The 57671-nt window shown below is 57.4% G+C and carries 50 protein-coding genes and 1 pseudogene (2 of these 51 cut by a window edge); 23 read left to right on the plus strand and 28 right to left on the minus strand.

Features of this window, described 5'->3' with window-relative positions:
• Window positions 1-1154: the 3' portion of a glutamate--cysteine ligase gene (locus HQL98_08360; protein ID MBF0272058.1), read on the plus strand. The gene continues 235 nt to the left of window position 1, outside the view; 1154 of the gene's 1389 nt are visible here — the last part of the coding sequence; the start codon falls outside the window, past its left edge; its stop codon occupies window positions 1152-1154.
• Window positions 1155-1449: 295 nt separating this feature from the next.
• Here the strand turns inward: HQL98_08360 and aroE are convergent, their stop codons facing one another.
• Window positions 1450-2307, minus strand: coding sequence for a shikimate dehydrogenase (gene aroE, locus HQL98_08365; protein ID MBF0272059.1), 858 nt, complete (start codon window positions 2305-2307; stop codon window positions 1450-1452).
• A gap of 156 nt (window positions 2308-2463) precedes the next feature.
• Window positions 2464-3213, minus strand: a complete 750-nt coding sequence (locus HQL98_08370; protein MBF0272060.1) for a Nif3-like dinuclear metal center hexameric protein — start codon at window positions 3211-3213, stop codon at window positions 2464-2466.
• Window positions 3214-3285: 72 nt separating this feature from the next.
• Between HQL98_08370 and HQL98_08375 the strand changes: the two genes are divergently transcribed.
• From HQL98_08375 to dnaQ, 5 genes are all read left to right on the plus strand, one after another.
• The gene (locus HQL98_08375; protein ID MBF0272061.1) at window positions 3286-4437 is read left to right on the plus strand and encodes a hypothetical protein; all 1152 of its coding nucleotides are present in this window, start codon (window positions 3286-3288) and stop codon (window positions 4435-4437) included.
• Between the two features lie 288 nt (window positions 4438-4725).
• Entirely contained in the window at window positions 4726-5793 is a 1068-nt protein-coding gene (locus HQL98_08380; GenBank protein MBF0272062.1) for a uroporphyrinogen decarboxylase, read from the plus strand.
• On the plus strand, window positions 5790-7199 hold the full coding sequence (gene hemN / locus HQL98_08385; GenBank protein MBF0272063.1) for an oxygen-independent coproporphyrinogen III oxidase: 1410 nt from the start codon (window positions 5790-5792) through the stop codon (window positions 7197-7199). Before HQL98_08380 ends, hemN begins: the two co-directional genes overlap by 4 nt.
• 2 nt (window positions 7200-7201) lie before the next feature.
• Window positions 7202-8614 (plus strand): protoporphyrinogen oxidase, encoded by a 1413-nt coding sequence (gene hemG, locus HQL98_08390; protein ID MBF0272064.1) that lies wholly within the window; start codon window positions 7202-7204, stop codon window positions 8612-8614.
• Window positions 8611-9348, plus strand: coding sequence for a DNA polymerase III subunit epsilon (gene dnaQ / locus HQL98_08395; GenBank protein MBF0272065.1), 738 nt, complete (start codon window positions 8611-8613; stop codon window positions 9346-9348). The genes hemG and dnaQ overlap by 4 nt, the downstream gene beginning before the upstream one ends.
• Window positions 9349-9359: 11 nt before the next feature.
• Here dnaQ and HQL98_08400 read toward each other — a convergent pair whose 3' ends face one another.
• Entirely contained in the window at window positions 9360-9554 is a 195-nt protein-coding gene (locus HQL98_08400) for a hypothetical protein (protein MBF0272066.1), read from the minus strand.
• A gap of 197 nt (window positions 9555-9751) precedes the next feature.
• Between HQL98_08400 and petA the strand changes: the two genes are divergently transcribed.
• The 3 genes from petA to HQL98_08415 all read left to right on the plus strand — a co-directional run bounded on the left by petA (window position 9752) and on the right by HQL98_08415 (window position 12460).
• Entirely contained in the window at window positions 9752-10324 is a 573-nt protein-coding gene (gene petA, locus HQL98_08405; GenBank protein MBF0272067.1) for a ubiquinol-cytochrome c reductase iron-sulfur subunit, read from the plus strand.
• Window positions 10325-10390: 66 nt separating this feature from the next.
• The gene (locus tag HQL98_08410) at window positions 10391-11608 is read left to right on the plus strand and encodes a cytochrome b/b6 (GenBank protein MBF0272068.1); all 1218 of its coding nucleotides are present in this window, start codon (window positions 10391-10393) and stop codon (window positions 11606-11608) included.
• A gap of 18 nt (window positions 11609-11626) precedes the next feature.
• Complete coding sequence (locus HQL98_08415; protein MBF0272069.1) at window positions 11627-12460, plus strand: hypothetical protein; 834 nt, start codon at window positions 11627-11629, stop codon at window positions 12458-12460.
• 218 nt (window positions 12461-12678) lie between these two features.
• On the opposite strand, the gene HQL98_08420 is transcribed toward HQL98_08415, so the two are convergent.
• Window positions 12679-13602 (minus strand): LysR family transcriptional regulator, encoded by a 924-nt coding sequence (locus HQL98_08420; protein MBF0272070.1) that lies wholly within the window; start codon window positions 13600-13602, stop codon window positions 12679-12681.
• Between the two features lie 209 nt (window positions 13603-13811).
• Here HQL98_08420 and HQL98_08425 point away from each other — a divergent pair, with 209 nt between their 5' ends.
• Together HQL98_08425 and HQL98_08430 are read left to right on the plus strand one after the other, a co-directional pair.
• Window positions 13812-14771 carry a TIGR01459 family HAD-type hydrolase gene (locus HQL98_08425; GenBank protein MBF0272071.1) on the plus strand — a complete coding sequence of 320 codons (960 nt, stop codon included), beginning with the start codon at window positions 13812-13814 and terminating at the stop codon, window positions 14769-14771.
• Between the two features lie 48 nt (window positions 14772-14819).
• Window positions 14820-16430: a fumarate hydratase gene (locus HQL98_08430; protein MBF0272072.1), complete on the plus strand. Its 1611-nt coding sequence runs from the start codon at window positions 14820-14822 to the stop codon at window positions 16428-16430.
• A 193-nt stretch (window positions 16431-16623) separates the two neighbouring features.
• Here the strand turns inward: HQL98_08430 and HQL98_08435 are convergent, their stop codons facing one another.
• From HQL98_08435 to HQL98_08505, 15 genes are all read right to left on the minus strand, one after another.
• On the minus strand, window positions 16624-17469 hold the full coding sequence (locus HQL98_08435) for an SDR family NAD(P)-dependent oxidoreductase (GenBank protein MBF0272073.1): 846 nt from the start codon (window positions 17467-17469) through the stop codon (window positions 16624-16626).
• A gap of 32 nt (window positions 17470-17501) precedes the next feature.
• A complete protein-coding gene (locus HQL98_08440) occupies window positions 17502-18434 on the minus strand; it encodes a methionyl-tRNA formyltransferase (GenBank protein ID MBF0272074.1) in 933 nt (310 codons plus the stop codon).
• A gap of 6 nt (window positions 18435-18440) precedes the next feature.
• Window positions 18441-18956 (minus strand): peptide deformylase, encoded by a 516-nt coding sequence (gene def / locus HQL98_08445; GenBank protein MBF0272075.1) that lies wholly within the window; start codon window positions 18954-18956, stop codon window positions 18441-18443.
• A gap of 189 nt (window positions 18957-19145) precedes the next feature.
• On the minus strand, window positions 19146-21347 hold the full coding sequence (gene priA / locus HQL98_08450; GenBank protein MBF0272076.1) for a primosomal protein N': 2202 nt from the start codon (window positions 21345-21347) through the stop codon (window positions 19146-19148).
• A gap of 416 nt (window positions 21348-21763) precedes the next feature.
• Window positions 21764-21988: a hypothetical protein gene (locus tag HQL98_08455; protein ID MBF0272077.1), complete on the minus strand. Its 225-nt coding sequence runs from the start codon at window positions 21986-21988 to the stop codon at window positions 21764-21766.
• Between the two features lies 1 nt (window position 21989).
• On the minus strand, window positions 21990-23081 hold the full coding sequence (locus HQL98_08460) for a DegT/DnrJ/EryC1/StrS family aminotransferase (protein ID MBF0272078.1): 1092 nt from the start codon (window positions 23079-23081) through the stop codon (window positions 21990-21992).
• Window positions 23082-23106: 25 nt separating this feature from the next.
• A complete protein-coding gene (gene lysA / locus HQL98_08465; GenBank protein ID MBF0272079.1) occupies window positions 23107-24360 on the minus strand; it encodes a diaminopimelate decarboxylase in 1254 nt (417 codons plus the stop codon).
• Between the two features lie 17 nt (window positions 24361-24377).
• Window positions 24378-24521, minus strand: coding sequence for a lipoprotein (locus HQL98_08470; protein ID MBF0272080.1), 144 nt, complete (start codon window positions 24519-24521; stop codon window positions 24378-24380).
• A gap of 174 nt (window positions 24522-24695) precedes the next feature.
• Window positions 24696-25058, minus strand: a complete 363-nt coding sequence (locus HQL98_08475; protein MBF0272081.1) for a c-type cytochrome — start codon at window positions 25056-25058, stop codon at window positions 24696-24698.
• 208 nt (window positions 25059-25266) lie between these two features.
• Window positions 25267-26697: an argininosuccinate lyase gene (gene argH, locus HQL98_08480; protein MBF0272082.1), complete on the minus strand. Its 1431-nt coding sequence runs from the start codon at window positions 26695-26697 to the stop codon at window positions 25267-25269.
• A complete protein-coding gene (locus HQL98_08485; protein MBF0272083.1) occupies window positions 26694-27914 on the minus strand; it encodes an argininosuccinate synthase in 1221 nt (406 codons plus the stop codon). The genes argH and HQL98_08485 overlap by 4 nt, the downstream gene beginning before the upstream one ends.
• Window positions 27915-27944: 30 nt before the next feature.
• The gene (gene argF / locus HQL98_08490; protein ID MBF0272084.1) at window positions 27945-28892 is read right to left on the minus strand and encodes an ornithine carbamoyltransferase; all 948 of its coding nucleotides are present in this window, start codon (window positions 28890-28892) and stop codon (window positions 27945-27947) included.
• A 10-nt stretch (window positions 28893-28902) separates the two neighbouring features.
• The gene (locus HQL98_08495) at window positions 28903-30075 is read right to left on the minus strand and encodes an aspartate aminotransferase family protein (GenBank protein ID MBF0272085.1); all 1173 of its coding nucleotides are present in this window, start codon (window positions 30073-30075) and stop codon (window positions 28903-28905) included.
• A 192-nt stretch (window positions 30076-30267) separates the two neighbouring features.
• Window positions 30268-30735: a DsrE/DsrF/DrsH-like family protein gene (locus HQL98_08500; protein MBF0272086.1), complete on the minus strand. Its 468-nt coding sequence runs from the start codon at window positions 30733-30735 to the stop codon at window positions 30268-30270.
• 22 nt (window positions 30736-30757) lie between these two features.
• Window positions 30758-30982 (minus strand): sulfurtransferase TusA family protein, encoded by a 225-nt coding sequence (locus tag HQL98_08505; GenBank protein ID MBF0272087.1) that lies wholly within the window; start codon window positions 30980-30982, stop codon window positions 30758-30760.
• A 190-nt stretch (window positions 30983-31172) separates the two neighbouring features.
• Here HQL98_08505 and HQL98_08510 point away from each other — a divergent pair, with 190 nt between their 5' ends.
• A complete protein-coding gene (locus HQL98_08510) occupies window positions 31173-31748 on the plus strand; it encodes a hypothetical protein (protein ID MBF0272088.1) in 576 nt (191 codons plus the stop codon).
• Window positions 31749-31800: 52 nt separating this feature from the next.
• On the opposite strand, the gene HQL98_08515 is transcribed toward HQL98_08510, so the two are convergent.
• From HQL98_08515 to HQL98_08525, 3 genes are all read right to left on the minus strand, one after another.
• Window positions 31801-32358 carry a DUF3576 domain-containing protein gene (locus tag HQL98_08515; protein MBF0272089.1) on the minus strand — a complete coding sequence of 186 codons (558 nt, stop codon included), beginning with the start codon at window positions 32356-32358 and terminating at the stop codon, window positions 31801-31803.
• 56 nt (window positions 32359-32414) lie between these two features.
• Window positions 32415-33434, minus strand: coding sequence for an Rpn family recombination-promoting nuclease/putative transposase (locus tag HQL98_08520; GenBank protein MBF0272090.1), 1020 nt, complete (start codon window positions 33432-33434; stop codon window positions 32415-32417).
• A 98-nt stretch (window positions 33435-33532) separates the two neighbouring features.
• Window positions 33533-34876, minus strand: coding sequence for a hypothetical protein (locus HQL98_08525; protein MBF0272091.1), 1344 nt, complete (start codon window positions 34874-34876; stop codon window positions 33533-33535).
• Between the two features lie 594 nt (window positions 34877-35470).
• On the opposite strand from HQL98_08525, the gene pyrR reads away from it, so the two are divergent.
• The 4 genes from pyrR to HQL98_08545 all read left to right on the plus strand — a co-directional run bounded on the left by pyrR (window position 35471) and on the right by HQL98_08545 (window position 39257).
• A complete protein-coding gene (pyrR, locus tag HQL98_08530) occupies window positions 35471-36031 on the plus strand; it encodes a bifunctional pyr operon transcriptional regulator/uracil phosphoribosyltransferase PyrR (GenBank protein MBF0272092.1) in 561 nt (186 codons plus the stop codon).
• 94 nt (window positions 36032-36125) lie between these two features.
• On the plus strand, window positions 36126-37085 hold the full coding sequence (locus HQL98_08535; GenBank protein ID MBF0272093.1) for an aspartate carbamoyltransferase catalytic subunit: 960 nt from the start codon (window positions 36126-36128) through the stop codon (window positions 37083-37085).
• Window positions 37082-38371 (plus strand): dihydroorotase, encoded by a 1290-nt coding sequence (locus HQL98_08540; protein MBF0272094.1) that lies wholly within the window; start codon window positions 37082-37084, stop codon window positions 38369-38371. Before HQL98_08535 ends, HQL98_08540 begins: the two co-directional genes overlap by 4 nt.
• Window positions 38358-39257: a dihydroorotate dehydrogenase electron transfer subunit gene (locus HQL98_08545; protein ID MBF0272095.1), complete on the plus strand. Its 900-nt coding sequence runs from the start codon at window positions 38358-38360 to the stop codon at window positions 39255-39257. The genes HQL98_08540 and HQL98_08545 overlap by 14 nt, the downstream gene beginning before the upstream one ends.
• A gap of 132 nt (window positions 39258-39389) precedes the next feature.
• Here HQL98_08545 and HQL98_08550 read toward each other — a convergent pair whose 3' ends face one another.
• Window positions 39390-39815 (minus strand): Cd(II)/Pb(II)-responsive transcriptional regulator, encoded by a 426-nt coding sequence (locus HQL98_08550; GenBank protein ID MBF0272096.1) that lies wholly within the window; start codon window positions 39813-39815, stop codon window positions 39390-39392.
• 94 nt (window positions 39816-39909) lie between these two features.
• Between HQL98_08550 and cadA the strand changes: the two genes are divergently transcribed.
• From cadA to asnB, 7 genes are all read left to right on the plus strand, one after another.
• Window positions 39910-42123, plus strand: coding sequence for a cadmium-translocating P-type ATPase (gene cadA / locus HQL98_08555; protein MBF0272097.1), 2214 nt, complete (start codon window positions 39910-39912; stop codon window positions 42121-42123).
• Between the two features lie 139 nt (window positions 42124-42262).
• Window positions 42263-44350: an elongation factor G gene (locus tag HQL98_08560; GenBank protein ID MBF0272098.1), complete on the plus strand. Its 2088-nt coding sequence runs from the start codon at window positions 42263-42265 to the stop codon at window positions 44348-44350.
• Window positions 44351-44596: 246 nt separating this feature from the next.
• A complete protein-coding gene (locus tag HQL98_08565; GenBank protein ID MBF0272099.1) occupies window positions 44597-44803 on the plus strand; it encodes a hypothetical protein in 207 nt (68 codons plus the stop codon).
• A 10-nt stretch (window positions 44804-44813) separates the two neighbouring features.
• The gene (locus HQL98_08570; GenBank protein MBF0272100.1) at window positions 44814-45629 is read left to right on the plus strand and encodes a hypothetical protein; all 816 of its coding nucleotides are present in this window, start codon (window positions 44814-44816) and stop codon (window positions 45627-45629) included.
• Window positions 45630-45838: 209 nt separating this feature from the next.
• Window positions 45839-46549 carry a class I SAM-dependent methyltransferase gene (locus tag HQL98_08575; protein ID MBF0272101.1) on the plus strand — a complete coding sequence of 237 codons (711 nt, stop codon included), beginning with the start codon at window positions 45839-45841 and terminating at the stop codon, window positions 46547-46549.
• A complete protein-coding gene (locus HQL98_08580) occupies window positions 46546-47403 on the plus strand; it encodes a glycosyltransferase family 2 protein (protein MBF0272102.1) in 858 nt (285 codons plus the stop codon). The genes HQL98_08575 and HQL98_08580 overlap by 4 nt, the downstream gene beginning before the upstream one ends.
• A 30-nt stretch (window positions 47404-47433) precedes the next feature.
• Window positions 47434-49350, plus strand: a complete 1917-nt coding sequence (gene asnB, locus HQL98_08585) for an asparagine synthase (glutamine-hydrolyzing) (protein ID MBF0272103.1) — start codon at window positions 47434-47436, stop codon at window positions 49348-49350.
• A 322-nt stretch (window positions 49351-49672) separates the two neighbouring features.
• Here the strand turns inward: asnB and HQL98_08590 are convergent, their stop codons facing one another.
• From HQL98_08590 to phaE, 5 genes and pseudogenes are all read right to left on the minus strand, one after another.
• The gene (locus tag HQL98_08590; GenBank protein MBF0272104.1) at window positions 49673-51220 is read right to left on the minus strand and encodes a tail fiber domain-containing protein; all 1548 of its coding nucleotides are present in this window, start codon (window positions 51218-51220) and stop codon (window positions 49673-49675) included.
• A gap of 507 nt (window positions 51221-51727) precedes the next feature.
• A pseudogene (locus tag HQL98_08595) lies at window positions 51728-52603 on the minus strand (hypothetical protein).
• A 586-nt stretch (window positions 52604-53189) separates the two neighbouring features.
• Window positions 53190-55016, minus strand: a complete 1827-nt coding sequence (locus HQL98_08600; protein MBF0272105.1) for a thiamine pyrophosphate-binding protein — start codon at window positions 55014-55016, stop codon at window positions 53190-53192.
• A 367-nt stretch (window positions 55017-55383) separates the two neighbouring features.
• Window positions 55384-56448 (minus strand): class III poly(R)-hydroxyalkanoic acid synthase subunit PhaC, encoded by a 1065-nt coding sequence (locus HQL98_08605; protein MBF0272106.1) that lies wholly within the window; start codon window positions 56446-56448, stop codon window positions 55384-55386.
• Window positions 56449-56451: 3 nt separating this feature from the next.
• Window positions 56452-57671, minus strand: the 3' portion of a protein-coding gene (gene phaE / locus HQL98_08610) for a class III poly(R)-hydroxyalkanoic acid synthase subunit PhaE (protein ID MBF0272107.1). It continues 25 nt past the right edge of the window; 1220 of the gene's 1245 nt are visible here — the last part of the coding sequence; its start codon lies off the right edge, out of view; the stop codon is at window positions 56452-56454.

The raw sequence follows: 57671 nt of genomic DNA on the forward strand, positions 1-57671 counted from the left end.
CCATCGCCTTGAAGCAACGACAGGCGGCCATCACCCTGGAACCGGGAGGACAGGTGGAGTTGTCCGGCGCGCCCATGCGGGACATTCACGCCGCCTGGCTGGAAATCGACGAACATCTGCATCAATTGGGTCTGGTGTGCCGGGAGCTGGGAATCGCCTTTCTGGGCATCGGCGCCCAGCCCAAATGGCCTTTCGAGGCGATCCCGTGGATGCCCAAGGGGCGTTATCGGGTGATGCGGGAGTATCTGCCCACCCGGGGCAGTCTATGTCTCGACATGATGGCCCGTACCGCCACGGTTCAGGCCAATCTGGATTTCGGCGACGAGGCGGATATGGTGCTGAAATTCCGCGTCGCCCTGGCGTTGCAGCCTTTGGCCACCGCGTTGTTCGCCAATTCACCGTTCATCGACGGCAAGCCCACGGGATTTCTCTCCTATCGGGCCCACATCTGGCGGGATACGGATCCGGATCGTTGTGGCGGATTGCCGTTCGTGTTCGAGGAGGGATTCGGTTTCGAACGGTATGTGGACTATGCCTTGTCCACACCTCTGTTGTTTCTGTATCGCAATAAAAGCTATCAACCGGCGGGAGGCGTACCCTTTCAGGCTTTTCTGGAGGGCAAACATCCGGCCCTGCCGGGTGTTTACGCCACGTTGGCCGACTGGGAGACCCATTTGAGTACGTTGTTTCCGGATGTGCGTTTGAAGCACTATCTGGAGACCCGAGGGGCGGACGCGGGCAATTCGGCGACCTTGTGCGCGTTGCCCGCCTTGTGGAAGGGGATTCTTTATCACGACGACGCATTGCACGCGTGTTGGGAGCTGGTGAAACATTGGAGCGTCGAAGATCGGGCCAGGATTCACGCCGAGGTGCCGCGTTTGGCGTTGAAGACCCCGATTCCGGGTGATCGCACCTTGCGGGATCTGGCTTTGGAGGTCTTGCCCCATGCCAAGGCGGGATTGGCGGCCCACAACCGTTTGAACGCCAAGGGGTGCGACGAGACCATGTTCTTGAAGCCTCTTTTCGCCACCGCCGACAGCGGCGTCACCCCGGCGGAACGGTTGCTGGAGGCTTATCATCATCGCTGGAACGAAAGCGTGGATCCGGTATTTGTCGAGCAGGAGTTCGAGGCGTTTTTGGCGGAGTGCGGGTGACAGTCGGCCAACCAGACCAACCGACCAACCTCCCAACCTTGAAACCATTAAAAAAAAAGAGCGGGTCTGGGAGATTCCTCTCCCAGGGTTTTATCCTTTGACTTTGCTTTTGCCTTCAAGCGCGCTTTACAAACAAGCTTTTTTCGCGCCGTTTGCGAAAAAAGCGCAGCGCGCAGCCTTGGCGAGTCTCGTGTTTCGCTTTTTGAAACACGAGACTCGCGCATTGCCAACAGACATGAAACCCACGCCTCGTCAACAAGCCTGATGGGGCATCACGAATCACCACCCTGCTTCCTCACCCCCGCAACGACCCCACCCCCCGCTGTTCTTTCAGCCCTTTCCGGACCGCATCCACGGGCATGGTCTGACCGGTCCAGATCTCGAACGCCTTGGCGCCTTGGTGGATGAGCATGCCGAGACCATTTTCGATCTTCAATCCCCGGGCGCGGGCGGCGGAAAGCAAAGGGGTCACGGGTGGGGAATAAACGATGTCGTAGACCAAGGCGGAAGGGGGCAACAAGGTCAGATCCGGGACCGCTTCGGTGGCGTTGTCCATGCCCAGGCTGGTGGTATTGATCACCAGTTGGCAGGCAGGCAGGGTGTGGGTCCAGGGGATGGGAGTGATCAAACGGTCGGGGAAAAACCGGGAAAATTCCTCGGCCAGGGCGACGGCCCGTTCGTGGGTGCGGTTCATCAACCCAACCGATCCGGCCCCCTCTTGCAACAAAGCCGCCAGCACGCCGCGCGCCGCTCCTCCGGCCCCGAGCACAAGGATTTCGATGTCACGCAAAAAACCGCCCCAAACCTCCCGCAAATCGGTGATGAAGCCATAGCCGTCGGTGTTGTAGCCGATCAATCGGCCATCGGGCTGGATGACGACGGTATTGACCGCGCCGATCATGCGGGCCATGGGATCGAGTGCGTCCATGAGGGGGACGAGGTTTTCCTTGTGGGGAATGGTGGCGTTGAAGCCGACGACGCCCTGAGCGCGCAGATCCCGTACCGCCTCGGTGAGATTTTCCGCCCGCACGTGAAAAAAATCATAGCGACAATGGGTCATGCCCCGTTCGGCATAAGCCAGATTGTGCATGAAGGGGGAAAGGGAGTGGTGGATCGGGTCGCCGATCACGCCGAAACGTTGGAGGGTATTCATGCAGGCTCCATGAAATTTTTGAAACCGGGCGCGCTGCGCTTTTTTCGCGAAAATGTGAAAAAATATTGTGAAAGCGCGCAAAGGCGAAAGTCAAAAGATTAAAACCCTGGGGGAGGAATCCCCCAGACCCTCTCTTTTTTTTTAATAATGGGATGGTCAGATCGGATTGGGGATGTCGATGAAACGAAACTCGATTCCGAACTGCTTGGCCAACAACGCGCCAATGGCCTGAACGCCGAACTTCTCGGTGCGATGATGACCGGCGGCGATTACATGAATTCGTTCCTCGCGGGCAAAATGATACAAAGGCTCCGCGGCTTCGCCACTCAAGAACAGATCCGCACCCGCCTCTTTGGCCTCCCGCACCAGCTCCGGGGCAGCCCCGGAACAGACCGCCACCACCCGTACCCGCTCCGGCCCGAATGGCAAAATCAAGGGCTCCCCCCCAAACACCTGACGGACCCGCCCCACCAATTCGTCAAAGGTTCCACCCGAACCGTTCTCCCCCAAAAAGGAGAGATGCGTGCCGTGATACAACCCGAACGGTGCGATGGGTTTGAGATTTAAATATTTTAAAATCATGGCATTGTTGCCATACTCCGGATGACGGTCCAAGGGCAGGTGATACGCCATCAGACTTAACTCCCGGGAGAGCAAAAAAGACAGACGCGCCTTTAAATTGCCCTCCACCACACGTGAATCCTTGTTCCAGAACATTCCGTGATGTACCAAAATCAAATCAGCCGCCACCTGATCGGCGGCCCGGAACAGATCCATACAGGCCGATACCCCCCCAACCACCCGTTCAACGGAGTCTCGACCCCGTACCTGAACCCCGTTGGGCGCATAATCCGCAATCGCCGAAACCTGTAGAGTCTCAGCCAGGAACCGTTCCAATTCCGTCAAGTGAGTCAAAGAGTGGACTCCTTAAAATTAATGGATTGATTTCGATCATCCGCGCCATCGGAACCGACAGCCATGCCCAACCATAAAAACCTCTTCACCGTGTTGCACGCCGACCCCGAGGAACGGCAACGGGTGCTTGATGACCCCTACTGGAACTCACGGCAAAAACTTCTCGAACTGCTGATCCATTATACGCTGATCGAATCCTATCGGAAGTTCATCCAGAAACGGATGCCCTATCCGTTTGTCACACCGGCCATGGCCCGTCCCGGCGCGGCCACGGCCACCAAGGAACATACCCTGCACAACACCTGTCTGATCACCCTGGTGGATGCTCCCCTGCCCAGCAAATTGCGCAAACACTTTCGCTGTCGGGAAGGCAACCGGGTCACCCGCGACAACATCGCCGATGTGGCGCCGGATCTGATCTGTCTGGAAAATTATGACGATTCCCACAAAGATACAAGTCACGAATCCTTTCCGGCTCTGTTGCGCCTGCTTTTGCCCCTGGACTACTCCCTGCTGATCCAGAATGCCACCAGTTCCGGACAGGGGGAGAAAAAAATGGAATTGAGCAATTTCCACATGCGCATCGAACGGCTCACCGATAACGCCTTGCGTCACCTGGGCATTCACCTGAACTACCTGGAACGCTCCCTGCTCGAAAAAGGGGACAGCTTCGTCGAAACTTTGGAAAAAAAATTGTTCGAGTACTATAATTTCTACCACAATGCCGGTGGACGGCGGGCCGCCGCGGTCCATGCGGCCCAACTCCTGATGCGCGAAAGACTCGCAGGCACCATATTGGTCGGCTCCCAACAAGATCGCCGCCTCACCCTGTTGACCACCAATGGCAAAAATCAACAAACCAGAGTTGAACAATTTTTTCTGGTCAAGCTGGAAAACGGATTGCTTTCAGAACTGATCGCCTTTGGAAAACGGGAAAAAATCGATGTCAAAAACCATTTCATCATCAATCCGGGGAACCACCAGGAAGGGCTGGTGATCCTGCGGATCGAATACGAACACACCGAATCCGGTCAACCCACCGGGGACGACAAACCCAAAAAAACAGAACAGATCCATGAAAACTGGTTACGCATCAAAGAAGAGACCATCATGCCCATCGTCTCCGGCTGTACCGTGCGGATCGGCTATGCCTTTGCCGATCGGGGAGACGAAAACAATCCACAGGCAGGGTGTGGATCAATCGTGGATGGCTGAGTGACAAAATCTGCACAAAGGGGGGCATGTGGGGTTGGATTCAAGGCGTGGGCAAAGTTCTCCTCTGGAGTCCGATGTTTCATGCCCAGGAGATTTTGTTGGAAACCAGGAATCAAATCAATACAATCGATGCGTTATCCACAAAAAGGCGCTTCAACGTTTTCTTCTATCTTTATATTCTTTAAAAAAAGATGAAACCGCCATCAAAGCGGAATTTCATCCTGAAAGCGGGATATCGAAGAAAACCATGACGCAATCATTCACTCGGAAATCCTATGAGCAAAACCCATGCCTGAACCTCATCATCGTTTTTTGAGAGCCTGTCTCAGGCTGCCCACCGATCGGGTTCCAATCTGGATCATGCGTCAAGCCGGTCGTTATCTGCCGGAATACATGGAAGTGCGCAGACAGGCCGGTGATTTTTTGTCGTTGTGCAAGAATCCGGAATTGGCCACGCAGGTTACCTTGCAACCCGTGGACCGATTTGGATTGGATGCGGCAATTTTGTTTTCCGACATTCTGGTAGTTCCCGAGGCCATGGGCATGGGGCTGCATTTTGGCTCCGGGGAAGGCCCGATCCTGGATCCGGCGATCAACGCCCCCGGCGATGTGGAAAAATTGCGGGTTTTTGACCCGGAACAGGAGCTGGATTATGTCATGAACACCATCCGGACCATCCGGAGAGAACTGGCGGATCGGGTGCCCTTGATCGGTTTTTCCGGCAGTCCCTGGACTCTGGCCACCTACATGGTGGAGGGGGGATCGAGCAAGAATTTCTCACGCATCAAAGGGATGATGTATGACCGTCCGGAAGTGCTCCAGGCCCTGCTGGATCGGCTGGTGGATGCGGTGACCCGTTATTTGAATGCCCAGATTCGCCATGGGGTTCAGGCTGTTCAAATTTTTGACACCTGGGGCGGTGTGCTGGGACATGACGAATTTCTGGAATTTTCCCTGGAGAGCATGCGCCGCATCGTCGCCGGATTGGAGCGCACCGGTCCGGATGGAACGGTGGTGCCGGTGATTCTGTTCGCCAAGGGGTGCGGCAGTCACCTGGAACGGATGGCCGCCAGCGGTTGCGACGTGGTGGGGTTGGACTGGACCACGGATCTGGCTCAGGCCCGGTTGCGGGTCGAAGGCCGGGTGGCGTTGCAAGGCAACATGGATCCGGCGGTGCTGTCCGCCACGCCGGAACGGATCCGCCGCGAAGCCGAACGTACCTTGAAAGCCTACGGTCCCCATCCGGGACATGTGTTCAATCTCGGCCACGGCATCACCCCGGACTGCGCTCCCCGCAAGGTGACGGCGCTGGTGGAGGCTGTGCAAGGATTTTCTTTCGGGAGTGCCTCCTCATGACCGGATCCCTCGTCTCCCAGGAGGTGCGTTTTGATCGCGCCCTGATCGAAAAATACGACCGGGCCGGACCCCGTTACACCTCCTATCCCACGGCTCCCCATTTTCACGAGGGGTTCGGACCCCGGGAGTTCCAGCAGGAGATCGCCCGCTCCAGCGCCGAACAGCCGGATCGGGCCCTTTCGTTGTATCTGCACATCCCGTTTTGCGACACGGTGTGTTACTACTGCGCCTGCAACAAGATCATCACTCCGGACCGGGCACGGGCGGTTCCCTACCTGGAGGCCCTGATCCGGGAGATTTCCTTGATGGGTCGCCACTTCACTCCGGAGCGTCAGGTCACGCAGATCCACTTCGGGGGTGGCTCACCCTCCTACCTCACTTTGGACCAGACCCAGCGCCTCTGGGGGGTGCTGCGGGACCATTTCAACCTGGCGGACCGGAGTCGCGGGGAGTTCGGCATCGAGGCCGATCCCAGAGAGTGTCCGGAAGGGACCATCGCCCGTCTGGCGGAAATCGGATTCAATCGGATTTCCTTCGGGGTGCAGGATCTGGAATACGCGGTGCAAAAGGCGGTCAACCGCATCCAGCCCGTGGAGCTGACCCAACGGTGTGTGGCCGAATCCCGTGCCCATGGTTTCCAGTCGGTCAATCTGGATCTGATCTACGGCTTGCCGTTGCAGACGGAAGCCTCCTTTTTGAAAACTTTGGAGGTGGTGATCCGGGATCTGGATCCGGATCGGCTGGCGGTGTTCAATTATGCCCATTTGCCCCAATATTTCACCCCGCAACGGCGCATCGACGCCACGCAACTGCCGCCTCCCGAGGTCAAGCTGCGCATTCTGGAACAGACCATCGCCCGGTTGCTGGAAGCCGGATATGTCTACGTGGGCATGGATCACTTCGCCAAGCCCGGCGACGAGCTGGCCACCGCCCAGCGGCAGGGGGGATTGCATCGCAATTTTCAGGGTTACACCACCCGGGCCGAATGCGATCTGGTGGGCTTGGGATTGACCTCCATCAGCCAGTTCGGTCACGCCTACGCCCAGAATTACAAAACCCTGCCCGAGTATTACGCCCGCATCGACGCCGGAGAGCTGGCGGTTTTCCGGGGATTGGCCCTCAATGCCGATGACCGGATCCGTCGGGATGTGATCATGCGGCTGCTGTGTGACTTCCAGTTGGACCGGAGGGCCACGGGGCAACGATTGGGGATTGATTTCAACGCCTATTTCGCCGAAGAATCCCAGGAGATCGCCCGCATGGTCGAAGAGGGGCTTTTGGAAGACGATGGCAATCTCATGCGGGTGACCGCCGGTGGACGGTTGTTGATTCGCAACGTCTGCATGGCGTTTGATTGGTATCTGGCCCACGGGCCGCAAACCAAGGCCTTTTCAAAGACGATATGAATATGACCAAGAGTTCCGGCAGGATTTTGATTCTGGGGGGAGGGATTTCCGGTCTTTCCCTCGCCTGGTTTTTGCATCGCCGCGGGGAGCGGGTCGGGGTATTGGAGGCCGGTGAACGGCCCGGAGGCACGATCCGCACCGAACGCATGGATGGCTATCAGGTGGAATTGGGTCCCAATTCCACCTTGCAAAAACCTGGTGAACCCGAAGACGCCCTGGGACGGCTGGTGTCAGAACTGGAGCTGGACAGTCGTCTGATCGAAGCCGCTCCTGCGGCCTCCAGACGCTATGTGATGCGCCGTGGCCGATTGATCCCCTTGCCCGATTCTCCGCCGGCGTTTGTGCGTTCGCCGGTTTTTTCGCCTTTGGCCAAGCTGCGTTTGCTCAAGGAGCCGCTGGTGGGCTGGGTGGATCACGAAGAGAACATCGCATCCTTCGTGCGGCGTCGGCTGGGTCGGGAATTTCTCGATTACGCCATTGAACCGTTCATCTCCGGGGTGTATGCCGGGGATCCCCGGAATCTGTCGGTGCGGGCGGCGGTGCCGAAAATTTACGATGTGGAACAACGGTTCGGCTCTTTGATTGTCGGCGGTTTCATGATCGGCAAAAAGAAAAAGACCATGGGCACCCCACGGGGCCGACTGGTCAGCTTCGATGCCGGAATGGAACTGCTGCCCGCCACGCTGGCGGCGCGTCTGCCCCCCGGAAGCGTGCGCTGCGGCATGGAGGTGGTGACCGTGAAACCGGTCGCTGCGGGAGGCTGGGAGGTGGAGTGGAAAAACCTCCAGGGGGAGCGGGGCGTGGAACAGGCCGAACGGGTGGTTTTGGCCATGCCGGCCCATGCGGCGGCCAAAGTGCTGTTTTCTTCGTTGCCGAAGGCCAGTCGGTTTTTGTCGGGCATCGCCTATGCCCCGATCGTCTCCACCGCTCTGGGATACACCCGCAATCAGGTGGCCCATCCCCTGGATGGATTTGGCTTTTTGCTGCCCCGTCGGGAGCAGGTGCGGTTGTTGGGGGCGTTGTTCTCCTCGTCGTTGTTTCCGGGACGCGCCCCGGAAGGCAAAACCTTGTTGACCACCTTCATCGGTGGCGCCATGGATCCCGAAGCCCTGACCCTGCCGGATGGCCCCTTGGAATCGTGGGTACGCAAGGATCTGGCCGGCTGTCTGGGGATCAGCGGCGAACCGGAGTTCAGCCGTTTTACCCGGTATCAGGCGGCCATTCCCCAATACAATGTGGGTCATCTGGAACGGATCGAGGCCATCGACCAGGCGTTGGAGATTCATTCCGGTCTTTATACCCGCGCCAACTGGCGGGATGGCATTTCGGTCTCCGATTGCGTGTGGAACGCCGAACGCTTGGCGAGACGCCTGACCGGCGAAGAGGAGAAAAAAGAGGAGGAGAACCCGGAATGACCCGTCTGATCGCCCTGGACACGGAAACCACCGGACTCTCCCCGGCCAAGGGGGATCGCATCGTGGAACTGGGTTGCGTGGAACTGGTCCACATGCGCAAAGGCCAGAGCCGGCAATGGTTCATCAATCCGGAACGGTCGATTCCCGCCGAGGCGACCCGCATTCACGGCATCACCGACGAACAGGTGGCCGGAGCGCCGATTTTCAAGGGGATTGCGGAGGAATTTCTGGCTTTTATCGGCCAGGATGGATTGGTGATTCACAATGCCGGCTTCGACATGGGATTTCTCAACGCCGAGCTGGCCCGGATCAAGCGTCCCCCTCTCGACACCGGGCGGGTGATCGATACCCTGGCCATATCGCGCCGTCGTTATCCCGGTGCCAAGTCGGATCTGGACTCCTTGTGCAAACGCCTCAAGATCGACAATACCCACCGGAAGTTTCATGGCGCGTTGCTGGACGCCGAACTTCTGGCCGATGTCTATGTGGCCTTGAACGGCGGTGCCCAGTTTGCCATGGATCTGACCGCTTCGGCGGAGCCGTTGCCATCGTTGCCGGTGGCGGCGGGACAGGCCGGTCAGGAGGGGACAGCCTCAGCACCCCTGGCGGTGGTCAGACCGACGCGCCCATGGCCTTTGTCCCGGGAGGAGGAGTTGGCCCATGAGGCGTTTTTGGAATTCATGCAAAAAGAGCATCGGGCCTGTGTGTGGGCGGAGAGTGAATTCCATACCTAGATTCAACCGGTTCATCTCCCCGCGCCGGATCCGGGAGGTTCGATGGGTCCCATCCACTGGCCTATGCACAATCCCAACTGTTTTCCCTCCACCACGCCCACCCGGTAGACGAATCCTTGTTTGATCAACACCGCTTCGGCATAGTTGGGGACCGGTTTCCACCAATACCACCCTTGTTCTCTGGGTTTTTCGCGTTTCCATTCCATGCTGATTATCCACAATGTCTGTGATGTTATTGCCAAGCTTTCCATCTTGTCTTAACTTTCCCAAAAATGCCAGAATCCGTGTGGAGAATTTTCCTTGGAAAGGACTTGACTCTCTGCCGTCATTTTGAAATAGTGGCACGGCGTTTGGTATCCCCTGTCCGCATCACCCCTTTTTCGATATAAGGTCGAGACTTTACATGACTGCCACCGCACACTCCACTGCCCACTCCCATCCACCGGTCTCCGTCCAACCCGAGGAAGAAAGTCGTCGTGATTTCCTGATCTTGGCCACAGGAGCCGTCAGCGCGGTCGGCGTTGCAGGCGCGGCCTGGCCATTCATTCAATCCTGGAGCCCATCGGCTGACGTGCTTTCCCAGGCCACCACCGAGGTGGATATCAGTGCGTTGGCCAAGGGTCAGATGATCACCGTCCCCTGGCAGGGCAAACCGGTTTTCATTCTTCACCGCACCGACGAGCAGATCGCGAGCGCCAAAAAAGGCGACGGGGAAAAACTCCCGGATCCCGCCAAGGATGCGGATCGGGCACAAAAGCCGGAATATCTCGTATTGCTGGCCATTTGCACCCATCTGGGCTGTGTGCCCCAACCCGTCGGAACCGGCAATTATGGCGGTTTCCTGTGTCCTTGTCACGGCTCCCACTATGACACCTCGGGACGCATTCGTCAGGGACCGGCTCCCAAGAACCTCGAAGTTCCCTACTATACCTTCAAGGATGAGAAAATCCTGGTGATCGGCAAGGCGGTCGGCTGATCCGGCGGTATGGAAGAGTCATGAAAAACAGCAATCACCAAAAAGAGATGCGTGCAAGGAGACCTCATGGTGTTTAAATCGCTCATGGATTGGGTGGATGCCCGTCTGCCCGTCACGGCTCTGATCAAAAGTCAGGCCACCGAATACCCGACGCCCAAGAACCTCAACTATTGGTGGAACTTCGGCTCATTGGCTTTGTTTTGTCTCATCATCATGCTGCTGACCGGTCTGTTTCTGGCCATGCACTACAAGCCGGACGCCAATCTGGCTTTCGACGCTGTCGAACACATCATGCGTGATGTCAACTACGGCTGGTTGTTGCGTTATCTGCATGCCAACGGCGCCACGTTCTTTTTCATGGTTGTTTATGTCCACATCCTGCGGGGCATGTATTACGGCTCTTATCGCGCCCCCCGCGAAATCCTGTGGTGGGTTGGCGTGATCATCTTCTTCCTGCTGATGGCCACGGCTTTCATGGGTTATGTGCTTCCCTGGGGTCAGATGTCCTACTGGGGTGCGGCGGTCATCACCAATCTGATGAGTGCCATTCCGGTGGTGGGTCAGGAGCTGGTGATCTGGGTGTGGGGTGGATTCGCGGTTGGCGATCCCACCTTGAATCGTTTCTTCGCGTTGCACTTCCTGCTGCCCTTTGTGATTTTCGGAGTGGTGATTGTCCATCTGTGGGCCTTGCATGCGGTCCACTCGAACAATCCGGACGGCATCGACGTGGATCATCACAAGGATTGCATTCCGTTTCATCCGTACTTCACCATCAAGGATCTGTACGGAGTCGGTGTTTTCCTGATCGTTTATTGTGGTTTTGTTTTCTTCCAGCCCAATTTCTTCTTGGAGCCGGACAACTACATCCCGGCCAACCCCATGCAGACCCCGGCCCACATCGTGCCGGAATGGTACTTCCTGCCGTTTTATGCGGTGTTGCGTTCCATTGACTTCCTGGGTTCCTACAGCAAGTTGGCGGGTGTGATTTCCATGGGGGCCGCCATTGCCATCCTGTTCATTCTGCCTTTCCTGGATCGTTCGCCGGTGCGTTCGTTCCGGTATCGTCCGTTGAGCAAGCAGCTGTTTTGGATCTTTGTCATCGACTGTTTCATCCTGGGCTGGGTGGGGTACAATCCGGCCGATGCCACCCGTTTCAACGGTGCTTTGCCCCTGATTGTCGTGGGTCGCACCTGCACGGCCATCTACTTCGGGTATTTCATCCTGTTGTGGATCATCACCGCATTTGACATCGAAAAACCCAAACCCGTGCCCAAAAGCCTGTAAGAAGGGGAGCTAGCCAACATGGACTTCTTGAAATTCCTTAAAACCGTGGCCCTGGCGGCTGCGGTGGTTCTTCCCCAAACGGCCCTGGCCTCCGAGGGTCCCGCGTTGCCCAAGCAGTCATGGGGATTTATCGGGGTTTTTGGTCAATTCGACCAGGCGGCTCTCAAACGGGGTGCGCGGGTGGCGGTGGAGGTCTGCATGGCCTGTCACTCCATCAAGTACATCAAGTTTGACTCCTTGAAAAAGCTTGGTTTCACCGAGCCTGAAGTGATCGCTTTGGCGGAAGCCCAAAGCCACAACAAAAAAGACGCCATGATCAGCCCCATGGATCCCACCTCGGCCAAGGACAGTTTCGGAGTGGTTCCTCCGGATCTTTCTTTGATCACCAAGGCCCGCAAGGGGTATGAGGATTATGTCTATGCCATCCTGAACGGTTATGCCACCGATGCGGATCGTGCGTTGGTGCAAAAGGTGATGGAGGATGGCGCCCTGTCTGAAAAAGAGCTGATGGAGGTCACGTCGGCTTTGAATCTGAATGCGCACATGGCTCCTGAGAAGATCAAGGAGGTTTTGACCCGCATTCAGGCCAACGAGAATTTCAATCGTTATTTCCCGGGCAACTTCTTCGCCATGCCTCAGCCTCTCAACGATGGGGCGGTGACGTATCCGGATGGTGTGCAGAATTCGTTGAAGCAGATGTCGCAGGATGTCACCACCTTTCTGGCCTGGGCTGCCGAGCCTTCGATGATGGATCGCAAGGCGTTGGGGTTGAAGGTGATGCTGTATCTGTTTGTTTTGACCATTATGTTCTTTGCGGTCAAGCGGCGCATCTGGGCCAAGATTCCCCATTGATTGGGTAATGTGGCGTGTACAAAAAAAACCCCCGCATGGTCGGGGGTTTTTTTTTGGAGAAGATGGAAGATGGAAGGGGGATGGTTTTTGATTGTTGGAAACAAAGAAGGGGTCCGGGGGAAGAATTCCCCGGACCCCTTCTTTGTTTCCATGGATTTCAGAAGTCAAAACCCTGGGGGAAGAATCCCCCAGACCCCCTCTTTTTTTTTCAATGGATTTCAGACAAGCGGCTTTTCCTTGATCTTGGTACACTCACCTTGAGCGTAAGCCAGGAATTCCTCAACCGCTTTGGAACGAAACTTCTGCTTTTGGTAAACAAAATTAAGCCGACGCTTCATGGTGCCTTCTTTCAAACGTCGGATCACCAGAGATTTCAAACTGACTTCCTTGCGCAAGGCAATCAACGAAACAATACTGAAACCAACACCACCTTCCACCGCCGCCTTGATCGATTCCGTGGAACCCATTTCAAGAATCAAATCCAATTGCTCATACTGCACACCAAATTTGCTCAATAAATCCGTGATCACCGCACGGGTTCCGGATCCCTCCTCCCGGGAGACAAAGGGATACTCCTTGAGCATTTGCACCGGAATCTCGTCCAACTTGGCCAAAGGATGGTTGGGAGCCACAATCAAAACCAATTCATCTTCCATGCATGGAGAAACCACAATGTTCTTGTTGTTCACCGGACCTTCAACCATGCCAATGTCAATGGTGGCATCCTCCAACTTGCGCACCACCATACGGGTGTTGTGTACCGTCAGACGAACCTGAACACCCGGAAAACCATCATGATACCCACTTAAAATCCGAGGCAACAAATATTCACCCAAAGTGGTGGTGGCGCCCAGCTTGATCACACCACGGGTCACCCCCGTCATTTCGTTGATGGCCTTTTCCGTCTCCCGATACAACTCCAAAATCCGGTCCGCATAGTTGAATACCATCATCCCGGCTTCGGTCAGGGAAATGCGATTGTGATGACGATCAAACAGCCGGGTGTTGAAATGCTCCTCCAACTGCCGAATCTGAAAAGTGACCGCCGGCTGGGTAAGATAAAGCTCCTCCGCCGCCCGGGTGAAGGAAAGATGCTTGGCAACCGAGTAGAAAACACGCAGACGGGTATCGGAAAAGCTCATGGGATGAAGACCTTCTGGGAGGATGGATGCATACGGGAACGCTCTTTATGCTAAAAAAAAATTTGATATATGTATAGGGAAAAATGGACGCAGATGAAAAATGCAACGGGTGCGCAAACGCGCCTTGGGAAACACGACTCAATGGGGGTATAGTCTTCAAGCTGGATGCATTCATCGTCAGACCCATTCAAACGAAAGTGATATTTTTTATGAACAACAAACCGCGCATCGACTCCCAGGAAGCCCTGACTCCTCGTTATGCCCAATATCGCCGCATGCTCTGCACCACCCATCCCGGTCTGGATCTCCGGTTGCGTCAGGGTCGCCTGATCCGGAGTACTCTGGTCGAACTGGCCAGCCGGTTTGACGTGATTCTTTTGGACGCCTTCGGCGTGTTGAATCTGGGAGAACAGGTCATTCCCGGCGCTCCCGAGGCGATTTCGGCCTTGCGCGCTCAAGGCAAAGCGGTGCGGGTGGTCTCCAACAACGCCTCCCAATCCCCGGCCAATATGGTCCGTCGGTTGAAGAAAATGGGCTTCGACCTGACCGTGGAGGAGATCATTTCGTCAGGCATGGCCGTGGCCCCATATATCGAAAATTCCATGCATCGGGACCGCCCTTACCTGCTGGTGGGCAGCGATGACAGTGCCAGCGTGTACGCCCCTTTTCCCGAATCCCTCATGGTCAACCGGTCCGGATCAACCCTGACGCTGGAAGAGGCGGAATCGATTCTGATTTGCAGCAATCGGGAGTATCACGGCGGCCAGCAGGAACAAGACGCCTTGCAACTTTTGACGCACAAAAAAGTTCCCCTGCTGCTCGCCAATCCGGATCTGGCCACCCCCAAACCCGATGGTCGCCTGGAAGCCGTGGCGGGGTATGCGGCGTTCGATCTGGCCGAAACCTTCGGATTGACCATCGAAGGAATCGGCAAACCGTTCCCCCCGATTTTTCAGGAGGTGATCCGTCGTTTTCCGGAAGTGCCACGGGAACGGTTTTTGATGGTGGGGGATACCTTGGATACCGATGTGCTGGGCGCGGCGGCCATGGGATTTGCCAGTTGTCTGGCGCTGTCCGGGGCGTGCGCCGGATGGGGAGACTCCCTGGAAAGCTTGTGTGATGTGCGGGGCATCCGTCCCGATTTTGTGATCGCATCCCTGGGCGGTTGACAGCGGGATTCGTGTTTCCATTTTGGATTGACAAGGAGAATGTTGACCATGGCCGATTTTCGATATGGGGAGCTCTTCAATCTGGCCCATGACCAGACCCAATACCGTTTGCTGACCCAGGATCATGTGCGGGTCGATACCTTTGCGGGCGGGCGGATGGTGATGGTGGATGGGGCGGGTTTGACCCTTTTGGCCAAAGAGGCCATGCGGGATGTGTCGTTTTTGTTGCGTACCAGCCATTTGCAGCAGTTGCGCGACATCCTCGACGATCCGGAGGCTTCGGGCAATGATCGTTATGTGGCTTTGGAACTGCTGAAAAATGCCAATATCGCCGCCGGTATGGTGCTGCCCAGTTGTCAGGATACGGGCACGGCCACGGTGGTGGGCAAGAAGGGAGGTCGGGTCTGGACCGGCGGTGGTGATCGCGAAGCCTTGTCCCGGGGGGTTTTCGAGGCGTATGCGGGGAACAATCTGCGTTATTCCCAGGTTGCTCCCATCACTTTGTATGAAGAGAAGAATACCGGCAGCAATCTCCCGGCCCAGATCGACATCGAGGCTGTGGATGGGGAGGCGTACAAATTTTTGTTCATGGCCAAGGGTGGGGGATCGGCCAACAAGACGTTCTTGTTTCAGCAAAATAAATCTCTTTTGAATCCCGAGTCCCTGGCGGCCTTTGTGGCGTCCAAATTGAAGGATTTGGGGACTTCGGCGTGTCCGCCTTATCATTTGGCGTTGGTGATTGGCGGTTTGTCTCCGGAGATGACCTTGAAGACGGTCAAGCTTGCTTCGGCCCGTTATCTGGATACGTTGCCGGAACAAGGAGATGGGATCGGTGGGGCGTTCCGAGATCGGGCGTTTGAGGCCGAGGTGATGGAGATGGCCCAAAAGCTCGGGTTGGGGGCGCAGTTCGGAGGCAAATATTTCGCCCATGATGCGCGGGTGATCCGACTGCCGAGGCATGGGGCTTCGTGTCCGGTGGGGTTGGGGGTATCGTGTTCGGCGGATCGGAACATTTTGGCCCGTATCGATGCGGAGGGGATTTGGTTGGAGGCTTTGGAGCGGGATCCGGCCCGTTTTCTGCCGGAGGTGGAGATGCCGGCCGGTGAGGCGGTGCGGGTGGATTTGAATCAGCCCATGGCGGCCATTCGTGCCGAGTTGAGTCGTTATCCGATCAAGACCCGGTTGTCGTTGACCGGGCCTATCGTGGTGGCTCGGGATATTGCTCATGCCCGGATTCAGGAGCGGTTGGATCGGGGTGAGGGGATGCCGGAGTATTTCAAGAATCATATCGTTTATTATGCCGGTCCGGCCAAGAAGCCGGAGGGTTTGCCTTCGGGTTCGTTTGGTCCGACCACGGCGGGGCGGATGGACAGTTATGTGGGGCGTTTTCAGAAGGAGGGGGGATCGTTGGTGATGTTGGCCAAGGGCAACCGGGGTCGTCAGGTGACCGAGGCGTGCAAGGCCAACGGGGGATTTTATTTGGGTTCCATTGGTGGAGCGGCGGCTTCGTTGGCGCAGCAGAGCATCAAGAAGGTTGAGGTGATCGATTTTCCGGAGTTGGGTATGGAGGCGGTTCATCGCATCGAGGTGGAGAATTTCCCGGCTTTCATCGTGGTGGATGACAAGGGGGGAGATTTCTTCGCGGCGTTGGGTTTGTAGAAAACTGTTGAAAAAAAAGCGGGGGTCTGGGGGATTCTTCCCCCAGGGTTTTGCTTTTTTTGCCTTTGCTTTTTTGTCTTTTGCGAAAAACGCTTTCGTAAAAGCGCGCACAAGTCAAAAGAACAAGTCAAAAGATTAAAAGATTAAAACCCTGGGAGAGGAATCTCCCAGACCCTCTCTTTTTTTTCAATGGTCACAGCCATGCTTTGGCCAGAATGGCATCCATGAGACGATTTGGCAGAATACGCCGCAACAGAGCAAACAAATGCGTCGGTATCGTGACTCCATAACGCACCCTGGGACGTGAACTTTCAAGCGCGTGAACCACCTTGTCAAAAACCGCCTCGGGAGGCATCGAAAACATTCCCCCACCTCTCTGGGCCTTCTGACGAAAATGATCCTCCATGAAACGATATCGCTCCAGATGCCTGCTCGCCGCCGCATCCACATGACGCCTGAAAGCCATCGTGGCGTTTTTTCTGAACAAGGTGGTGATGGGACCAGGCTCGATCAGAATGAAATGAATCCCACTGCCACGCCACTCCAACCGCAAAGTGTCGGTCATCCCTTCCAACGCAAACTTGCTCGCCACATACGCCCCGCGATACGGTAACGCCACAAAACCCAATACCGAACTGTTCTGAATCACCCTCCCATGCCCCTGCCGATGCATCACCGGCAAAACCAATCGGGTCAACTCGTGAGTGCCGAAAACATTGGTCTCGAATTGCTCCCGCAACGCGCGACGGTCCAAATCCTCCAAAGCCCCCGGCTGACCATAGGCCCCATTGTTGAACAACGCATCCAACGTGCCCCCGGTCTGCCGCAACACCCACTCCACCGCCTCCCGGATCGACTCCGAATCCACCAAGTCCAACCGGTGGGCGGTCAATCCCATCTGCTGCAATTTCTCGACATCCTCCACCTTGCGCGCCGTGGCGAAAACCCGATGCCCCCGCTCCCGCAATCCCTGGGCGACACACAAGCCAATACCGCTGGAACAGCCGGTGATCAGGATGGTTTTCATGGTTTCAGCCATTGATCCATGCATGGTTCACCCGTTTGTCGAATTCACGTCCAACCCATCCCCACCTTCACCGCGTGACCCCTCAGCCATTCGGCGGCGGACATGCGGCGTTTGCCGGGAATCTGCACCTCGGTGACGATCAACGAGCCTTCCTGACAGGCGATTTCCGGGCCGTCGTCGTGAAGGGCGATGATGGTGCCGGGGGAACCGGAACCGTGTTCCACACGGGCGCGCAGGATTTTGACCGGTTGTCCCTCCAACAGGGCGGTGGCTCCCGGCCAAGGGTTGAGGGCCAGAATATGACGTTGTACCCGTCCGGCCTTTTCCTGAAAGGAGATTTTTTCATCCGCCCGGGTGAGTTTCGGAGCGTGGAGGATGCCCTCATCGGGCTGGGGTCTGGGATGGATGGTGCCCGCTTTCATGCCGGCGATGGTTTGGATCAGCAGACGCGCTCCCAGTTGGGCCAGAGCATCGTGCAGACCGCCTCCGGTCATGGTGGCAGGCAGGGGCAGGGGGGCCATGGAGAGGATGGGGCCGGTATCCAGTCCCTTGTCCATGCGCATGATGGTAATGCCCGAGTCCGCATCTCCGGCCAGCAACGCCCTTTGGATCGGCGCCGCTCCCCGCCAGCGGGGCAACAGCGAAGCGTGTACGTTGATGCATCCTTGCGGAGGCAGGGAAAGCAGGGTTTCCGACAGGATCTGACCATAGGCCGCCACCACGATCAGATCGGGTTGAAGCGCCGCGCAATCGGCGATGGCGGCAGGATCTTTCAATTTTTCCGGCTGAAAGATCGGAATGCCTCGTCCGGCTGCCACCTCCTTGACCGGCGAAGGACGTAGATTCATGCCGCGTCCCGTGGGGCGGTCGGGTTGGGTGAAAATGCCCACCACCGGATCGGTGCTGTCGAGCAGGGCTTGCAGGGAGGGGACCGCGAAATCCGGTGTTCCCATGAAGACGATGCGCCAGCTTTGCATGGGGGGTCACTCCTCGTTTTGTTTTTTCTTTTTGAGTTTTTGCAAGATGATGGAGCGTTTCAGGCGCGAAATGTGGTCGATGAACAAAATGCCGTCCAGGTGGTCGATTTCGTGCTGAAAACAGACCGCCAGCACATCATCCGCGTCGATGATCACCTCCTGGCCGTGTTGATTCAGCCCCTTGACCTGAATCTGGGCCGAACGGGTCACATCGGAAGTGTGTTCCGGGACCGACAGACACCCTTCGTTCCAGACGATTTCTCCGTCCTGACGGATGATTTCCGGATTGGCCAGAAAGATGGGACTGCGTTTGCCATCTTTTTTGGCATATTCCACATCCACCACGATGACCCGTTGGGTGACGCCGACCTGGGTTGCGGCCAGACCGATTCCCTGGGCGTAGTACATGGTTTCGGCCATGTTTTCCATGAGGCGGCGCACGGCGTCGGTGACCGCCGGAACGGGCAGGGCTTTGCGTTTGAGACGGCTGTCGGGGGCGGTGAGTATGGTGAGTCGCGTCATGGTGGATCCGTGAAAAATAGTGTTGCAACTATTGAAAAAAAAGAGGGGTCTGGGGATTCATCCCCAGTAATTTGACTTTATTATTTTTTTAAAAAGTTTTTCAAATTATTTAATTTTAGAGTCAAAACCCTGGGGGATGAATCCCCCAGACCCCCTCTTTTTTTTCAATAGTTTATCCGGTTTGGTCTTTCAAAGGAAGAGTTGGGGATCCACATCGATTTCCAGGCGAATCCGCGTGCCTGCCATTTTTTCGGCCAGGGTCATGACGCCGGGCAGTGCCCGATGCAATCGACCGTCTTGTCGTTCCTTGATCAGCATTTGCCAGCGATACCGGTTGCGCAATTTGAACAGCGGCGCCGGGGCGGGCCCCAGGAATTCCACATCGGCATTCGGAGGCAAGGCGGCTTTGAACATTTGACAAAAAAGATCCCCTTCCGGTTTCATGCTGGCGTTGAATCGCATCATGGCCAGCCGTCGGAAGGGGGGGTAACCGGCCTGGCGTCGGAAGTCCATCTCTTTTTGGATGAAATTCTGATCGTTTCCCAGGGCGGCGGCTATGGCGTAGTGGTTGGGATCCAGGGTTTGGATGATGGCTCGTCCCGCATGGTCTTCCCGTCCGGCCCGTCCGGCCACCTGGGTGAGAATCTGAAAGGTGCGTTCCGAGGCGCGGAAATCGGGTTGGCACAGCGTGGTTTCCGCCTGCACCACTCCCACCAGGGACAACCCGGGAAAGTGATGTCCTTTGGCGGTCATCTGGGTGCCCACGAGAATATCGATGCGGCGGGCGTGGAAGGCTTCCAGGGTCTCTTCCAGGGTGTGGGAGTCGGAAGCCACGGCATCCCGATCCAGTCGGGCGATGGTGGCTTGGGGAAAGAGGGTACGGGTTTCTTCTTCCAGGCGTTGGGTGCCGGGTCCGAAGTGGTAGAGGCTCAATTGGCCGCAGCTTGGGCAGATATCCAGAGGATCCCGGTTGAAATCGCAATAGTGGCACAGCAGACGGGAGCGGTTTTTGTGCAGGGTGAGGGTGACCGAGCAGTGGGGGCATTGGATCGCCTGTCCGCAGCGATAGCAGAGCAGTGACGGAGCGAATCCGCGTCGGTTGAGAAACAGCAGCACCTGTCGTCCCGCTTCCAGGGTTTCGGTCATGGCCTGGCGCAGTCTGGGGGAGATCAGGCCATCTTTTCCCATGAGGCGTCGCAGTTCCGGGTCTCCCAGTTGGACCGCTTCCACTGTGGGAGGCAGGCCACCTCCGGCCCGTTGGGTCAGGCGCAGATGGCCATAGCGGCCTCGTTGGACATTGGCCAGGGATTCCATCGACGGGGTGGCGCTGCCGAGAATCAGCACGGCGGCGCATTTCTGGGCGCGCACGGCGGCCATGTCCCGGGCCTGATAGGGAACGTTGCCTTCTTGTTTGTAGGAAGGGTCATGTTCTTCGTCCACGATCACCAGTCCCAGGTTGGCGAACGGCGCAAACAGGGCGCTGCGGGCGCCAACGGCCACCTGGGCTTCTCCTTTATGGATGCGCCACCACTCTTTGGGGCGTTGGGCGCGGGTCAATCCGGAGTGCAGCACGGCCAGGGTGGTGGGAAAGCGGGCGCGCAGTCGTGTGATCATTTGGGAGGTGAGGGCAATTTCCGGCACCAGCACCAGGGCTTGTCTTCCGGAGGTGAGGCAGCGTTCGATGGCGCGCAGGTAGACTTCGGTTTTGCCGCTACCGGTGATGCCTTCCAGGAGAAACGGTTTGAAGGTATGGCTGTTCAGGGCCTGGCAGAGTTGTTCGACGCATTGGGATTGTTCGTCGGTGAGGGTGGGGGGTGTGATGGGCGGTTGGGGGAGTTCGGTTGGATTGGATTCTTCGGGGATGCGGGTTGTCCAGGTGGTTTCCAGGCGGATGGCTCCGAGTTTTTCGAGGGTATGCAGGTGTTCGATGAGTCCTTTTTTGCCGAAGTGGGTGATCAGGGTTTCTTCGGAGAGGCCATCTTTGCGGTTTTGGATGCGGGTGACCAGGGGGATGAGGGAGGGTGGAATGATTTGTGGATCGGTTTCGGGTTGCCAGATTGCCCGTCGTTTGCGTTGGAAGGTGATTTCGCTGGGCAGGGCCGCCGCCGCCACGGAGCCGATGGAGCACAGGTAATAGCGGGAGAGCCAATTCAGGAGGTGGAGCAGGTCTGCGCCGAGCAGGGGTTGAGTGCCGAGGGTGGCGGCGATTTCCAGGATTTTTCCTTCTTTCCAGACGGCTTCTTGGGTGATTTCCCAGACGATGCCGGTTTGTCGGCTGCGTCCGAGGGGTACCAGCACCAGTGAGCCTGCGGTGACCGGCATGGAGTCCGGGATGGCGTAGGTCAGGAGGGGGCGTTTGGGGATGGGGAGGGCGACCTGGGCAAAGCGCATGGTTTGAAACTATTAAAAAAAAAGAGAGGGTCTGGGAGATTCATCTCCCAGGGTTTTGATTTTGCCTTTAATCTTTTGCCTTTGGCGCGCTTTTCAAAGAAGCTTTTTTCGCGCCTTTTGCGAAAAAAAGCGCAAGCGCGCTGCTTTTGACTTTTTCTTTTTGCCTTTGGCTCGCTTTTCAAAGTGTTGCGAAAATTTTCAAGACCAATCCGGTTCTGATCAGGGCGAGTTCACTCAGGAAGGACGGAGCGCGCGCTGCGCTTTTTTCGCAAAAGGCGCGAAAAAAGCTTTTGTAAAAGCGCGCCAAAGGCAAAAAAGATTGAAAGTCAAAAGATCAAAGTCAAAACCCTGGGGGAAGAATCCCCCAGACCCTCTCTTTTTTTTCAATGGGTTCGATGATTTTTTGGCCGGGAAATCTATTCGCTTCGTTTCAGATATTTACGGATCATCGCCACATGACAGCAACAATGAGCATCATCCACAGGCGGAAGCCCCTCGTTTTCCATGCGACAAAAATCCGTGTGATCGCCGCGCCCGTGAGGGATACAGCGCAACACCTGACGCAAATTCTCCAACTCACCTTCAGCCCGGGCAACCCGACGACGGGCTTCGGCCAGTTCGACCTCCGGATCCAGAATCACCTCACCCCACCGCCCGCACCAAAGCCTGACAGACCAAATCCTGCTGCTCGGCAGTCAGATAAGGATGCATGGGTAACGAAATCACTTCGCTCGCCGCCTGCGTCGCGTTGGGAAACTCTCCCCTGTCATGACCCAACGCCGCAAATACCGCCTGATGATGCAAAGGAATCGGATAATGCACCGCCGTCGGAATTCCCGCCTGGGCCATCTCCCCCCGTACCCGCTCCCGATCCGCAACCCGTACCGTGTATTGAGCAAAAACACTCAGATTTTCCGTGCGAATCTCCGGAATGCGCACCTTGCCACTCAAACGCTCGGCATAACGGGCCGCCACTTCCTGACGCGCCTGAATTTCCCCTTCAAAAAATGGCAATTTGGCCAACAAAATCGCAGCCTGCAAGGTGTCCAAACGCCCGTTGATGCCCAAAAGCGCATGACGATACTGGGCGATTTGACCGTGTTCCCGAATCACCTTGATCTTTTGAGCCAACTCTTCATCTTCGGTGAACGCCATCCCCCCATCCCCGTACCCCCCCAACGGCTTGGCCGGGAAAAATGAAGTGGCCGCCGCCGTGGTCATGCCACAAGAACGCCGCCCCTTGTTGGCCGCTCCAAAAGATTGACAGGCATCCTCCAAAACCCAAAGCCCATGGGCCTTGGCGATATCGTTGATGGCATCCAGATCCGCACATTGCCCAAAAATGCTCACCGGCATGATGGCGCGAGTCCGGGGCGTGATGGCCGCGGCAATCAAACCCGGATCGATGTTGAGGGTGTCCGGCTCCACATCCACAAAAACCGGTTTGGCCCCGGTCAGGGCAATGGTCTCGGCTGTGGCGATGAAGGTGAAAGGCGTGGTGATCACCTCGTCACCCGGCCCAATCCCCCAGGCCATCAGAATGGCCAACAACGCATCGGTACCCGATGAAAGCCCCACCGCATGCCCACATCCGACAAATTCCGCCAACGCCCCTTCCAGCTCCTTGACCTGGGGACCGTTGATGTAACGGGAGGTGTCCAGCACCTCCTGGATGGCCCGGTTGACCGGATCGCGCATGAGACGGTACTGGGATTGCAGATCGATGAATTCCATGACATTTGACACTGGTGTGGTCCCCTCAGATGAACAGGATTTCGTGTTCCATCAATTGATGGATGGTTTCCCGTGGCCGCACCACGGCGAAGCGGTCCTGACACACCATCACCTCGGCGGCGCGGGGTCGGGTATTGTAGTTGCTGCTCATGGAGAAGCCATAAGCCCCGGCGGAACGAACTGCCAGCAGCTCTCCGGCATGAAACTCCGGCAGCATGCGATCCTTGGCCAAAAAATCACCGGATTCACAAATCGGACCCACCACGTCGGCCAGAATTTCTTCCCGGTCGAAACGACGCACCACCGGCAAAATGGTGTGATGGGCGTCGTAAAGCGCAGGACGTAGCAGATCGTTCATGCCCGCATCGGTGATGATGAAGCGTTTTTCTTCCCCTTCTTTGACGTACTCCACCCCCGCCACCAGCACCCCCGCATTGCCCACGATCACCCGACCCGGTTCCAGGATCAAGGTGATCTCCAGACCGTTCAACTCCTGGAGCAGGGCCGCGGCGTAACGCTCCGGATGCGGGGGAATCTGCTGGGCGTCATACGGAATGCCTAGACCCCCGCCTAAATCCAGATAACGCAACGGGATTCCGGCGCGACGCAGCTCGATCAACAGTTGCTTGACCCGCTTGAGGGCATCGACAAAAGGCTCCAGAGTGGTCAACTGCGAGCCGATGTGACAATCCAATCCCACCGGAGTGACATGTTCGAGACTGGCAGCCAGCCGGTAAAGCTCCATGGCCTGGGGATGGGGAATGCCGAACTTGTTGCGCCGCAATCCGGTGGAAATGTAAGGATGCGTCGCCGGATCCACATCCGGGTTGATGCGCAAGGCGATGGGGGCCTTTTTGCCCATGCGTCCGGCCAGGGTGTTGATGCGCAACAACTCCCCGTGACTTTCCACGTTGAACAGCAGGATGTCATGTTCCAAGGCGGCCTGGATCTCGGCGCCGCTTTTGCCCACGCCGGAAAAAACCACCCGACTCCCGGGACATCCCACCCGCTTGACCCGTTCCAACTCCCCCCCGGAAACGATGTCGAATCCCGAACCGCGTCTGGCCAGGATGTCGAGGATCGCCAGGGAACTGTTGGCCTTCACCGAATAACAGATCAGATGGTCCACCGCGGCGAAGGCATGGCTGAAGACATCGAAATGACGCTCCAAAGTGCCCTGGGAGTAACAGTAGAAGGGAGTTCCGACGCTGGCGGCGATCTGGTCGAGGGGAACCTGTTCGCAGTGCAGGCGGTTGTCCAGGTAGCGGAAATAGTCCATGATCCGATTCGATTTCTTCAGGGGGCGAGACGTTGGGTGGTTTGACCTTTTTCATCCTTGCCAGGCAGATAAAGCTCTCCTTTGTGGCCACAGCCCGCGATCAGCAGGCCAAGTGCCGCCACCAAAGCAGGTAGGATCGCGTGTGTTTGGAACCGTTTCATCCCGATGATCTCCTGTTGGGCATGGATTTTTTTCATTGTGCCATGGTTTCGTTACAGATTTCAACGGTACCCGGGAAATTCCTTTCCGAAATGGGTTCCAGCTTTAAGGCCAAAAAAAAACGGTGGACCATTTGGTGAAGGTCCACCGTTTTTCAAGCATCAACCGGGGGAGAATTACTTCACGCCCAGGAATTCAAACAGGTCGGCCCGCTCGGTGGCGTCCTTGAGACCGGGGAAGGTCATTTTGGTCTTGGCGAACATCGCTTTGGGATTTTCGATGAACTTGTTCAGGTTGGCGGCATCCCAGCTCACACCGGTGAAGCCGTCGGAATACTTGAAGCCCTCCTGGGTGCCGGCGGCACGGCCAGCCAGACCGGAGAGGTTGGGACCGATCTTCTTTTCGCCGGGCTTGTTGGAGTGGCAGACAGCGCAGTTCTTTTTGAAGACGGCCTCGCCTTTGGCCACATCGGCAGAGGCGGAATTGGCAGCCATGAGAGCGACGATACCCAGGCTGGCGACGAGGAGTTGGTGTTTCATGTGTTTTACCTTTAGTTTTGGGGTGATTTTTGGTCTGTTCGTGTTTGCTTGTTGCTTAAAAAAAATTGATCCCATCATTTGGAGCGTGGGGATCTTAGTCCCGCCCGGTCAGGGAGTCAAGGTTTAAATACAGGGACTTGCCGGCTCCCGTCACGAAACGGACACACCATTGATCCGGGTCAATTTCCACTGTTTTTCACGGGTCGTGTCAGCTTCCCGGCGGGGATTTGGTCGGGGTCTTGGCGGATTCGGAACTGCCATCCAGCCGTTTCCGGGCGGTCTCGATGGCGGTGCGCACCGTGGAAAAGGCGGTTCCACCGGCGACCTTGCGGGCATTGACCGAAGCGGTCACCGCCAGCACCTCCACCACCTCCGGACCGATGCGGGGATCCGCCGATTGCATTTCGGCCAAGGAGAGCTGTTCCAGGGTGCGACCGCTCTCCACGCACAGGCGTACCAGCCGACCCGAAACCTCGTGGGCCTTGCGGAACGGAATCCCCTGACGGGCCAGATAGTCCGCCAGATCCGTGGCCGTGGTGAACCCCACCTTGGCGGCGGAAGCCATGGCGGACCGATGGATGCGGATTTCCGCCAGCATGCCCGCGAACACCTTCAGACAGCCCCGCACGGTCTCGATGATGTCGAAGATCGCCTCTTTGTCTTCTTGCATGTCCCGGTTGTAGGAGAGGGGCAGACCCTTCATCAAGGTGAGCAGACCCATCAGATGTCCCGTGACCCGACCGCTTTTGCCCCGCACCAGTTCCGGGGCGTCGGGATTTTTCTTCTGGGGCATGATGCTCGAACCCGTGGCGAAGGCGTCCGAAAGCTCCACGAAGCCGAACGCCTGGGAAGACCACAGAATCAACTCTTCGGAAAAACGCGACAGATGGGTCATGACCAGCGCGCAGGCCGCCGCGGTCTCGATGACGAAATCCCGATCCGAAACCGCGTCCAGGGAGTTGCGACAGATGCCGTCGAAGTTCAACTCCTTGGCCACCCACTCCCGGTCGATGGGGTAGGGGGTTCCCGCCAGGGCCGCGGCCCCCAGGGGAAGTTGATTGATCCGCTTGCGCGCCTCGGCGAACCGTTGCCGATCCCGGTCGAGCATCTCGAAGTAGGCCATGAGATGGTGACCGAAGGTGATGGGCTGGGCGTTTTGCAGATGGGTGAAACCCGGCATGATGGTTTCGATGTGGGCTTCCGCCAGGGTCAGCAGGATGCGCTGCAAGGTGAGAATGGCATCCCGGATGGCATCCACCTCCTCCCGCAGCCACAGACGCAGATCCGTGGCCACCTGATCGTTGCGGGAACGGGCGGTGTGCAGTTTGCCCGCTACCGGCCCCACCAGCTCCCTCAGACGGTTTTCCACATGCATGTGGATGTCTTCCTGGTCGTCCCGGAAGGGCAGACGTCCCTCTTCGATCTCCACCTTGACCCGCGCCAGACCACTGACGATCAGGTCGGCTTCGGCCTCGGCGATGATCCCCTGACGCGCCAGCATGCGGCAGTGGGCCATGGATCCCTGGATGTCCTGTCGATACAGCCGCGAATCGTAGTGAATCGAGGCGGAAAAGGACTCCATGAAGGCATCGGTGGGCTGGGAGAATCGTCCGCCCCAGGGTTTGTTGGGTTTGCTCATGGATGGTTCTGGCGCACCATGGCGGCGATGCGCATCCTCAAGGCGTTGAGTTTGATGAATCCGGTGGCGTCGGTCTGGTCGTAGGCCCCGTGATCCTCCTCGAAAGTGACAATGGCCGGGTCGAACAACGACAACTCCGAACGCCGTCCCGTGACCGTGACATTGCCCTTGTACAGTTTCAATCGCACCACACCCGTGACATAGGTCTGGGAGGCGTCAATCAGAGCCTGGAGCATCAGCCGTTCCGGGGAGAACCAGTAGCCGTTGTACACCAAAGAGGCGTAACGGGGCATCAGTTCATCCTTGAGATGGGCCGCTTCCCGGTCCAGGGTCAAAGACTCGATGGCCCGATGGGCCACCCCCAGAATGGTTCCTCCCGGGGTTTCGTACACGCCACGGGATTTCATGCCCACATAGCGGTTTTCCACCAGATCCACCCGACCGATGCCATTGGCGCCTCCCAAGGCGTTCAGACGGGTCAGCAGCGCAGCCGGAGAGAGACGTTCCCCGTCGATGGCCACCGGATCCCCTTTTTCAAAGGAGATTTCCACATAGGTGGGTTTGTCCGGCGCCCGTTCCGGGGAGACGGACAGAATGAACATCTCCTCTTCCGGCTCGCTCCAGGGATCTTCCAGGGCCTTGCCCTCGAAGGACAGATGCAACAGATTGCGATCCATGGAGTAGGGCACCTCGCCGCGCTTGTCGCGGGAGACCGGAATGCCATGGGCGTCGGCATAGGCCAGCAGTTTTTCCCGGGAGGTCAGATCCCACTCCCGCCAGGGGGCGATCACCCGAATGTCGGGACGCAGGGCGTGATAGGCCAGCTCGAAGCGCACCTGGTCGTTGCCCTTGCCCGTGGCGCCATGGGCCACGGCGTCGGCGCCACTCTGGGTGGCGATTTCGATCTGACGCTTGGCGATGAGCGGACGGGCGATGGAGGTGCCCAGATGATAGACCCCTTCATACAGGGCGTTGGCCCGGTACATGGGAAAGACGAAATCCCGGACGAACTCCTCTTTCAGATCCTCGATGAAGACCTCCCGGACCCCCAGGGCATGGGCCTTTTGACGGGCCGGCTCCAGCTCTTCGCCCTGTCCCAGGTCGGCGCAGAAGGCGACAATTTCACACTCGTAATGCTCTTGCAGCCATTTGAGGATGATGGAGGTGTCCAGCCCACCGGAGTAGGCCAGGACCGCTTTCTTGACGGGTTTGGACATGAATCGATTCCCTTGTGATGCCGTTGAATGTCAGATCGCCACGCCCATCAGCCATTCGAGAATGGCTTTTTGGACATGCAGACGGTTTTCCGCCTCGTCCCAGACCACCGACTGGGGACCGTCGAGCACTTCGTCCGTGACCTCCTCGCCCCGGTGGGCGGGCAGGCAGTGCATGAACAAAGCTTCGGGCCGGGCCGCGTACATCAGAGCCTGATCCACGCAATAGTCGGCGAAGGCGCGCTGGCGGCGCAGTTGTTCGGACTCCTGACCCATGGAGGTCCAGGTGTCGGTGCAGATCAGGTCGGCGTCGATGGCGGCGTCGATCGGGGCGCGTACCACCTGGATGGAGCCGCCGGTGGTGATGGCCTCCTGCTGGGCACGGGCCAGCAGGGCGTCGTTTGGCTCGTAGTGGATCGGGCAGGCCAAAACCAGATGGAAACCCAGTTTGGCCGCCGCCTGGATCCAGGAGTTGGCCATGTTGTTGCCGTCGCCGATCCAGGCCACTCTTTTGCCGTCCAGTGGCCCCCGGTGCTCTTCGAAGGTGAACAGATCCGCCAGCACCTGACAGGGATGAAAATCGTCGGACAGGCCGTTGATCACCGGCACCGTGGCGTATTGGGCCATGGTGGTAACCTTGTCGTGACCGAAGGTGCGCACCATGATGCCGTCCACATACCGCGACAGCACCCGGGCCGAGTCCGAAAGGGTCTCCCCCCGTCCCAGTTGGATCTCCTGGCTGGAAAGGAACAGCGCCTGTCCCCCCAACTGGAACATGCCGGTCTCGAAGGAGACCCGGGTGCGGGTGGAGGGTTTTTCAAAGATCATCCCCAGGGTGCGGCCCTGGAGGGTGGGTTCGTTCCGACCCGCGTTGCGCGCCTTTTTCAGCAGGGCGGTGCGTTGGAACAGACGACGGATCTCCTGGGCGGAGAGGTCGTCGAAGGTGAGCAGATCCCGTTTGGTGGAGTGTGTGGTGGTCATTGTGTTGCCGTCAAAAAAGGTCGCTCATCACGCCGTCGAGAATGGCCACGCCCTGATCGATCTCCTCTGGGGAGATGGTCAGGGGAGGCAACATGCGCAAGGTGGTGCCCATCTGGGAACTGAGGAGCAGACCCCGGTTCAGACACAGACCCGCGACCTCCTCGGTGGCACCGTTGAGTTCCACGGCGGCCATCAGGCCCCGACCACGGGTGGTCTTGACCATGGTATGGTTGGCGGCCATCTCCCGCAGCCGTTGATGCAGATGGTCGCCCAGGGCGGTGACGTTGGCCAGGATACCATCGTCCAGCAGGGTTTCCAGGGTGGCGAGGGCGGCGGCGCAGGCCAGCGGATTGCCCCCGAAGGTGGAGGCGTGGGTGCCGGGCGTGAAGGAGGCGGCCACCTTGGCCGAGGCCAGACAGGCTCCCATGGGCACCCCGGAGGCCAATCCCTTGGCCACGGTGATGATGTCCGGAATGGCCTGGCTCCATTGATGGCCCCAGAACTTGCCGGTACGGCCCATGCCGGTCTGGACTTCATCCAGGATCAGCAGCAGTCCATGCCGGTCGGCGATGGCCCGCAGGGCCTCCAGATAGCCGTCATCCGGCAGGCGCACGCCGGATTCCCCCTGGATCGGCTCCACGAAGATGCCGGCGGTATAAGGACTGATGGCCTTTTCCACGGCGCCGGGATCGTTGAAGGGCACATAACGGAAGCCGGGCATGAGGGGTTCAAAGCCCCGTTGGACTTTTTCCTGGGCCGTGGCCGACAGGGTGGCCAGGGTACGACCGTGGAAGCCGTTGATGGCGGTGATGATCTCGAAGCGTCCCGGATGGCCGTGATCCCGCATGTATTTGCGGGTCAGCTTGATGGCCGCCTCGTTGGCTTCGGCGCCGCTGTTGCAAAAGAAGGCTTGATCGGCAAAACAGGTATCGGTCAGACGACGGGCCAGTTTTTCCTGCAACGGGATCCGGTAAAGGTTCGAGGTGTGGATGAGTTCCCCGGCCTGTTTGGCGATGGCCGCGGTCACCTTGGGCGGGCAGTGGCCCAGATTGTTCACCCCGATGCCGGACAGAAAGTCGAGATATTCCCGGCCTTCGGTGTCCCAGAGCCGTGTTCCGGCGCCCCGGACAAAGCCCACGGGATTCCGTCCATAGGTGGACATGATGCACTGGATGTCGTTCATGATGCCTCCGTACTGATTTGAAACGTTTTTTATAGCGGTTAGCGGCAGATCCCGCAACGGTTCATCATGCACGGCGAGGCGATTTTGTCAATTCGGAGGGAAATCAAGGATCGCATGTCCCCCGGAAGGGGTGGAAAGCCCAAGGAATCAGACTTTTCACCTCTTCCGGGATGCGGATTGCCGAGGCGGGGATCAGATGAAGAGGGTAATGTCCGCTTCCTGGGCCACTTCAAAGAAGCGGGCGGCTCCGGCATATTCCAGGCCGTCCATCAGTTCTTCGTGTTTGAAGTCGAACAGATCGACAGTCATTTGACAGGCGATCATCTTGACTTCAGACTCGATGGCCATATCCATCAATTCGTCGATGGAGGCCACCCCTTTGCTGACCATTTTTTGTTTCATCATGATGGTGGCCATGCTTTCCATGCCGGGCAGGGCTTGCACCAGCACGGGCATGGGAATCGGCATCGGCATGGCCGGATTGCCGAGGGGCGAAATTTTCAGGCTGCGGTTTTTTTTCAGAACCTGCAAGCCGTAAAAGGTCCAGAAGATGGTGACTTCGTAATCCAGCGCCGCCGCCGTGGTGGCCAGAATCAGCGGAGGATAGGCGAAGTCCAGAGTGCCTTTGGTGGCGATGATCGCCAGTTTTTTCTGCGCCATGGTGAGGGTTCTCCTTGCCCGGTCAGGGCTTGCGGATTTCGTAGTAGAAGACGCCGCCCGCTTCCGAGGCCTTGATCAGCTCGTTTCCGGTCTGGGTGCAAAACGATTCAAAATCCTTGGCAGAGCCTGGATCCGTGGCCTCGATGGCGAGGACTTGTCCGGATGCCATCTCTTTGAGGGCCTTTTTGGCGCGCAGGATGGGCAGTGGGCAGTTCAGCCCTTTGGCGTCGAGGGTCGTGTCAGCCATGATGTGTTTCCTCCGGGTTGGATGTCGCTGGTGCGATGTGAAAAGGCAATTATTAGAAAAACAGCAAACTCTGTAATAGTGAATCGCATCCGCTCGGGTTGCAAATTTTTTTTCTCTGGATTTACGGTAAAACTGGCACGCGCCATGAAACCGTACCCAGTGTCATCCCTCCTGCTTTTGACGGATTGCCATGGAATACCCTTTGCCCACTGTTTTTTTGGTTTTGATTGGTCTGGTGATGCTCTTCTGGACGCTGCTCAGGCTGCGGGTCATGCGGGAATCGACCATCAAGGATGAATTGCCCGCCGACAAGCTCACCGTGCTGTTGGGGTTGTTTTATGTTTTGAGCCGTGCCTGTCTCAACTACTACCGGGACCGCAACGCCTATCCCCCCGTGGTGGTCGGTGCCCCGGAAGGGTTGACGGAGTTGGGATATCTGAAAGGGGAGCGCATGGCCGAACTGACCGGCTCCTTGAAACTGTTTTCCATCGTGGTCACGGACAAGGCGGGCTGCGGAATTTGTCTGGCCCACATCAAGGCTTCGGTGGCCATGGAGATGGTCCGTCGGGTGGCCGAGACCAATACCACCATCCAGTTCCAGGACTATCGGGGCGGGCAGTATAAACCCTTGACCAGTACCGGCGATACGTTGGTCAACCTGACTTTGCCTCTGCCGGTGCGACCCGTGGGTTCCAAGGCGCCCTCACCCATACCCGACGACTCTTCCGTCGCCGCCACCCTGTCGTCCTCCAGAGACGACGACTAGGGGGGACTGGCGACCCGAAAAGCGACGGAATGGATTTCTTGTTTCCTGGGAATCAATGGGCGGGACGGGCATCCTGGGATTTCTTGCGGATGGCTTTTTCGATCTGTCGGGCGGTTTCCCCATCCGAAGGTGCGTCCTGCCAGTTTCCCTCTCCACGGAGATTTTGCTTGAGCACCACCACTTTCACATCCCCATAGGGCGCTTGGCCGGAAAGACGGATGTTCACCCGGTAACGGGTTTTGGCGTCGTTGGGATCGATCTTCCAATCCGTGGAGATGAATCCCCCTTCCCGGTTGGCCACCTGCACCGGCAGTTCCATCACCACGTCCATGGCTCCGGCGTACAGCTTGTTCAGCCGGACCTGCTCCTGGGTCAACTTGCTGCCCCCCCCGCTGTTGCTGCCGATATTCAGAATGCTCTCCTGACCGAGCAGTTCCGAGGAGCTGTTGTCCCCAATGCCCTCCTGTGCGTCTTCCCGGGCCTTTTTCTGGCCAAACTTGGCCAGCTTTTGATCTTCCAGGGTGTTCGGGCTGTTCCAGATCGAACCGGAACATCCGCCGGCCCCAAAGGCCAGCGCGGTCAATGCCACGGCTATCAATTTGATTTTCATGGATGCGTCTTTCCTTAGCGTGCTTTCCGGGGATGAATGCGGATCAAACCGCTCCATTATGAAGCAAAAACCTCCTCCAGGGAATGCATGTCAATGACGTTTTCCATCCAGTTTTCGATGGTGGTCACGTCTGCGGTGTTGACCCGCGCCGTCACCCAGTCCGGAATCGGACCAAATTTGCGGCGCAGCAGTCTGCACAAGCTGTTCAGAGCCTCGTCCCGGCGACCCTGCTTGATGCCCTGCTCGATGCCCTGCTCGATGCCTTGCTCGATGCCTTTCGTGAGTCCCTGCTCAATCCACTGTTTGACCCATTCGTCCACGGTATCGGCCAACATGGCATGTACCTCCTTCAATTCGTTGATCTCTGAAATGGCTTCCGGATGGATGTGGTAGTGCTTGGACAGCCTGGGCGCCAGGATGCGGTTGAGCCAATTGGCAAAGGTGTGACGCAAGGCCTCTTGCTCGGGCTGTTGCAGCCATCCGTCCAGATCCCGGATCACCTGCCGCACGTCCTCCAGTGATTGACTTTTTTCCAGCCGGAACAAGGCCGCCACCACGTTTGGCATGGCGCGCAGATCGTTGTCCTGGTAGTGGTTTTTGTCCACCAGCAGATAGCGGGTATGGGGCCGGTAGGGTTCCAGACCGGGGGGAGACTCCTCGATCAGGTCCGCGACATCCCGCACCGCGTTCCAACGTTGTTTGCCATTGTACAGCACGATGGGAAGCGCGGGGGGAAATTTTTGGCCGGCGGGAATTTTTCCGCAAGCGTGCAGATCCTGGTAGAGCAGTTTCAAATAGAGGTCACAGCGCAGCGCCATGATTTCCACCACTGTGGATTGGGCTTCCAGCAGGAGATAGAGGTACAACCACCGTTCTGGATCTTTCCAGCGGATTTTCCAGATCAGATCGTCGGTCCGTTTGCGGAAGTCGTCGGTGACATGGACCGGATTCACCTTTTCCAGGGTGGAGAAATCCAGTCCCGTGACCCACGTTTCGTGAATGAAGCCGGTGATGAGATCCTCCATCATCCGGGGATGGGAAAAGAGCTTGGCATAGCCGAGATCGTGTTCGTGCATGGCGCCATGACGCATGGAATAAGGATGCACCAAAGAAAAAGGGGAGCGGAATAATCCGCCCCCCTTGGGTCAAGCAGTCCAGCTTTTTGAAGAGAAACTTAGAAGTCCATCTTCACAGAAGCTTGGAGGTAGTGCAGGGTGTCTTCCGTGGTGCCGGCGACCAAGTTGCTGGAGTTGGGGTCAACCCAGCTGCCAGACAGGTCGAGGGTGGTGCCCTCCTGGATCTTGGTCGAGAAGGCCAGCGTTCCGCCCCAGGCACTGTCATATTTGACAAACACGGGACCGACAAGGGTATTGCTGGAGACACGCTCTTCAACAATTTGAGCATAGTCCAGGCTCGGTTTGATGGTCCAAGCGCCGGCATTGATGCTCAGGCCAGCACCGAGGCCCCAGATGTTGGACTGGCTGGTGGCCACGCTGTTGTTGTTGACACCGGTCAGAGCGGACTTCATCAGGTCCACGGAACCCGGTCCACCCATGTCCCAGGTCGGGGACCAGAAGGTCATGTCGCCACCGGGAACAACCGCGGTGAAGTCTTCGCTGCCGTACATGGCATAGGCATTCCATCCACCGAAGCCGGTTTTGCCTTTGGCACGCACACCGAACATGAAGCCATCATTTTCCAACTGGCTGCCGGCGGTAACGTTGTCCATACCGGTTTCATAGATCGCGGTACCGGTCACGTCGATGCCTTGGATGTTGGTACCCAGGGTCAGGGCCAACCAACCGTCGCTGACGTTGTCGCCACCATTCAGCTTGAGGCCGGTACCATTGCCCACAATACCATAGATCGGAGCAGCGCCAGCACCCACAAAACCGCTCTCTTCGTTCATGAAGGCGCCGGTGACTTGATAGTCAACCGTGTTGAACTTGCCCAGAGCGGACAGAACCCACAGGTCCACGTCCTTGTGATTGCCGCCGGCAGGACCCACGGTCATGGTGGGATCGCCTTCGTTCACTTTCACATTGGCACCCACCACGGTCACGCCGCCGAAATTCTTCGACAACAGGATCGAACCATAGGAGGTGACATCATGATTGACCAGGATGCCATCGTTGAGGGCGATCGGCATGCTACCGACTTTCAGGCCCACACCCCAGGCTTCGGTCTCCAACCACATCTGACGGATGACCCATTCCGCTTGAGCATCGGCGGCGGTGACGGTGGAATCGGCGCCGTCAACATGGCTGCTGTCCAGAGCGCGGACGATGGCATGAGCGTGGGACTTGTCGCTGGCTTTCATGTCCAGGTTGAGTTGCAGACGCTGGGCCCAGTAATTGGCGGTCTCTTCGCCGATCGCATCGGAGGGGGTGTTGTCCATGGAAGCGGCGCGGAACTGATAGTAACCACCGATTTTCAGCTCGCCGGCATCAGCAGCTTGGGGAGCGGAGAGGGCAATGGCGGCCAGGGCAGCGGCACCCAACAGGATAGATTTTTTCATTTCTTTTTCTCCAAAGTTCGTTGCTAGTTTTGTCCCCGGCCTACCCGGGAATCTTTCGTTTTTGCTCTTTTGCAACACCCTGTTGCGAAAGTGCCACATCGATCGGATGTATTGGCTTATATCGGAACCATCCATCCACTGTCAAGAAAAAAATCAACATCCCTTCATTTTTGTTCATCTGTCTGGGTTCGCTCGGGTCAAGGTCTTCATTTTTCAGTCCTTGTCCGTTGTTTTCCGTAGACGGGATTCACTATTGCAACAGCGGGGCCAATTTTTCAAACCGGTTGAAAAGCCCCATTTTGCGCCATTTTTGCCACGACAGGTGTGTTGCAATCCGGTCGTGTGCTTCGGATCACACTGTCATGATTTTGCCACAGTGGGGTGGAATCGGGTGTCGGTGTCGGAATTTGCCCATATGGAAACCTTTGCCATCCCTTCCCGATGGCGGGCTGGATGGTGTATAGATTTTGGTATTCCGAAATCTCGGACTCCGATTTCGGAATACCGAAAAAAACACCAAGTCCAGACCGCTGTTGCCATCGTGTCTTCATCCATCTTCGTTTCTTCTATAGAGGGGGGAGCCGTCCGATTCTCATGTCCGCCATACCCGCACGCGACGCACGTGAAGAGATCCTGCTTTCGGCCTCGGAGACCCGGGCCCTGATCCAGCAGATGGCCGATCGCATTCTGCCGGACCTCGCCCGACCGGAAAATCTGGTGGTGGTGGGAATCCGACGGGGTGGGGCGGTGGTGGCCGGGTTGTTGCGGGATCGACTTCAGGCAGCCCTGGGACGTCAGATCCCCATGGGCTTTCTCGACATCACCTTTTATCGGGACGACTTGCGCACCATCGCTCCCAATCCGGTGGTGGGCGCTACGGATTTGACCATGACCATCGATGGCCGACGCATTCTGTTGGTGGACGATGTGCTGTTCACGGGTCGCACCATCCGGGCCGCGCTGAACGCCTTGTTTGATTATGGCCGTCCGGAGTGTGTCGAACTGGCGGTATTGGTGGATCGCGGGGGGCGTCAATTGCCCATTCAGCCCGATTGCGCCGGTCGGGTGATCGAGGCCGGAACCCGGGAGACCATTAAACTGGCGGAGCGGGAAAAAGGCGAGTGGACCGTGGTGTGCCGTCGTCCGGAAGCGTGACGGCTTTGGCGCGAGGGGCGCCGGGTTGGGGTGGGGGAAAGAGGGGCGCGGAAGTTTTCGGGCATTCAACGGGCGCTTGAAGACGGGGCATTGCATGGGAAGTCATTTGTGGAATCGTAAACATCTCCTCGGGATGGCGGACCTCTCCCGGGAGGAGATCCAATCCATTCTCGACGCGGCCGCCTCGTTGCGCGAGGTCAACCGTCGGGAGATCAAGAAAGTCCCCACCTTGCGGGGCAAAACGGTCATCAATCTGTTTTTTGAAAACTCCACCCGCACCCGCACCTCCTTTGAACTGGCGGGCAAGCGCATGTCGGCGGATGTCATCAACATGTCGGTGGCCTCCAGTTCCGTCAAAAAGGGGGAGACCCTCATCGATACCCTGGCCACGTTGCAGGCCATGAATCCCGATGTGGTGGTGATCCGCCATCCCGAATCCGGCGCCCAGGAGTTTCTGGCCCGTCATCTGGATACGGCCATCGTCAATGCCGGGGATGGTCGCCATGAACATCCCACCCAGGCCCTGCTGGATCTGCTGACCATTCACGATCATCTGCCTTTGCTGGATCGTTCCGGATTCGAGGGGCTGGTGGTGGCGGTGTGTGGGGATTCGTTGCACTCCCGGGTGGCCCGTTCCATTGCCTTGGGGTTGCGGGCCATGGGAGGGGAGGTCCGGTTTGTGGGACCCCCGGGACTGATTCCCCCCAAAGCCGAAGAGGCCTTCGGGGCGCGGGTCTATCATGACATGGAGGAGGGGTTGGACGGCGCTCATGTGGTGATGGCCTTGCGGCTGCAACTGGAACGTATGACCGTGGGATTCATTCCGAGCGTGCGTGAATATTTCGCCTTCTGGGGATTGACCCGCGCCCGATTGGCGCGTGCGGCCCCCGGGGCTTTTGTCATGCATCCCGGACCCATCAACCGTGGGGTGGAGATCTCTTCCGAGGTGGCGGATGACCGGGAGCGGTCGGTGATCCTGGAACAGGTGGCCAACGGGTTGGCGGTGCGCATGGCGGTGCTTTATCGGTTGTGTGGCGTGGGAGGCGGGCGATGAGTGGATTTGTGTTGATCCGGGGCGGACGGGTGATCGATCCGGCGAACGGAATGGATGCCACGGGGGATGTGCTGCTGGAAGATGGCATCATTCGCGCCGTGGGTCGGCCCGATGTGCCTAGCGGGGCGAAGGTGCTGGAGGCGGATGGCTTGGTGGTGGCTCCGGGTCTGGTGGATATGCATGTGCATCTGCGGGAGCCGGGTTTCGAGTACAAGGAGACCATCGCCGGAGGCACCCTGGCCGCTGCCGCCGGTGGCGTGACCACGGTGGCCTGCATGCCCAACACCCGGCCGGTCAACGACGATCCGAGCATCACCGGATACATTCTGCAAAAGGCGTTGCTGGAAGGGATCGTCAACGTGGCTCCGATCGGCGCGGTGACCAAGGGGCTGGAAGGGCGGGAATTGACCGAGATGGGCTTGTTGATGCGGGCCGGATGTGTGGCGTTTTCCGATGATGGGCGCCCGGTGGCCGACAGTGGCTTGATGCGGCGGGCGTTGGATTATTCCCGCGCCTTTGGTGCGTTGATCATTCAGCACGCCGAGGAGCCTTCGTTGTCGGCGGGGGGGTGCATGCACGAAGGGGTGGTTTCCAGCCGGTTGGGATTGCCGGGACTGCCTGCGGCGGCGGAATCGGTGATGGTGGATCGGGATATCCGTTTGGTGGAGCTGACCGGGGGTCGTTATCACGTGGCCCATATTTCCGTGGCCGGAGCGGTGGAGGCGGTGGCCCGGGCGCGGGCGCGGGGATTGCCGGTGAGCTGCGAAGTGGCGCCGCATCACTTCTCCTTGACCGACGAAGCGGTGGTCGGTTACGACACCGATGCCAAAATGTCGCCGCCGTTGCGCAGCGTGGAGGATCGCAACGCCCTGCTGGAGGGGTTGGCCCGTGGGGTGATCACGGTGATTGCCACGGATCACGCGCCTCACGATTCGGACAGCAAGCGGGTGGAATTTTGTCACGCCTCCAACGGGGTGGTGGGACTGGAGACGATGTTGCCGGTCAGTCTCGAACTGGTGCGGGACGGGGTGATGACCTGGATGGATTGTCTGCGGGCCATGACCGTGGCTCCGGCCCGGCTGTTGGGGCTGGATCGGGGGCGGGGCACGTTGTCACCCGGTTCGGTGGCGGATCTGGTGCTGTTCGATCCCGAGGCGGTCTGGGTGGTGGATGCGGCCCGGTTGCATGGCACCTCGAAGAATACCTGTTTCCACGGTCGCCGGGTGCGGGGACGGGTGAAAAAGACATTGGTTGCCGGACGGATCGTGTTCGATGACGACCTCTGATCACTGCGCGTTGCGTGGCAAGGCCCATCCGGTAGTGGCTCAGGTGGTATTCAACCGGTCGTTGCCGGGGGATCATGGCCTGTTGCGTTTGCGGGTGGGCAAGCTGGCCAGACAGGTGTTGCCGGGTCATTTCGCGCAATTGATCTGTGATCCCGGTCTGACCCTGCCCAGACCCTTTTCCCTGATGGACGCCGATCCCGCCCAGGGCACGGTGGATATTTTCTATCGGGTGGTGGGGGTGGGCACCGGAATCATGGCCCAGTGGCAGGGGGGGGAGTCGGTGCGGGTTTTGATGCCTCTGGGACGGCCTTTCGCGTGGCCCGAGGCCCGGGTCAATCCTTTGTTGATCGCCGGCGGCGCGGGTTTGGCGCCGGTTCATTTTTTGGCCAAACGGTTGGTGGAACGGGGATATGCCCCGGTGCTGGCCTGGGGAATCGAAACCGAAGCCCCGTTGATGACCATCGATGCCCGGATGGATGGCTTTCCGTTGGATGTGGCGTTCGTGGAGTCACCGGAAGCGTTGGCCGCGTTGGATGCGGTGGGGGTGTCGAGCCGACTGGCTTCGATGGTGGCGACGCCGGGTCGTTTTCATGGGTATGTGACCGATCTGGCGGAGCAGTATCTGTCGCACTCTCCTGAGACTGTGCGCAGTCGGACCGTGTTGTTCGCCTGTGGACCGACGCCGATGTTGCAGGCGGTGCATCGGTTGGCGGAACGTTTTGGGGTGTCGGGTCAGGTGTCGCTGGAAGAGCGCATGGCGTGTGGATTCGGCGTCTGCGCCGCTTGCGTCGCCCCGGTCCGCACGGCGGAGGGCTGGACCTACCGCAAAATCTGCACCGAAGGCCCGGTCTTCCCCATCTCCGATATCTCCTGGGAAAACTATTGAAAAAAAAGAAGGGGTCTGGGGGATTCTTCCCCCAGGACTTTGACTTTATGATTTTAAAAATAATAAATTTAATTTTGAAAGTCAAAACCCTGGGAGATGAATCTCCCAGACCCTCTCTTTTTTTTCAATGGTCTATCCGACTTCGTTTCTGTGGCAGGGGCATTGGCGCATCTGGTTGAGGGATTGCAGGATGCCGCACTCCCGGTTGGTCTGGCGGTGTTCGCACTCCTTTCTCAAAGATTGCAACTGCGCCTTGAGCAGACCCATGGCGGTGATTTGTTCTTCGACGCGGGCGATCTGAATGTCCAACAAGGCGTTGACCCCGGAACAATCCTCCTCCGGACGACAACGGAAATTCAATAATTGCTTGATTTCCGCCAGCTTGATTCCCAACGAGCGACAGTGACGGATGAATTGCAAAGTTTCCAGATCCGCAGCGCCGTAATCCCGATAGCCGGAACTTTCCCGGTTGGGTTTGGCCAGCAGTCCCTCTTTTTCGTAATAACGCACGGTTTCCACATCGCAGCCCACCCGCTTGGCCAGTTCGCCGATACGCATGATTCCCTCCTGGTAAAAAAAGACTTGACCCTGTAGTTGCTACAGGGTGTGCAATGATCACACGGTTTTCCAGAACTTTCCACCGGAGATGATCATGTCCACTCAAGAGGCTTCTTCCTGCTGTGCTTCCGGCTGTTGCGCCGCTGATCCTGTGTCCGAGATATCGCCTGCGCCGCTTCAGACCCTGGAGGGGGAACGGATGGTGTTGCGGGTCTCTCAGTTGTGCTGCCCGACGGAAGGGGAGTTGATCCGCAAAGCCCTGACCGGCATGAGGGGAATTTTGCACATGGATTTTGATTTCATGCGTCGGGAGCTGGTGTTGACCCATCGCGGCGTGGAGCGGGAGACGGTGATTCGGGCGTTGCGCGCTGTGGATATGGAACCGGATCCGATGGCGGAGCGTTCCGACACGGAGCGTTTCCGTTCTCTGCCGGCGCAGCCTGTGGTGTCGTTGCGGGAGTGGGGGGTGACCGCCGTGGCGGGTGTGACTGCCAGCGTGGCGGAAATTTTGGTCTGGAGCGGCGTGGAGGAGACCTCCCCCCTGATTGGTGCGCTGGTGGTGATTTCGATTCTGGTGGGGGGGCGGGAGACCTTGAAACGGGGATGGATCTCATTGCGTCATCTTTCTCTCAACATCAATTTTTTGATGAGTCTCGCGGTGTTGGGCGCCCTGATCATCGGTCAGTGGCCCGAGGCGGCCATGGTGATTTTTTTGTTCGGTCTGGCGGAGCGCATCGAGGCCCTTTCCATGGATCGGGCGCGCAACGCGGTGCGGGAGTTGATGTCTTTGGCGCCGGAAACCGTCTCTGTCCGGAGTGATGACGGGACGTGGGAGAGCGTGAACGCCTCCGAAGTGGCGGTGGGTCGGGTGGCGCGGGTCAAGCCCGGCGAGCGGATCGCCCTGGATGGAGTGGTGGTGTCGGGACGTTCCGGGGTCAATCAGGCGCCCATCACCGGTGAAAGCGTGCCGGTCACCAAGGAAAAAGGCCATCCGGTGTACGCGGGTTCGATCAACGGTTCCGGGGTGTTGGAATACCAGATCACCGCCGATTTCAAGCACTCCACCTTGGCGCGCATCATCGAGACGGTCCAGGAGGCCCAGGCCAAACGGGCGCCCATGCAGCGTTTCGTGGAGCGTTTCGCGCAGTATTACACCCCCGCCGTGGTGATCATCGCCGGATTGATCGCTTTGGTGCCCCCTGTGTTGTTTCATGAACCTTTCTCCGGGTGGTTTTACAAGGCGTTGGTGATGCTGGTGGTGGCGTGTCCCTGCGCGCTGGTGATCTCCACGCCGGTGACGGTGGTGAGCGGTCTGGCCGCCGGGGCGCGGCGGGGCATTCTGATCAAGGGCGGGCTTTATCTGGAGCAGGCCAACGATTTGCGGGCCATCGCCCTGGACAAGACCGGCACCTTGACCCATGGCCGGTTGGAGATGAGCGATTGTGTCGTGCTGGGGGGAGCCAACCGGGATGCGGTGTTGCGGCTGGCCGCCAGTCTGGAGAGTCATTCCGAACATCCGGTGGCTGCGGCCATTCTGGGAGCCTGGGGTCAGGGGCGTCCTTTGCTGCATGTGCGTCATTTCGAGGCGTTGGCCGGGCGGGGAGCGCGGGGAACCATTGGCGGGGAGGTGTATCACATCGGCAATCATCGTTTGTTGGAGGAGCTGGGTTTGTGTCGTCCGGAGGTGGAAGCGATTCTTTTGCCTTGGGAGCAGGACGAAAAGACGGTGGTGGTCTTGGCCTCTTCCCGAGAGCCTTTGGCGGTGATCGGGGTATCCGACCGCATGCGGGAGAGCGCGCCGGAGGCGGTGCGTGCCCTGCGGGAGTTGGGCATCATGGTGACCATGTTGACCGGGGACAATGCCGCCACGGCCCAGGCCATTGCCCGGCATGCGGGAATCGAGGAGGTGCGGGCCGAGTTGCTGCCGGAAGAAAAATTGTCGGCCATCGAGTCGTTGACGGACCGTTATGGTGTGGTGGGCATGGTGGGAGATGGGATCAACGACGCGCCGGCCTTGGCGCGGGCGGCCATCGGCATGGCCATGGGCAGCACCGGGACCGATACCGCCTTGGAAACGGCGGATGTGGCCATCATGAACGACGATCTGCGTAAGATCGCGGAGTTTGTGCGTCTTGGGCGGGCCACCCGGCGCATCCTGTGGGAAAATATTTTGCTGGCCATCGGCATCAAAGGTTTTTTCCTGGTCTTGGCGGGTTTGGGACTGGCCACGTTGTGGATGGCGGTGTTGGCGGATATGGGAGCCAGTCTGTTGGTGATTTTCAATGGGCGGCGTTTGTTGCGATTTTGAGGGCATGGGGTCGCGGTATCGAAATTGAGGCTGGATCCTGGACGGGATGGGGCGTATTTTGTGATGTATTGATGTTTTGATCCTGTTGGGGGTTACGGATCAGACCGCTATACCACATTTGAAAATTGAGGAATCTTCCATGCCCATCGTTCCGGAAATCAGTCAGTTGCGCAACATCGCCTTGATCGCCCATGGTGGCGGGGGCAAGACCACGTTGGCGGAGTCGTTGTTGTTCAACGGGGAGGCGATTGCGCGGCGTGGGGATGTGGACAAGGGAACCACGGTGATGAGCAGCGAGCCCGAGGAGATCGAGCGGCGTGTCACCATCACGCCGCATGTCGGGCATTGTGTGTGGCGGGATCGCTGGTTCAACTTGGTGGATACCCCTGGTTACATTGATTTTCTGGAATCGACCCGCAGTGTGTTGGATGTGGTGGGCGGGGCGGTGATGATTTTTTCCGGGGAGGTTGGGGTCAAGTCGGAGAGCGAGCGGCTTTGGGCCATGGCCGAGGAGGCGATGGTGCCGGTGATTGGATTCATCAACAAGCTGGACCGGCCTCGTGCGGATTTCATTCGTGCGTTGGGGGTGATCGAGTCCCGGTTGCGGGTGACGGCCTTGCCGTTGACCATTCCCATCGGGGTGGGGGAGCATTTCGGGGGTATTGTGGATTTGATTCCCATGACCGCCTGGTCGGCCCGTGACGGGGTATTTTGTCAGATCGATTTGCCCGAGAGCGCCCGGGCGGATGCCGAATATTATCGGACCCAGTTGGTGGAAAAGATCGTGGAGGGGGATGACGTGTTGTTGGAGCGTTATCTGGCCGACGGCACGGAGCCTTCTTTGGAGGTGTTGCATCGGGGGTTGCGGGAGGCGGTGATCACCCGGCGTTTGCTGGTGTTGTATTGCGGATCCGGGGCGGCCAATATTGGTGTGCGTTCTTTGGCCAATGGCATTGCCGAGTATCTGCCCAGTCCGTTGGACAAGGCGATGATCAAGCCTTTGAAGGGGGTGGATCCGGAGCATCCCGGTCGGGTGGTGGTGCGTGTTCCGGCGGTTACGGAGCCATTTTCCGCGGTGGTTTTCAAGACGGTGATGGATCCGTTCGCCGGCAAGTTGACGGTGATCCGGGTTTTTTCCGGGGTATTGGAACTGGAACAGCCTTTCCTGAACGGCACCCGCAATGTCAAGGAAAAAGGGGGGCGATTGTTTCGGTTGCAGGGTCGGGAGATGATTCCGGTGAATCGGTTGGGTGTGGGGGAGATGGGGGCCATTGCCAAGTTGGAGGGGGTGCATACCGGGGATACCTTGTGTGCGGTGGATCATCCGATTCGTTATGAGCGGGTGGTTTTTCAGGATCCGACCCATACGTTTGCCGTGGAGACCGATGCCAAGACCGAGGAAAAGGTGGCGATGGGATTGGAGAAACTGGTGGAGGAGGATCCCACTTTGCGGTTGCGGCGGGATCCGGTGACCCATGAGTTGATTCTATCGGGTATGGGGCAGACCCATTTGCGGGTGGTTTTGGATCGGCTCAAGCGCAAGTACGGGGCGTGTGCCACGTTGAAGATGGCGCGGCCACCGTTTCGCGAGACCATCACCAAAAAGGCGCGGGTGCAGGGGAGGCTCAAGAAGCAGACCGGCGGTCGGGGGCAATTTGCCGATTGTTGGTTGGAGATCGAGCCATTGCCGAGGGATGGGGGATATGAGTTCGAGAATCGCATTGTGGGGGGTGTGATTCCCCGTCAGTTTGTGCCGTCGGTGGAGAAGGGGGTTGTCGAGGCTTTGGAGCAGGGGGTGATTGGCGGTTATCCGGTGGTGGATGTGCGGGTGGCGTTGGTGGATGGCAGTCATCATTCGGTGGATTCCTCGGATCATGCGTTCAAGAGTGCCGGGGCCATGGCGTTGCGCAAGGGATTGGCGGAGGCGGGATCGGTATTGTTGGAGCCGGTGATGACCATGGAGGTGACGGTTCCGGAGGATGTGTTGGGGGATGTGATTGGGGATTTGAACAGTCGGCGTGGTCGGGTATTGGGGGTGATGCCCAAGGGGGGTGGTGGTCAGATCGTTTCCGCTGAGGCGCCGATGGTGGAGGTTTTGGATTATGGGAATGTGTTGAACGGGCTGACTTCGGGGCGGGGGCTTTATACCATGCGGCTTGCGGCGTATCATGTGGCGCCGAATCATATTGCGCGGGTGATTCTGGAGCAGGATAAAAAAGCCTCCTGACGAAGGGAAGGCCCGATCCGATTCGATCCGATACCATTGAAAAAAAGCGGGGGTCTGGGGGATTCGTCCCCCAGACCCCCGCTTTTTTTCAATGGCGCGTTTTTTTTCGCCAGCCCGCCTTTTTTCGCCATCTTGAAAAGAAATCCTTGCCCACGTAAAAAAGAGTCAAGAAATCCTCTCGATTGGACGATCCAATAGTTAACAACAACGTATGGAGACTCACTCGGATTACACAACGAGGGCAAAATGATCAGCGTATCCCATCCAGTCTTGTTGCAACTCTACCGTCGGGTGGATCGCGCCCGCTCGGTCAGACAGGTGGTGGAACCCGGAACCGGGGTGCAGGCGCGGATCTCCACTTCCAATCAATCCTATTCCTCGGGTCGCGCCTCCGAAGGCGAAGGGAACGATTTCCAGTCCGTGTTCCTCAAAGCCTTGGAAAAACGGGAATAAACAGGCGATCATGAAACCCTGGCACGCATGGGGCGCAACCCTGGTCTCGCTCCTGCTCTCCGGAGCCGCCGGACCTGCGCGGGCCGATGTGGCCATTTTTGTCCATGGATATTTAAGCGGGGATGACGCCTGGGAACAAAGCGGCGTCACCCCCGCTCTTAAAACCAAAGGCTGGGAGTCCGGCGGCAGCGTGACCGCAATGGCCCAGGGCGGATTGCAGTTCCGAAATACCCCGCCCAAAGGTGCCCACGCCTTTTTTCTGGCCGACTTGCCCTCCGAAGCCCCATTGCTGACTCAAGCAAACGCCCTGAAGGAAATCCTGCTTGCCATCCGCGCACAACGCGGCACCGAACGCACCTTCCTGATCGGCCATTCCGCCGGTGGCGTGGTGGCCCGATTGCTCATGGTGCGTGAACCCGGCTTGTCGATTCATACCCTGATCACCATCGCCAGCCCCCATCTCGGTACGGACAAAGCCGAAGTGGCCGGACTCATCGCCAGTACCCCCCTCTCCATGATGGCCCCGATGATGGGCATGGATACCCTCAACCGCTCCAAATCCCTCTATGAAGACCTCGCACGGGAACGCCCCGGCACTTTTCTCCACTGGCTCAACCATCAACCCCATCCCAAAGCCCGCTACCTCTCCATCGTCCGCCGCGACACACCCAGCTTGCTCGGCGACAACCTGGTGCCGGTCTGGAGCCAGGACATGGCCCAAGTGACCGCCCTGCGTACACTGACCCCGGAAACCATCACCCAAGGTCAAGACCATACCCTCACCCCCCAGGACGGGGCGGAAGTGGCGCGGATTCTGGCACCGTAACGAAAGAATGAAAAACGGGTTGCCAAAAGGCGATCCGCCACCTTTTCGAATCAGGATGGAATCGATAGAGTCCATTTGGATTCCAATGCCGGACGCAATTTTTCATGGCATGTCACCCGTAATGGCTTTACCCTTCCACACAAGGTCGCTTCACAAGGTGGCAACCGGGATGAACCGGGTGGTATTCCCTCATTGATTTAGGAGATTCGATGGATGCCGTAGCTTCCTCGGAAACCTATTCGTCATCCGTGGCCGAGGCGGATGTCTACGCACGCTGGATTCTGGCCCACTTCGCCCCCTATCTGATGGCCCCCATCGTGGAGGTGGGGTTGGGACATGGGGGATTCGTCGGGCAATTGCTGCCGCTTGGATCCTATGCGGGACTGGATATCGATCCGGAATCGGTCTCCCAGGCCCAGGCCAAATATCCGGATGCGCGCCTGATCACGGCGGATATCACCCGTCTGGAACAGTTGACCCCCATCGGTCTGGGACAGGCGCGCACGGTTTTGTGCTGCAATGTCTTGGAACACGTCCAAGACGACCGGCAGGGGGTGAGCAATCTGCTGGCTTTGCTCGCGCCGGGGGGACATCTGCTGATGCAGGTGCCGGCCCATCCCCTTTTGTATAACGATCTGGATCGGCTGGCCCATCATCACCTGCGTTATGGACGCCAAAGACTTCTGCAACCCTTCGCAGGCCAGCCGGCGGAGGTGCTGTCGGTGGAATTTTTCAATCCCATCGGCTTTTTTGGCTGGCTGGCGAATCGCTTCGTCTCCCATCAAAGCCTCAACGGGGCGTCGGTCAGTTTTCAGACCCGCCTGTTCGTGAACCATCTCCTGCCCCTGTCGCGCCTGCTGACTCCCCTGACGCGCCATTTTTTTGGGCAATCACTCATGCTGGTGGCGAAAAAAATATGATCAGCTTTATCATTCCCGCCCTCAACGAAGGGTCGGCCATTGCCGCAACCGTGGATCAGTGTCTGGACGTGGCCCGCAAACACGGCCTGGAACCGGCGGAAGTGGTGGTGGTGGATGACGGCTCCAACGATGGCACCGGCGAAATGGCCGCCCGCCAGGGGGCGCGGGTGATCCGCCATCCCGTTCCGGGAGGCTATGGCAATGCCTTGAAAAAAGGTATCCTGGCCGCCAGCTACGATACCATCGTGATTCTGGATGCCGATGGCACCTATCCGGTGGAACGGGTGCCGGAAATGCTGCAACGCTACTCTTTGGGATTCGACATGGTGGTGGGACAGCGTACCGGTCCCCACTATCGGGAGTCCGCCTTCAAGTCTCCCATGCGGGCCGTGCTGCGCATGCTGGTGGAGTTCACCACCGGACAATCCATCCCGGATGTCAATTCCGGACTGCGGATTTTTTCCAAAGAGACCGTGCTGTCCTATCTGCCCCGGCTGTGCAATACGTTCAGCTTTACCACCTCGTTGACCCTGGCTTATTACATGACGGGCCGGTTCGTGGATTATTTGCCCATCGATTACCACTCCCGCCTCGGACAGAGCAAGGTGCGCCTGCTGCGGGACTCTTTGCGCACGCTTCAGTACATCATCGAAGCGGTTTTGTATTACAATCCCATGAAAATTTTTATCCTGATGAGTGGGTTCTGTCTGCTGTTGTCGCTGTTTTTCATCGTGGGTGCCCTGTTCACCAAGATGCTGAGTTTTTTTATTCTGGGGTTGGGTAACATTTTCATGGCGATGCTGATTTTTTGCATCGGGCTTTTGGCGGTGCAACTCAAGGAGCTGATGCGGTGAGCGGCAACCGCCAGAGGTTCGGCTGATCCCATGTGCGGTATCGTCGGTCTGTTCTCCCCTGGAGACCCCCAGCGGGTGTGGGATCAGGAAAAATTGCGCGCCATGCTCGCGGCGCTGAGCCATCGGGGTCCGGATGGCCAGGGCATGCATGTCGAACCGGGGGTGTTTCTGGGACATACCCGTCTGGCGGTGCTGGATCTGTCGGCGGCGGGCAAGCAGCCCATGTTTTCCCGGGATTATCGTTACATTATAAGTTTTAATGGTGAAATTTATAATTTTCAATTGTTGCGCCAGGAGCTGACCCGGCGGGGTCACGACTTTTTGACCCAGACCGATACCGAAGTGCTGTTGGCCGCCTGGGTAGAGTGGGGAGCCGCCTGTTTGGGCAGGCTGGATGGCATTTTCGCTTTCGCCGTGTTCGATCGAAAGGAGCGGACCCTGTTTTTGGTACGGGATCATCTGGGGGTCAAGCCGCTTTTTTACTGGAAAAGTTCACAACTGCTGGCTTTTGCCTCCGAGCCGCTGGCGATGTTCGGGCCGGTGATCCCGTTGCCGGAAGTGAATGCCGGAGATCTGGATGGCTATTTCACCTACAATTATTTGCCGGGGCCGGGTTCCGGACTGAAAAATTTGCGGCAACTGCCTCCGGGACATCTGCTGAAAATTTCTCCGCAGGGAGAGCGGTTGACCCGATATTGGCAACTCGCCTGCCCCGCGACGCCGTTGCCCTGGAACCGGGAGCTGGTGGAGCGGTTCGGGGAACTGGTGCAACGCTCTGTCACCGGACAATTGGTTTCCGACGCTCCCCTGGGACTGTTCTTGTCCGGAGGTCTGGATTCCACCACCGTGGCCTTGGCCGCGTGGCAGTCTGGTCGGCATCCGGTGGCCTATTGTTTGGGGTTCGAGCAGACGGGTTTCGACGAAACGCCGGCGGCCTCCGCTTTTGCCTCTCATTTGGGATTGGCGTTGCAGGGGGAGGTTTTTTTCTGGTCGGAGTCGGAGATCCGCACCACCCTGGAAGCGATGCGGGAATTGCACGCGGACGCTTCCTGTTTTCCGACCTTTCAGTTGTCCCGGCGGGCGCAGCGGGATTGTACGGTGATTTTGGCCGGCGACGGCGGGGATGAACTGCTGGCGGGATACGATACCTACAAGGCCGGAGAGCTGACTCCGTGGATTCGCAGGATTCCGGAAATTTTGCGCAAGACCGCTTTGGCCATGACCCCCTTGTTGCCGGCGGATCGACAGCGCTACAGTCCGCGTATGGTGCTGGAGCGGCTGTTGGCTTCGGCGGATGCCGGACCGCGACGGGATCACGCTTCGTTTCGGCGCATTTTTTCCGATGCCCTCAAGCAACGGCTCTACCAGCCGGACTTCTGGCAGGCGGTGCGTGGCAAGGATCCGGTGGGGGATTATGTGGCCAAAATGGACGAAGTGCCGGCGGAACGCTCCTACCTGACCGCCCGCCAGTATGCGGATCTGCACCATTTTCTTCCCGCCGTGCTGGCCAAGGTGGATCGCATGAGCATGGCCAATGGCCTGGAGGTGCGGGTTCCTTTGTTGAGCCGGGAGCTGGTGGAGTTCTGTTTTCAACTGCCCGACGAGGCCAAGCGGCAGGGGGGCAAGGGCAAACGGATCATGCGGGATTTGCTGGTCAATCGGGTTCCCCCCGGTCATCTGCAACGTCCCAAGGCGGGTTTTTTGCCTCCGGTGGATGGGTGGTTCCGGCATCCCGGGCCGATGTTCGGGGTGTTCCGGGAACATCTGGAGTGGGCGCGGAATCATGGGGTGGGCTGGCTGCGTTGGCACGAGGTGGAACAGGTCTGGGAGGAGCATCAGCAGGGGCGGTTGAACGCGGGATTCGTCCTGTTGGGGATTTTGCAGTTCATCAACTGGTCCGGTCATGCCCGTGGGTGTGGTCTGAAACAAAACGGGAATTTTTGCTGATGGGATCCAGGGGCGCCAGGAAAGGCGTGTGTATTCAGCGGGTGTAAATCCCGCCCGTGCGCTGGTAGCGACAGGGTACGGGACCGAGTCTTTGGGGTAACCGTTCAGCCCAGTAAAATGCTTCAGGCGGCATGAAGCATCAAAACAGTCTACCTGGGAAAGAGCGAAGGGGTGGGCTTGTCTCGCAAATCCGCATCGATTGCTTGTATCAAGAATTCAAGGACGTTGCGTTTTTGTTGGCGAGAAGTAGCAGCCACACTCATGATCGCGTTCCGCGAAATGACCCCCTGCTGCTTACTGGGCTGAACGGTTACCAAGATTATTATACTCCGATTTTGCTTCTCAGGTATGCACACTCCAAAGCCAGCGCTTCTTCATACCTGATTCCATACCTGTTTCCTTTTTTGGTTACAAGTTGCTGTTCGCCAGTATCAAACATTTCAACGTTCTCATTTCCGTTTTCGTCAACAACCAATCTGCGTTCCATGACCGGCTTGAATTCATCTTCCCACTCATCGTAACACAACAACCCATAATCGAAAGCGTTCAAGCCTTCAGATTCAAAGGCCTCTTTCACCGTCTGGGCAATCAGACCGAAATGCCAACGTGCGCCGTCGCCCTTCTTTTCAACCGCGCTGTTGAATTTGAATTGCCCGTAATTCACCTTTCCCCAAGCACGCAGCACGGCATCGTCGATCGGCTTGAATTGTTGCTTTTCGCGCAGGTCTGAAGTGTTGATCGTCCCGGTTCCGGCATAGACGACAGCCCACCGCTTGGCAGCAGTGCCCAGATTGTCGGTGTTGTCACGATTGGAACGGGTACTTCCTGCCGTTTTATCAACCATGAAAAGAACAGTTCCGGCGACATTTCCAACGATAAAATCACCATTCCCATAAAACTCCGTGGTTCCAGCCAAACCACTTCCACGCGCCGAACCGCTCAAATACATTGACGCAGCAGATAATGATTTGCTTGACGACATCATAAGATACGAAGTGTCGTTATCTCCAGTAATTCCTCCTGTAGAACCGGAAGTGAAAATAACCTTGCCGGAAAATTTGCCAGCAGAATTTGGGATGCTGAACGGGTCAACATTGAATGACCATTTGTTGCCAGGCGTATGCCCGGTTGTTGCTATAAAATCAATCACCACCCCTTCAGAAATGGTTTGAGGTGATCCGGTGATCGAAACTCCGGTCGCGTTCCACACCAAACCGCCGCTATCGCTCCATTTAAAAGTATTTGGTGATGTATCCCCATCAATCTCAAACACGAACTCCCTGAAGAGCGATCCGGTGAACAGGGTGGTTTGATCAACGATCATGTCATTCAAGCCGGACCCGGTGAACGTGACATTCTCAACAACAGGAGATGTGATCACATTCTTGGTCAATCCACCATTGATTCCGTTGTAAAATACCTGCCGTGCATTCAGCTTTGATTCTGTGCATGAGCTTCTGATGATGAGGTTGTGACTGAGCAATGAGATCTCAGATTTGTTGATTTTGAAGAAGCTGGATGGATGTTCCAGTGCTGTTCCAAAGATCTGCGCACCATCAAGAGTTACATTGTCATCAGTGTATACATAATAAGCTGTACTGGTTACTTGACCAATCTTGCAGTTGACAATTCTCAATCCTTTGAGAGCATACGTACCAGAAGTGCTGATGTGAAATACATTCACAGGAGGCGTGCCCGCCGTACTTGCTTCACACCCGACATCCTCAAATGTGATGTCACCGGCAGTGCCAACCGTGCTGCTTGGATCTCCAGACATGTGAATGTGAATATGGTCGCTGTTGGCACCGGAAGTCATCCCGGTAAATCCTCCCTTGAAAGCCCATCCCCCACACCCAAGGGTCCAATCCATGTAAATGGCAGCGCTATTGGCAGTTTGAGCTTGATGAACAAAGCGGAATCCGTAAAGTTGGTTGGAATAATTGGAACCGGATACCAAACTGTCAACGGAGAGATCGTCATTTTTTGAAGAATAAAAGCAATATTTTGCACCGCCGCCAACGATCAGCGCATGAAGCCTGACACAGGTAACCTCTTCGGAAGCGATACTGTAAATGGCCGCCTCGGTGAAATACCCGGCAACGGTCACCTGTTCAAAATAATGCATTCCAGATGAAGATTCGCTTGACCTGCCAAGGCAAAGGCCAGTTTTGGGCGTGGTGGTGGTGTCTCCATAGAGGCAAATATTTTGAATCGAGTCCTGGCTTGCCCCTTTGCAACTCACCACCGCTGCGCCGGTGTGCTTCCCGATGATGCACGTCCCCTCAATATTGGTCAGGCCTGCGCCACGAAGCGGTCCGGGCCGGTCTCCTTCGCCTCTGAAGGTGATGTTTTCCGGCATATAGATCGTTGACGTTGTGAGATAATTCCCCTGCGGGAAATAAAGCAATCCGCCCCCGTTCGGTCCAATGCTTTGGACTGCCGCGATGGCATCATTGATGGCATCCGTGTCGTCCGTCGCCCCGTCACCTGCCGCGCCGAAATCCTTGACATTGATCACACAGCATTCGGTGACCGTCTCCCAGGTGCTGCCGGTATAGACCTTCATCCGGTCTCTGGTGGTGTTGAAATAGAGATCGCCATTCTGCAATGATGATGTGTTATTGCGGGTAGCGGGGTCAGAAGTTTTCGGGCCAAGGTACACATCAGAAAAATTCGTCACGTCGGCCACGTTGTCGGCCACGGTGGTGATGTTTGCGGCGATTCCGGCCACGATGTCGATATCGGCGATGACGTCCACCACCGATTCCACCGAGGCGATTTCAGGGCCGGCAATCGGTAATCCATCCTCATCGAACGCCAGCACCACCCCGGCCCGGGAAGCGGCCACCGGGAGTACCATCGCAGGTGATCCCGCATCCACATCCGGAGCCATCAAGGTGCGGTCCACCCTGTCCTTGAGCCTCTGGGTAATCATGGTGAGCCGGTCAAGGGACTGCTCATGAGTGCCTGCTGGGACAGGGTCGTTGGCGACATAATCGATTTCCTGCGTCAAAGCAGGGTCGCGAAAGATGATCACCTCCAGCGCGGACGCCGGAGCGGTCAGGAAGGTTACCGTGCCCCCGGTATCAACCCCGGTCCCCGATACCGTGTAATGGGTGGTGATCGTCTGGAGAACCCCGCCTTTGTAAACCTTCAGATCCTCGCTGGCGAGAAAATAAAAAGGAACCGTGAATGCCGTTGTGGAACCGTCACCGGCATATTCAACCCTGCTCGTAGTCACCGAAACCGTCATTTTTGGATTCCTTTGATATTTGTCATGGTTGAAGCGAGGGCTTGTTTAAACGCCTGTCCAGGCCCCCACCAATAGGAAGTCCCATGTTTCGCAACCGTTCAGCCCAGTAAAATATTGCAGGCGGCATGAAGCATCAAAACAGTCTACCTGGGAAGGCGCGAAGGAGTGGGCTTGTCTCGCAAATCCGCATCGATTGTCTGTATTAAGAACTCAAGGACGTTGCGTTTCTGTTGGCGACAAGTAGCAGCCACAGTCAGTTTCCGCTTCACGGACGGAGGATCTCGCGACGGAGGCTTGGATGAAATGCTGGAGTTCTTCCGTCATCACTCCTCCAGCATTTCCACCTTCCGCATCAATTCCGCAATCTGCTTTTGCTGTCGGGCAACCCGTGCCCGCAGTTCCTGGTTTTTTTTCCGCAGACGCTGATTTTCATCACGAGAGGCACCGGTTCCCCTCCTGGAGGTGCCTGTTCTCATCGATCAAAAACCGAATGTTCAACTCCATGATGTCGTCCATGGATGAGAATCTAACCGTTGATAATCATATTGTCAAGGCTTGGTGACTTCTTTTCTGATCTAAACGGTTACTAAAGATCTTGAGACTTGGCATGTAGAGGAATCAACATATTTTTTTTCAATTCATCTCGGGATAGGAGAGGAGAAAGGTCTTCCAGGGGGGGGGAAACGATTTTTCCGGTTTTGTCGATGGCCAGAGACAATTTCGGATAGAAATATTGTTCCGGATCCATGAAAATATCACAGATGATGGGTCCATCTGCATTCTGGATTGGATCAATGGTGCTGTTAAACTCATTCCAGTTGCGGATAGAAAAATAGGGGATGCCGAAGGCGTGGGCGATTTTCTTGAAATCCGGGCAGGTGACGCCGGTGTCGGCATTGACGGCGGTATACTGTCCTTTGAATAGATTTTTCTGGGTGTGCTTGATCATCAGGTAGCCATCATTATTGAAAATAAATAATTTTATCGGCAGGCGGTGATGGGCGATAGTCTGTAGTTCCTGAAAATTCATCATCATGCCACCATCGCAGTTGAGGCAAAGGATCTCACCTTTATTCAGGGCAAAGGAGGCGCCGATGGCAGAGGGTAGGCCATAGCCCATCTCTCCCAGTCCGGTTGATGTCATGAGGCGTTGTCCTTGTTTGATGCGGATGGCCTCGTGACCGGAGAGTAGCGCGGTGCCCATGTCGGTGGTGATGACCTGATCTGCCTTGAAGTGGTCGCAGAGCTTGTCTATGACTTGATAGGAGTTCAGAAAGCCGTTGCTTTCCTGATGTTCCGGGCCGACCAACGGATAGCGGGTTCGGCACTCCACGCAGTGTCGGGTCCAGTCATTGACTGGATTCGGATTCAGAGGGTTGGCCGCAAAGCGGTGGATGAGGGCTTCCAGGAATTGGCCCGCATCGGCCAGGATGCCGACATCGGCCAAGTCAGCGGTTTTGGTCAGTTCGGTGGCGTCGATATCGACTTGGATGATTTTGCCTTCGCGGGCAAACTCCGAATGTTCGTAGCCGATCATGGGAATGGCCATGCGGTTGCCGATGGCGATCACCAGATCGGCATTTTGTACCACGAAGTTGGCGGCACGATTGCCATAGACCCCTGCGCGACCAAAATTGAGGGGATGGGCATCATCGAGCATATCGATTCCCGCCCAGGTCACCAGGGTGGGAATTGGGCAGAGTTCGAGCAGGTATGTAATGCGATCAGTGGCGCCGGCCAAGCGGATGCCGTGTCCGAGCCAGAAGACCGGTCGTTTGGCGGCGCGTATGAGTGTTTCGACTTCATCCATCTGGTTTGGCGTGGGGGTGGGTAGTGCGGTGGGAGTGCTTTCGGGCACGAAATGGTTGAACTGTTTGGCAGGCAGGAAGGCCCCCTGGATATCCATTGGGTAGTCGATCCAAACTGGTCCCGGTCGACCGCTTCCGGCGATGTGGTATCCTTTTTCCAGTTCGAAGATTGCCTGTTTGGGATCCATGATCCGTGCGGCATATTTGGTGATGGTTCGCACCATTTCAGTGCTGTCGTATCCCTGTATCCCCCACATGCGCATGCCCTGCATGGAGTTGATAAATCGAGTATTCTCCTGTCCGGAAATCACGATTCCCGGTAAGGAATCGGCCCAAGCGCTCATGACTCCAGTGATGGCGTTTGAACTCCCCCCTCCGGCGGTGACCAGGGCGGCGGTGATTTTGCCGCAGACCCGATAGTAGGTCTGCATGGCCATGGTGGCGGCCTGTTCGTGGTGGACGCAGATGATTTCGGTGTAGCCTAGATTGTTGATTGAATCGAATATGTGGGAGTTTGCTGAACCAATGATCCCGAAAACATGACGAATTTCATTTGTTTTTAAAAATTGTGCGATGGCGTCGCTTACTTTAATGTTGTCTGACATGGGAATCCGTTATTTTTAAGTGGTTGGAAGTGGTTGTAAATTATGTCTTAATGGTTTTTGAAATGCCAATAATTGAACGATAATACGCAGGATGGCTACATATCGTCAAGAATAATTTGTTCCGAGTTACAGCGGGATTGGGCTTTTTGGGAGCAGGGGAAAAGTCGGCTTTGATACGTGCGCGGAAGGGCGAATGCCGTGTCCACAAAGAGTAAGAGGTGAAATTTCAGGAAGGATTTTCAGGTGATCATCTATTTTTCATTGGTGGAGAGCGGGTGGGAGCTGGGGGATGTTGGAAATCTGTTGGCGCTCGGCCCCGGTTTCATGCATCCTTGCATAAAAACCGGGGCCGAGCGTTAAACGGGGATTAACCCCGTTCCTTCAACCAGTTGGCGATGGCCGGCGGGATCTCTTTTTGGGAGCGTCCGCTGACGTACACGCCGATGTGGCCGCCATTGAAGGCCACTTCCTGGTAATCGGAGCTGCCCACATACTGCTTGAGGGCCTTGGAGGCGTCTGGGGGGACCAAGTGATCCTTGGTCGCGTAGACGTTGAGCACCGGCATGGTGATGTTGGCCAGATCCACGCGCCGTTCACCGATTTTGATATTGCCTTTGATCAGTCCATTTTTCTGGAAGAAATCCTTGATGAATTGACGGAACGCCTCACCCGCCTGATCCGGCGAATCGAAGATCCATTTTTCCATGCGCAGGAAGTTCTTCAATTTCACCTTGTCATCCAGAAGATCCACCATATCCAGATATTTCTGGCCGGTGAGACGGTAGGGATTCATGGACAAGAAGGTGACATTCAGCAGATCACCCGGGATGTTGCCCATGGTATCCACCAGCAGATCGATATCCAGATTGCGCACCCATTGGCTCAACAGGTTGTCCGGGGTGTGGAAGTCCACCGGGGTGACCATGGTGACCAGATTGCGCACCCGGTCGGGATGCAGCGCGCTGAAGCACAGGCTGAAGGCTCCGCCCTGACAGATGCCCAGGACGTTGACCCGATAGATGTCGTGGCGATCCCGGATGAAATCCACGCACCGCTTGATGTACCCGTTGATGTAGTCATCCAGGTTCAAGAAGCGATCCGAGGCGTCCGGATAGCCCCAGTCGATCAGGTAGACATCCATGCCTTCGTCCAGCAGACCCCGGATCATGGAGCGGTCTTCTTGCAGATCGGTCATGTAGGGGCGGTTGACCAGGGCGTACACCACCAGAATCGGCACCCGATGGGGATTTTCCACCCGGGGGACATAGTGGTACAACGTCACCTTGTCGTCGCGAAAAACCGCTTCCTTGGGGCTGATGCCAGACTCGATCTGACCCACTTCGGTGAAGGTTTTGACTCCGGCAGCGAGTTTCTGGTTGAATCGGGCCAGCTCCTCAACCGCCTTTTCCGGATTGATGGCGAACGGGAACATGGATTATTCTCCTTTCTGGGCGGGCGCGGTGGGGGCCGGAGCCGTTTGGGGCTTGGCGTTGCCAATGCGCACTGTCTTCTTGATGGCCAATTTGTCCGCCGATTCGGCGCCGTTGTCCGCGGGAGCGGTGAGAGCCTCTTCGACTTGCAGCTTCAAAGCGGTCAGCTCTTCCCGCAAGCGGCGCACGCCGAGTTTTTCCATGTCGTCACGCAGGGTATTGATTTCTGCGCTGGCATCCTTGCTTTGCAATTCGTGGAGGGTATCCTCCAGGTTTCCGACTCGGCGGCGCAGCGTGCTGATTTGACGATGGGCACTGTCCAGTTCGCGACGGGTCGGCAGATTCACCGCGGCCAGGGAGTTGTCCATCGTCTCGGCCATGTTGCGGCGGACCCGCATCATGGCGTTCATCATCCGTGAATTGATTTCGTTGAATTCTTTACTGGTTACGGTGGCGGCGTTGGCCTCTTCGTTGCAGTCCACCCACAGCACGTAAAGATCCCGCATGGTCTGCATCGACTTGCCTTCGGCTCCCATTTCCAGGAGTTTGCGATGCAGCAGATCCAAAGCCCGTTTGGAGGAGTCGTTCATGAGTTTCTGGAACTCTTCAAACGCCTTGCGATACTCCAGGGACAGACGCATCCCTTCTTGGACTTTTTCTTGTTTTTCCCGGTTCAGGCCCAGACCCGGCATGGACAGAAAGCGCGACAGCGCCTCTTCGGTGGCCTGTCCGCCGGCGAGCAGCGCCCGCATGGTATCGTTGGAGAAGGCTGGATTGGAGCCGAGAAATTCGGTCCAGGCTTTCATCGGACGGCTCATGAAGGCGGTCATCTCCTCCATGTTGCCCATCTTGCCCATGCCGCCCAGATTGCCGAACATGGATTGGGTGCCCTGGGCGAACATCGCTTTGGCCTGTTGAATCGCCTTGTCGAGTTGGCTGGTCCACTCCTGGGTGACATTGCCGCTGTCCGACAGACCCTGAAAGACCTTGAAAACCTCACGACCCATCCGCATGAACTCTTCCATGGAACCCATGGCATGACGCATGGCCATGGCTTCGGGGGTCTGGGTGGGGGCGGCGAATGGATTGGGCCAGCGGTTCATCCCATCGCGGAAAAAGCTCATCGGGCTTTCGGTCTGCCAGGCATTGGTCCAGTTGCTTTGGGTCGTATTCGACCAATCTTCCCACATTTTGCGTTGCAGGGTGTTCCACCCGGTCATCCAGT

The organism is Magnetococcales bacterium, assembly GCA_015231755.1.
Taxonomy (GTDB): domain Bacteria; phylum Pseudomonadota; class Magnetococcia; order Magnetococcales; family Magnetaquicoccaceae; genus Magnetaquiglobus.

Coding starts and splice junctions, on each gene's coding strand:
- asnB (MBF0272103.1), top strand. CDS start 47,434: ATGTGCGGTATCGTCGGTCTGTTCTCCCCTGGAGACCCCCAGCGGGTG.
- HQL98_08575 (MBF0272101.1), top strand. CDS start 45,839: ATGGATGCCGTAGCTTCCTCGGAAACCTATTCGTCATCCGTGGCCGAG.
- dnaQ (MBF0272065.1), top strand. CDS start 8,611: ATGACCCGTCTGATCGCCCTGGACACGGAAACCACCGGACTCTCCCCG.
- HQL98_08540 (MBF0272094.1), top strand. CDS start 37,082: ATGAGTGGATTTGTGTTGATCCGGGGCGGACGGGTGATCGATCCGGCG.
- HQL98_08535 (MBF0272093.1), top strand. CDS start 36,126: ATGGGAAGTCATTTGTGGAATCGTAAACATCTCCTCGGGATGGCGGAC.
- HQL98_08505 (MBF0272087.1), bottom strand. CDS start 30,982: ATGGCTGACACGACCCTCGACGCCAAAGGGCTGAACTGCCCACTGCCC.
- HQL98_08415 (MBF0272069.1), top strand. CDS start 11,627: ATGGACTTCTTGAAATTCCTTAAAACCGTGGCCCTGGCGGCTGCGGTG.
- pyrR (MBF0272092.1), top strand. CDS start 35,471: ATGTCCGCCATACCCGCACGCGACGCACGTGAAGAGATCCTGCTTTCG.
- HQL98_08435 (MBF0272073.1), bottom strand. CDS start 17,469: ATGGCTGAAACCATGAAAACCATCCTGATCACCGGCTGTTCCAGCGGT.
- HQL98_08570 (MBF0272100.1), top strand. CDS start 44,814: ATGAAACCCTGGCACGCATGGGGCGCAACCCTGGTCTCGCTCCTGCTC.
- HQL98_08460 (MBF0272078.1), bottom strand. CDS start 23,081: ATGGAATTCATCGATCTGCAATCCCAGTACCGTCTCATGCGCGATCCG.
- HQL98_08500 (MBF0272086.1), bottom strand. CDS start 30,735: ATGGCGCAGAAAAAACTGGCGATCATCGCCACCAAAGGCACTCTGGAC.
- argH (MBF0272082.1), bottom strand. CDS start 26,697: ATGAGCAAACCCAACAAACCCTGGGGCGGACGATTCTCCCAGCCCACC.
- HQL98_08425 (MBF0272071.1), top strand. CDS start 13,812: ATGAACAACAAACCGCGCATCGACTCCCAGGAAGCCCTGACTCCTCGT.
- HQL98_08475 (MBF0272081.1), bottom strand. CDS start 25,058: ATGAAACACCAACTCCTCGTCGCCAGCCTGGGTATCGTCGCTCTCATG.
- HQL98_08440 (MBF0272074.1), bottom strand. CDS start 18,434: ATGCAAAGCTGGCGCATCGTCTTCATGGGAACACCGGATTTCGCGGTC.
- HQL98_08485 (MBF0272083.1), bottom strand. CDS start 27,914: ATGTCCAAACCCGTCAAGAAAGCGGTCCTGGCCTACTCCGGTGGGCTG.
- HQL98_08590 (MBF0272104.1), bottom strand. CDS start 51,220: ATGGATTGGACCCTTGGGTGTGGGGGATGGGCTTTCAAGGGAGGATTT.
- argF (MBF0272084.1), bottom strand. CDS start 28,892: ATGACCACCACACACTCCACCAAACGGGATCTGCTCACCTTCGACGAC.
- hemG (MBF0272064.1), top strand. CDS start 7,202: ATGACCAAGAGTTCCGGCAGGATTTTGATTCTGGGGGGAGGGATTTCC.
- hemN (MBF0272063.1), top strand. CDS start 5,790: ATGACCGGATCCCTCGTCTCCCAGGAGGTGCGTTTTGATCGCGCCCTG.
- HQL98_08600 (MBF0272105.1), bottom strand. CDS start 55,016: ATGTCAGACAACATTAAAGTAAGCGACGCCATCGCACAATTTTTAAAA.
- HQL98_08495 (MBF0272085.1), bottom strand. CDS start 30,075: ATGAACGACATCCAGTGCATCATGTCCACCTATGGACGGAATCCCGTG.
- HQL98_08510 (MBF0272088.1), top strand. CDS start 31,173: ATGGAATACCCTTTGCCCACTGTTTTTTTGGTTTTGATTGGTCTGGTG.
- def (MBF0272075.1), bottom strand. CDS start 18,956: ATGACGCGACTCACCATACTCACCGCCCCCGACAGCCGTCTCAAACGC.
- HQL98_08525 (MBF0272091.1), bottom strand. CDS start 34,876: ATGAAAAAATCTATCCTGTTGGGTGCCGCTGCCCTGGCCGCCATTGCC.
- petA (MBF0272067.1), top strand. CDS start 9,752: ATGACTGCCACCGCACACTCCACTGCCCACTCCCATCCACCGGTCTCC.
- HQL98_08380 (MBF0272062.1), top strand. CDS start 4,726: ATGCCTGAACCTCATCATCGTTTTTTGAGAGCCTGTCTCAGGCTGCCC.
- cadA (MBF0272097.1), top strand. CDS start 39,910: ATGTCCACTCAAGAGGCTTCTTCCTGCTGTGCTTCCGGCTGTTGCGCC.
- priA (MBF0272076.1), bottom strand. CDS start 21,347: ATGCGCTTTGCCCAGGTCGCCCTCCCCATCCCCAAACGCCCCCTCCTG.
- HQL98_08515 (MBF0272089.1), bottom strand. CDS start 32,358: ATGAAAATCAAATTGATAGCCGTGGCATTGACCGCGCTGGCCTTTGGG.
- HQL98_08605 (MBF0272106.1), bottom strand. CDS start 56,448: ATGTTCCCGTTCGCCATCAATCCGGAAAAGGCGGTTGAGGAGCTGGCC.
- HQL98_08520 (MBF0272090.1), bottom strand. CDS start 33,434: ATGCACGAACACGATCTCGGCTATGCCAAGCTCTTTTCCCATCCCCGG.
- HQL98_08430 (MBF0272072.1), top strand. CDS start 14,820: ATGGCCGATTTTCGATATGGGGAGCTCTTCAATCTGGCCCATGACCAG.
- HQL98_08400 (MBF0272066.1), bottom strand. CDS start 9,554: ATGGAATGGAAACGCGAAAAACCCAGAGAACAAGGGTGGTATTGGTGG.
- HQL98_08580 (MBF0272102.1), top strand. CDS start 46,546: ATGATCAGCTTTATCATTCCCGCCCTCAACGAAGGGTCGGCCATTGCC.
- HQL98_08560 (MBF0272098.1), top strand. CDS start 42,263: ATGCCCATCGTTCCGGAAATCAGTCAGTTGCGCAACATCGCCTTGATC.
- HQL98_08420 (MBF0272070.1), bottom strand. CDS start 13,602: ATGAGCTTTTCCGATACCCGTCTGCGTGTTTTCTACTCGGTTGCCAAG.
- aroE (MBF0272059.1), bottom strand. CDS start 2,307: ATGAATACCCTCCAACGTTTCGGCGTGATCGGCGACCCGATCCACCAC.
- HQL98_08550 (MBF0272096.1), bottom strand. CDS start 39,815: ATGCGTATCGGCGAACTGGCCAAGCGGGTGGGCTGCGATGTGGAAACC.
- HQL98_08410 (MBF0272068.1), top strand. CDS start 10,391: ATGGTGTTTAAATCGCTCATGGATTGGGTGGATGCCCGTCTGCCCGTC.
- HQL98_08470 (MBF0272080.1), bottom strand. CDS start 24,521: ATGAAACGGTTCCAAACACACGCGATCCTACCTGCTTTGGTGGCGGCA.
- HQL98_08565 (MBF0272099.1), top strand. CDS start 44,597: ATGATCAGCGTATCCCATCCAGTCTTGTTGCAACTCTACCGTCGGGTG.
- HQL98_08545 (MBF0272095.1), top strand. CDS start 38,358: ATGACGACCTCTGATCACTGCGCGTTGCGTGGCAAGGCCCATCCGGTA.
- HQL98_08375 (MBF0272061.1), top strand. CDS start 3,286: ATGCCCAACCATAAAAACCTCTTCACCGTGTTGCACGCCGACCCCGAG.
- lysA (MBF0272079.1), bottom strand. CDS start 24,360: ATGGACTATTTCCGCTACCTGGACAACCGCCTGCACTGCGAACAGGTT.